General features: G+C 68.2%; 49 protein-coding genes and 1 pseudogene (2 of these 50 cut by a window edge). 35 read left to right on the top strand and 15 right to left on the bottom strand.

What is annotated here, in order from left to right:
• The 3 genes from BCR55_RS25460 to BCR55_RS25450 form a co-directional block, all read left to right on the top strand.
• On the top strand, positions 1–4,757 hold the 3' portion of the coding sequence (locus tag BCR55_RS25460) for an MG2 domain-containing protein (RefSeq protein ID WP_065496453.1). The gene continues 1,285 nt to the left of window position 1, outside the view; the window shows 4,757 of its 6,042 coding nt (coding positions 1,286–6,042); the start codon falls outside the window, past its left edge; the stop codon is at positions 4,755–4,757.
• Entirely contained in the window at positions 4,754–7,000 is a 2,247-nt protein-coding gene (pbpC, locus tag BCR55_RS25455; RefSeq protein ID WP_053298498.1) for a penicillin-binding protein 1C, read from the top strand. The genes BCR55_RS25460 and pbpC overlap by 4 nt, the downstream gene beginning before the upstream one ends.
• A 312-nt stretch (positions 7,001–7,312) precedes the next feature.
• Positions 7,313–8,002 (top strand): hypothetical protein, encoded by a 690-nt coding sequence (locus BCR55_RS25450; RefSeq protein ID WP_053298462.1) that lies wholly within the window; start codon positions 7,313–7,315, stop codon positions 8,000–8,002.
• A 13-nt stretch (positions 8,003–8,015) separates the two neighbouring features.
• On the opposite strand, the gene BCR55_RS25445 is transcribed toward BCR55_RS25450, so the two are convergent.
• Positions 8,016–9,263, bottom strand: coding sequence for a multidrug effflux MFS transporter (locus tag BCR55_RS25445; protein ID WP_006410346.1), 1,248 nt, complete (start codon positions 9,261–9,263; stop codon positions 8,016–8,018).
• Positions 9,264–9,603: 340 nt separating this feature from the next.
• On the opposite strand from BCR55_RS25445, the gene BCR55_RS25440 reads away from it, so the two are divergent.
• The 3 genes from BCR55_RS25440 (at position 9,604) to BCR55_RS25430 (ending at position 12,008) form a co-directional block, all read left to right on the top strand.
• The gene (locus BCR55_RS25440; protein ID WP_006408460.1) at positions 9,604–10,128 is read left to right on the top strand and encodes a hypothetical protein; all 525 of its coding nucleotides are present in this window, start codon (positions 9,604–9,606) and stop codon (positions 10,126–10,128) included.
• A 271-nt stretch (positions 10,129–10,399) separates the two neighbouring features.
• Positions 10,400–11,260 carry a DUF1989 domain-containing protein gene (locus tag BCR55_RS25435; protein ID WP_053298461.1) on the top strand — a complete coding sequence of 287 codons (861 nt, stop codon included), beginning with the start codon at positions 10,400–10,402 and terminating at the stop codon, positions 11,258–11,260.
• Positions 11,261–11,333: 73 nt separating this feature from the next.
• A complete protein-coding gene (locus tag BCR55_RS25430; RefSeq protein ID WP_065496451.1) occupies positions 11,334–12,008 on the top strand; it encodes a GntR family transcriptional regulator in 675 nt (224 codons plus the stop codon).
• A gap of 66 nt (positions 12,009–12,074) precedes the next feature.
• Here BCR55_RS25430 and BCR55_RS25425 read toward each other — a convergent pair whose 3' ends face one another.
• The 5 genes from BCR55_RS25425 to BCR55_RS25405 all read right to left on the bottom strand — a co-directional run bounded on the left by BCR55_RS25425 (position 12,075) and on the right by BCR55_RS25405 (position 17,715).
• Positions 12,075–12,473, bottom strand: coding sequence for an ectoine synthase (locus BCR55_RS25425; RefSeq protein WP_006403382.1), 399 nt, complete (start codon positions 12,471–12,473; stop codon positions 12,075–12,077).
• Positions 12,474–12,534: 61 nt separating this feature from the next.
• Positions 12,535–13,881: an amidase gene (locus tag BCR55_RS25420; RefSeq protein WP_065496447.1), complete on the bottom strand. Its 1,347-nt coding sequence runs from the start codon at positions 13,879–13,881 to the stop codon at positions 12,535–12,537.
• Positions 13,882–13,900: 19 nt separating this feature from the next.
• Positions 13,901–15,403: an amino acid ABC transporter permease/ATP-binding protein gene (locus BCR55_RS25415; RefSeq protein WP_065496445.1), complete on the bottom strand. Its 1,503-nt coding sequence runs from the start codon at positions 15,401–15,403 to the stop codon at positions 13,901–13,903.
• A 94-nt stretch (positions 15,404–15,497) separates the two neighbouring features.
• Positions 15,498–16,340 (bottom strand): ABC transporter substrate-binding protein, encoded by an 843-nt coding sequence (locus BCR55_RS25410; RefSeq protein ID WP_006410350.1) that lies wholly within the window; start codon positions 16,338–16,340, stop codon positions 15,498–15,500.
• 478 nt (positions 16,341–16,818) lie between these two features.
• Entirely contained in the window at positions 16,819–17,715 is an 897-nt protein-coding gene (locus BCR55_RS25405) for a glutamate/aspartate ABC transporter substrate-binding protein (RefSeq protein WP_006410345.1), read from the bottom strand.
• Between the two features lie 267 nt (positions 17,716–17,982).
• Between BCR55_RS25405 and BCR55_RS25400 the strand changes: the two genes are divergently transcribed.
• The 3 genes from BCR55_RS25400 (at position 17,983) to BCR55_RS25385 (ending at position 23,884) form a co-directional block, all read left to right on the top strand.
• Positions 17,983–19,632, top strand: coding sequence for a S8 family peptidase (locus BCR55_RS25400; protein WP_059940494.1), 1,650 nt, complete (start codon positions 17,983–17,985; stop codon positions 19,630–19,632).
• Between the two features lie 690 nt (positions 19,633–20,322).
• On the top strand, positions 20,323–23,085 hold the full coding sequence (mgtA, locus tag BCR55_RS25390) for a magnesium-translocating P-type ATPase (protein WP_065496443.1): 2,763 nt from the start codon (positions 20,323–20,325) through the stop codon (positions 23,083–23,085).
• Positions 23,086–23,143: 58 nt separating this feature from the next.
• Positions 23,144–23,884: a transporter gene (locus BCR55_RS25385; protein WP_006403306.1), complete on the top strand. Its 741-nt coding sequence runs from the start codon at positions 23,144–23,146 to the stop codon at positions 23,882–23,884.
• A 55-nt stretch (positions 23,885–23,939) separates the two neighbouring features.
• Here BCR55_RS25385 and BCR55_RS25380 read toward each other — a convergent pair whose 3' ends face one another.
• The gene (locus BCR55_RS25380) at positions 23,940–24,224 is read right to left on the bottom strand and encodes a hypothetical protein (protein ID WP_012216881.1); all 285 of its coding nucleotides are present in this window, start codon (positions 24,222–24,224) and stop codon (positions 23,940–23,942) included.
• A gap of 87 nt (positions 24,225–24,311) precedes the next feature.
• A complete protein-coding gene (locus BCR55_RS25375; protein ID WP_006403304.1) occupies positions 24,312–25,199 on the bottom strand; it encodes a LysR family transcriptional regulator in 888 nt (295 codons plus the stop codon).
• 51 nt (positions 25,200–25,250) lie between these two features.
• Between BCR55_RS25375 and BCR55_RS33615 the strand changes: the two genes are divergently transcribed.
• The 6 genes from BCR55_RS33615 to BCR55_RS25345 all read left to right on the top strand — a co-directional run bounded on the left by BCR55_RS33615 (position 25,251) and on the right by BCR55_RS25345 (position 29,882).
• Positions 25,251–25,532 (top strand): hypothetical protein, encoded by a 282-nt coding sequence (locus tag BCR55_RS33615; RefSeq protein WP_006410274.1) that lies wholly within the window; start codon positions 25,251–25,253, stop codon positions 25,530–25,532.
• Between the two features lie 240 nt (positions 25,533–25,772).
• Positions 25,773–26,867, top strand: coding sequence for a serine hydrolase (locus BCR55_RS25365; RefSeq protein WP_006403302.1), 1,095 nt, complete (start codon positions 25,773–25,775; stop codon positions 26,865–26,867).
• A gap of 41 nt (positions 26,868–26,908) precedes the next feature.
• Positions 26,909–27,157, top strand: a complete 249-nt coding sequence (locus tag BCR55_RS25360; protein WP_035488102.1) for a hypothetical protein — start codon at positions 26,909–26,911, stop codon at positions 27,155–27,157.
• Between the two features lie 190 nt (positions 27,158–27,347).
• On the top strand, positions 27,348–27,791 hold the full coding sequence (locus BCR55_RS25355) for a MarR family winged helix-turn-helix transcriptional regulator (protein WP_065496439.1): 444 nt from the start codon (positions 27,348–27,350) through the stop codon (positions 27,789–27,791).
• A 76-nt stretch (positions 27,792–27,867) separates the two neighbouring features.
• Positions 27,868–28,431, top strand: a complete 564-nt coding sequence (locus BCR55_RS25350; protein ID WP_006396870.1) for an isochorismatase family protein — start codon at positions 27,868–27,870, stop codon at positions 28,429–28,431.
• Positions 28,428–29,882 carry a DHA2 family efflux MFS transporter permease subunit gene (locus tag BCR55_RS25345; RefSeq protein WP_065496437.1) on the top strand — a complete coding sequence of 485 codons (1,455 nt, stop codon included), beginning with the start codon at positions 28,428–28,430 and terminating at the stop codon, positions 29,880–29,882. The genes BCR55_RS25350 and BCR55_RS25345 overlap by 4 nt, the downstream gene beginning before the upstream one ends.
• Before the next feature lie 58 nt (positions 29,883–29,940).
• Here BCR55_RS25345 and BCR55_RS33610 read toward each other — a convergent pair whose 3' ends face one another.
• Positions 29,941–30,078: a hypothetical protein gene (locus BCR55_RS33610; RefSeq protein ID WP_254661860.1), complete on the bottom strand. Its 138-nt coding sequence runs from the start codon at positions 30,076–30,078 to the stop codon at positions 29,941–29,943.
• A 461-nt stretch (positions 30,079–30,539) separates the two neighbouring features.
• Between BCR55_RS33610 and BCR55_RS25335 the strand changes: the two genes are divergently transcribed.
• Positions 30,540–31,814: a mechanosensitive ion channel family protein gene (locus tag BCR55_RS25335; RefSeq protein ID WP_006403297.1), complete on the top strand. Its 1,275-nt coding sequence runs from the start codon at positions 30,540–30,542 to the stop codon at positions 31,812–31,814.
• A gap of 25 nt (positions 31,815–31,839) precedes the next feature.
• Here the strand turns inward: BCR55_RS25335 and BCR55_RS25330 are convergent, their stop codons facing one another.
• Positions 31,840–33,261, bottom strand: coding sequence for a PLP-dependent aminotransferase family protein (locus BCR55_RS25330; protein ID WP_065496430.1), 1,422 nt, complete (start codon positions 33,259–33,261; stop codon positions 31,840–31,842).
• Between the two features lie 152 nt (positions 33,262–33,413).
• Here BCR55_RS25330 and BCR55_RS25325 point away from each other — a divergent pair, with 152 nt between their 5' ends.
• The 14 genes and pseudogenes from BCR55_RS25325 (at position 33,414) to BCR55_RS25260 (ending at position 47,669) form a co-directional block, all read left to right on the top strand.
• A complete protein-coding gene (locus BCR55_RS25325; RefSeq protein WP_065496765.1) occupies positions 33,414–35,738 on the top strand; it encodes an FdhF/YdeP family oxidoreductase in 2,325 nt (774 codons plus the stop codon).
• Positions 35,739–35,750: 12 nt separating this feature from the next.
• The gene (locus tag BCR55_RS25320; RefSeq protein ID WP_006410057.1) at positions 35,751–36,671 is read left to right on the top strand and encodes a bestrophin family protein; all 921 of its coding nucleotides are present in this window, start codon (positions 35,751–35,753) and stop codon (positions 36,669–36,671) included.
• Between the two features lie 176 nt (positions 36,672–36,847).
• Positions 36,848–37,176, top strand: a pseudogene (locus BCR55_RS33605) (hypothetical protein).
• 255 nt (positions 37,177–37,431) lie between these two features.
• Complete coding sequence (locus BCR55_RS25310; protein WP_006396861.1) at positions 37,432–37,764, top strand: sugar ABC transporter ATPase; 333 nt, start codon at positions 37,432–37,434, stop codon at positions 37,762–37,764.
• Between the two features lie 100 nt (positions 37,765–37,864).
• Positions 37,865–39,454, top strand: coding sequence for an ABC transporter substrate-binding protein (locus BCR55_RS25305; protein ID WP_059940487.1), 1,590 nt, complete (start codon positions 37,865–37,867; stop codon positions 39,452–39,454).
• Positions 39,455–39,802: 348 nt separating this feature from the next.
• Positions 39,803–40,678: a sap1 transcriptional regulator SapR gene (sapR, locus tag BCR55_RS25300; RefSeq protein ID WP_006403289.1), complete on the top strand. Its 876-nt coding sequence runs from the start codon at positions 39,803–39,805 to the stop codon at positions 40,676–40,678.
• Positions 40,679–40,694: 16 nt separating this feature from the next.
• Entirely contained in the window at positions 40,695–41,258 is a 564-nt protein-coding gene (gene ddpX, locus BCR55_RS25295; protein ID WP_065496425.1) for a D-alanyl-D-alanine dipeptidase, read from the top strand.
• Positions 41,259–41,313: 55 nt separating this feature from the next.
• A complete protein-coding gene (locus tag BCR55_RS25290; RefSeq protein ID WP_065496423.1) occupies positions 41,314–42,915 on the top strand; it encodes an ABC transporter substrate-binding protein in 1,602 nt (533 codons plus the stop codon).
• Between the two features lie 10 nt (positions 42,916–42,925).
• Entirely contained in the window at positions 42,926–43,996 is a 1,071-nt protein-coding gene (locus tag BCR55_RS25285) for an ABC transporter permease (RefSeq protein ID WP_006408454.1), read from the top strand.
• Positions 43,997–44,059: 63 nt separating this feature from the next.
• Complete coding sequence (gene nikC, locus BCR55_RS25280; RefSeq protein ID WP_065496421.1) at positions 44,060–44,977, top strand: nickel transporter permease; 918 nt, start codon at positions 44,060–44,062, stop codon at positions 44,975–44,977.
• Between the two features lies 1 nt (position 44,978).
• Complete coding sequence (locus tag BCR55_RS25275) at positions 44,979–45,884, top strand: ABC transporter ATP-binding protein (RefSeq protein ID WP_065496419.1); 906 nt, start codon at positions 44,979–44,981, stop codon at positions 45,882–45,884.
• On the top strand, positions 45,881–46,642 hold the full coding sequence (locus tag BCR55_RS25270) for an ABC transporter ATP-binding protein (protein WP_006403280.1): 762 nt from the start codon (positions 45,881–45,883) through the stop codon (positions 46,640–46,642). The genes BCR55_RS25275 and BCR55_RS25270 overlap by 4 nt, the downstream gene beginning before the upstream one ends.
• A 117-nt stretch (positions 46,643–46,759) precedes the next feature.
• Positions 46,760–47,014 (top strand): GlsB/YeaQ/YmgE family stress response membrane protein, encoded by a 255-nt coding sequence (locus BCR55_RS25265; RefSeq protein ID WP_065496417.1) that lies wholly within the window; start codon positions 46,760–46,762, stop codon positions 47,012–47,014.
• Between the two features lie 328 nt (positions 47,015–47,342).
• Positions 47,343–47,669 carry a type 1 fimbrial protein gene (locus BCR55_RS25260; protein WP_006403275.1) on the top strand — a complete coding sequence of 109 codons (327 nt, stop codon included), beginning with the start codon at positions 47,343–47,345 and terminating at the stop codon, positions 47,667–47,669.
• A 25-nt stretch (positions 47,670–47,694) separates the two neighbouring features.
• Here the strand turns inward: BCR55_RS25260 and BCR55_RS25255 are convergent, their stop codons facing one another.
• The 3 genes from BCR55_RS25255 to BCR55_RS25245 all read right to left on the bottom strand — a co-directional run bounded on the left by BCR55_RS25255 (position 47,695) and on the right by BCR55_RS25245 (position 50,645).
• Positions 47,695–48,567 carry a LysR substrate-binding domain-containing protein gene (locus BCR55_RS25255; protein ID WP_035487593.1) on the bottom strand — a complete coding sequence of 291 codons (873 nt, stop codon included), beginning with the start codon at positions 48,565–48,567 and terminating at the stop codon, positions 47,695–47,697.
• A 107-nt stretch (positions 48,568–48,674) separates the two neighbouring features.
• Positions 48,675–49,571 carry a class A beta-lactamase gene (bla, locus tag BCR55_RS25250; RefSeq protein WP_065496763.1) on the bottom strand — a complete coding sequence of 299 codons (897 nt, stop codon included), beginning with the start codon at positions 49,569–49,571 and terminating at the stop codon, positions 48,675–48,677.
• A 210-nt stretch (positions 49,572–49,781) separates the two neighbouring features.
• On the bottom strand, positions 49,782–50,645 hold the full coding sequence (locus tag BCR55_RS25245) for a peptidoglycan DD-metalloendopeptidase family protein (protein WP_065496416.1): 864 nt from the start codon (positions 50,643–50,645) through the stop codon (positions 49,782–49,784).
• Between the two features lie 493 nt (positions 50,646–51,138).
• Between BCR55_RS25245 and BCR55_RS25240 the strand changes: the two genes are divergently transcribed.
• The 4 genes from BCR55_RS25240 to BCR55_RS25225 all read left to right on the top strand — a co-directional run bounded on the left by BCR55_RS25240 (position 51,139) and on the right by BCR55_RS25225 (position 55,436).
• Complete coding sequence (locus BCR55_RS25240) at positions 51,139–52,041, top strand: LysR substrate-binding domain-containing protein (protein WP_065496415.1); 903 nt, start codon at positions 51,139–51,141, stop codon at positions 52,039–52,041.
• Positions 52,042–52,072: 31 nt separating this feature from the next.
• Complete coding sequence (locus BCR55_RS25235; RefSeq protein WP_139094086.1) at positions 52,073–52,330, top strand: hypothetical protein; 258 nt, start codon at positions 52,073–52,075, stop codon at positions 52,328–52,330.
• Between the two features lie 52 nt (positions 52,331–52,382).
• Positions 52,383–52,769 carry an ester cyclase gene (locus BCR55_RS25230; protein ID WP_065496411.1) on the top strand — a complete coding sequence of 129 codons (387 nt, stop codon included), beginning with the start codon at positions 52,383–52,385 and terminating at the stop codon, positions 52,767–52,769.
• Between the two features lie 501 nt (positions 52,770–53,270).
• On the top strand, positions 53,271–55,436 hold the full coding sequence (locus BCR55_RS25225; RefSeq protein WP_065496409.1) for a hypothetical protein: 2,166 nt from the start codon (positions 53,271–53,273) through the stop codon (positions 55,434–55,436).
• 95 nt (positions 55,437–55,531) lie between these two features.
• Here the strand turns inward: BCR55_RS25225 and BCR55_RS25220 are convergent, their stop codons facing one another.
• Together BCR55_RS25220 and BCR55_RS25215 are read right to left on the bottom strand one after the other, a co-directional pair.
• Entirely contained in the window at positions 55,532–56,272 is a 741-nt protein-coding gene (locus BCR55_RS25220; RefSeq protein WP_048804632.1) for a sulfite exporter TauE/SafE family protein, read from the bottom strand.
• Between the two features lie 122 nt (positions 56,273–56,394).
• A complete protein-coding gene (locus BCR55_RS25215) occupies positions 56,395–57,408 on the bottom strand; it encodes an aldo/keto reductase (protein ID WP_065496408.1) in 1,014 nt (337 codons plus the stop codon).
• A gap of 139 nt (positions 57,409–57,547) precedes the next feature.
• On the opposite strand from BCR55_RS25215, the gene BCR55_RS25210 reads away from it, so the two are divergent.
• Positions 57,548–57,671: the start of a LysR family transcriptional regulator gene (locus tag BCR55_RS25210; RefSeq protein ID WP_006403266.1), read on the top strand. It continues 788 nt past the right edge of the window; the window shows 124 of its 912 coding nt (coding positions 1–124); its start codon is at positions 57,548–57,550; the stop codon falls past the right edge of the window.

Here is a 57,671-nt window from a genome sequence, read left to right as displayed (position 1 = left end):
GCGAATGGATGCGCAACGTCGAGCGTTTCGACAACTGGGCGATGACGGCCGGCGCGATCGACGAACGGATGCCCGGCCTGCTGACGCGCAAGGGCCAGCACCCTGTCTACGTGCCGCTCGCGGCCGGCGAGCGAATGCCGGCGCCGAAGGATCGCCGCATCGACGTGCGCTCGCTGTCGCTGCTCGGCGGCGAGCGCGGCGTGCAGACGCTCACGCTGCCGAAGGCCGACCCGAAGACGCTGCGCCCGTTCGAGGTCGTCGGCGTGCCGATCGACAAGCCGGGCTTCTACGTGCTCGAACTCGCGTCGCCGGCGCTCGGCCGCTCGCTGCTCGCGAAGCCGTCGACGATGTACGTGCGCACCGCCGTGCTCGTCACGAACCTCGGCGTGCATCTGAAACAAGGCCGCGACAACAACCTCGTCTGGGTCACGACGCTCGACAAGGGCAAGCCGGTGCCGAACGCGCAGATCCGCGTATCGGACTGCAACGGCGACGAGATCGCGGCCGGCAAGACCGACGCGCAAGGCCTGCTGAAGATCGACGGGCCGTTCGAGCCCAAGCGTGAATGCCGCTCGTCGGAGACCTTCAACGACTACTTCGTGTCGGCGCGCGTCGACGATCCGAAGACGGGCCGCGACATGGCCTTCGTCAGCTCGAACTGGAACCGCGGGATCGAGGCATGGCGCTTCAACGTGCCGACCGACACCGACCATGCGCCGACCGTGCGCGCGCACACGGTGTTCGACCGCACGCTGCTGCGCGCGGGCGAAACTGTCTCGATGAAGCATTTCGTGCGCACCGAGACGCTGCAGAGCCTCGCGTTCCCGTCGCAGTATCCGACGCGCGTGACGATCCGCCATCTCGGCAGCGGCCAGACCTACAAGCTGCCGCTCACGTGGGCCGCCGACCATAGCGCGGACACGCAGTTCGCATTGCCGGCCGCCGCGAAGCTCGGCGAATACAGCGTCGAGCTCGAAGACGGCCCGGACGATGCGCCGACCAGCAGCATCTACAGCGGCAGCTTCCGCGTCGAAGCGTTCCGGCTGCCGGTGCTGAAAGGCACGATCGGCGCGCGCGATGCGCAGACGAGCCCGCTCGTCGCCGCGAAGGAAGCGCCGCTCGACGTGCAGATCGACTACGTGTCGGGCGGCGGCGCATCGAACCTGCCGGTGCAGGTGTCGGCGCTGATGAAATGGGCCTCGCCGCCGTTCGCCGACCGCTTCGAGGATTTCAGCTTCACGCCGTATCGTCCCGACACCGGCGACGGCATGGCTGACGACGATGAACAGGACGACGACAGCCGATCGTCCGCGAACGGCGATCCCGACGCGACGAAGCTGATCGCCGACAAGCTGCCGCTGACGCTCGACCGCAACGGTGCCGGCGCGATCACGCTGAAGGGGCTGCCCGCGATCGACGCGCCGAAGCGCATTGCGCTCGAAGCGACCTTCGCCGACCCGAACGGCGAAGTGCAGACGATCCGCGGCGACACGATGCTGTGGCCCGCCGCGGTGGTGGCCGGGATCAAGGCCGGCCGCTGGGTGTCGGTCGGCCAGCGCGTGCCGGTGCAGGCGCTCGCGGTCGACTTGCAGGGCAAGCCGCGCGCATCGGTGCCGATCGAGATCAAGGGCGTCGCACGGATCACGACCTCGTCGCGCAAGCGGATGGTCGGCGGCTTCTACGCGTACGACAACAAGAGCGACACGCGCGATCTCGGCGTGCTGTGCTCGGGCAAGACCGACGACAAGGGCCGCATGGCCTGCGACGCGACGCTCGAACAGGCCGGCAACGTGCAGCTGATCGCCGTCGCGAAGGACGGCGACGGCCGCACGTCGAACGCCTCGACGTCGGTATGGGTCACGCGCGAGGACGAACTCTGGTTCGGCGGCGACAACACCGACCGCATCGACGTGATCCCGGAGAAAACCGCGTACGAGCCCGGCGAAACCGCGCGCTTCCAGGTGCGCATGCCGTTCCGCTACGCGACCGCGCTCGTCGCGGTCGAACGCGGCGGCGTCATGGAAACGCACGTCGTCGAGCTGAACGGCAAGAATCCGATGGTCGACCTGAAGGTCGACGCAAGCTGGGGGCCGAACGTCTACGTGTCGGTGCTCGCGCTGCGCGGCCGGATTCGCGAGGTGCCGTGGTATTCGTTCTTCACGTGGGGCTGGAAGGCGCCGGTCGAATGGGCGCGCGCGTTCTGGCGCGAAGGCCGCCACTACGAGGCGCCGACCGCGTTCGTCGATCTGTCGAAACCCGCGTTCCGCTACGGTCTCGGCGAGATCAAGGTCGGCACCGGCGTGCACCGGCTCGGCGTTACGGTGACGACCGACGCGACGCGCTATACGGTGCGCGGCACCGCACGCGCACAGGTCAAGGTCACGCTGCCGAACGGGCAGCCGGCGCCGGCCGGCACGCAGATCGCCGTCGCGGCCGTCGACGAGGCGCTGCTCGAACTGATGCCGAACGCGAGCTGGGATCTGCTCGACGCGATGCTGCGGCGTCGCGCATACGGCATCGAGACCGCGACCGCGCAGATGGAAATCGTCGGCCGCCGGCACTTCGGGCGCAAGGCCGTGCCCGCGGGTGGCGGCGGCGGCAGCGCGCCGACGCGCGAGCTGTTCGACACGCTGCTGCTGTGGAACCCGCGCGTGACGCTCGACGCGAACGGCAGCGCGACCGTCAACGTGCCGCTGAACGATGCGCTCACGCGCTTTCGGATCGTCGCGATCGCGGCGGTCGGCGCCGATCGCTTCGGCACCGGCAGCACGTCGATCCGCAGCACGCAGGATCTGCAGCTGATCTCCGGGCTGCCGCCGCTCGTGCGCGAAGGCGATGCGTTCCGCGCGCAGATCACGCTGCGCAATACGACGGACCGCGCGATGCAGGTCGCCGTGACGCCGCGCGTGACGGGGCTCGACCTCGCACCGCAGACCGTCTCGATCGCGGCGAACGCGGCCGCCGAGGTCGGCTGGACCGTGACCGTGCCCGAGCAGGCGCTCGACGCGACGGGCGCGCTGAACTGGCGCATCGAAGCGGCGGAGCAAGGCGGCAAGCGCGCGTCCGATGCACTGGCCGTCGCGCAGAAGGTCGTGCCCGCGTTGCCGGTGACCGTGCAGCAGGCGACGCTCGCGCAGGTCGACGGCACGCTGACGGTGCCCGTTTCGGCGCCGGCCGGCGCCGTCGTCAATGCGCAGGGTGCGCCGCGCGGCGGCATCGCGGTGTCGCTGCAGTCGAAGCTGGCGGACGGCCTGCCCGGCGTGCGGCGCTGGTTCGAGCGCTATCCGTACCGCTGCCTCGAGCAGCAGACGTCGCGCGCGATCGGCCTGCGCGATGCCGCGCAATGGCAGGCGCTGGTCGCGCGCATGGCCGTCTATCTCGACGGCGACGGGCTCGCCAGCTACTTCCCGCCGGCGTCCGACGACGCGCACTCGGGCAGCCCCACGCTGTCGTCCTATCTGCTCGTCGTATCCGACGAAGCCGGCCGGCTCGATCCGCGCTTCGCGCTGCCGGAAGACCTGCGCACGCAGCTCGAGGCCGGGCTCGCGCGCTTCGTCGACGGACGCATCGAGCGCAACAGCTGGGCGCCGCGCCAGGACCGTGACCTGCGCAAGCTCGCGGCGATCGAGGCGCTGTCGCGCTACGGCGCCGCGCAAGCCCGCATGCTCGGATCGATCGAGATCGCCCCGAACCAGTGGCCGACGTCCGCGCTGATCGACTATCACGCGATCCTCACGCGCGTGAAGGACATTGCGCAGCGCGACGAGAAACGCGCGCAGGTCGAGCAGATCCTGCGCGCGCGCCTCACCTATCAGGGCACGCAACTCGTGTTCTCGACGGCGCGCGACGACGATCTGTGGTGGCTGATGACGAGCAACGAGACCAACGCCGCACGCCTCGCGCTCGAATTCGCGGGCGATCCGGCGTGGAAGGACGAGATGCCGCGCGTGACCGCCGGCCTGCTCGCGCTGCAACGTCAGGGCGCATGGCAGACGACGACGTCGAACGCGCTCGGCCTGCTGGCCGTCGAACGCTTCTCGCGCACGTACGAGAGCGCGCCCGTCGCCGGCACGACGAAGATCGCCCTCGGCGACAACGAACGCACGATCGCGTGGTCGCAGCCGCCCGCGGCCGCCGACGCACCGGCATCGGCCACCGCCGCGACGCGCGCGGCCGCTGCGCGCAGCGTGCTGATGCCGTGGCCGCGCACCTCGCAGGCGCCGGCCACGCTGTCCGTCACGCAGGACGGCACGGGCCGCCCGTGGGCGACCGTCGAAAGCCTCGCGGCCGTGCCGCTGCGCGCGCCGTTCGCGGCCGGCTACCGGATCACGAAGACGGTCACGCCCGTGCAGCCGGCCGTCAGCGGCGTGCTGACGCGCGGCGACGTCGTGCGCGTGCATCTCGACATCGACGCGCAGAGCGACATGACGTGGGTCGTCGTCAACGATCCGATTCCGTCCGGCGCGACGATCCTCGGCTCGGGCCTCGGCCGCGATTCCGAAGTCGCGACGCAGGACGAGAAGCGGCCCGACGGCGCCTGGCCCGCGTTCGTCGAACGCGACTTCGACGGCTACCGCGCGTACTACGACTATCTGCCGAAGGGCAAATTCTCGGTCGAGTACACGGTGCGGCTGAACAACGTCGGCACGTTCGGGCTGCCGCCGACGCGCGTCGAGGCGCTGTACGCGCCGTCGGTGTATGGGCTGTGGCCGAATCCGCCGGTCACCGTGAAGCCGGCCGCCGCGAGCCGCCCATGAGCGCGACGCGCGCGCCGAAGTCGCCGCGGTTCGCGCGCACCGCAGGCCGCCTGCTGCTTGCGACCGCGCTCGCGTTCGCGGCGCCGGCCATCGCGCACGCGCTGCCGAGCTACGACGACGTACGCGGAGCGTGGCGCAGCACCGACTGGGTGCTGCTTGCCCGCGACGGCACGCCGCTGCAGCGCACGCGCGTCGACCTCACCGAGCGGCGCGGCGACTGGGTGTCGCTCGCCGACGTCTCGCCCGCGTTCCGCGAAGCGATCGTCGTGTCCGAGGACAAGCGCTTCTACGCGCACAGCGGCGTCGACTGGCGCGGAATCGCGGGTGCCGCGTGGGGCAATCTCTGGAACGAGCGCACACGCGGCGCCTCGACGGTGACGATGCAGCTCGCGGGCCTGCTGGGCGATTCGCCGCGTCGTTCGGGGCAGCGCTCGCTGCCGCAGAAGGCCGTGCAGGCGATGGACGCGCTGCGCCTCGAGCGCAGCTGGCGTAAGGACCAGATTCTCGAGGCTTATCTGAACCTCGTGCCGTTTCGCGGCGAGACGGTGGGGCTCGCCGCGCTGTCGCAGGTGCTGTTCGCGAAGGCGCCGTCCGGCCTCGATACGCGCGAGGCCGCGATCGCCGCCGCGCTCGTGCGTGCGCCGAATGCGACGCCGGCGAAGGTCGCCGAACGCGCGTGCCGGATCCTGCGCGACATGCGCGCCGCCGACGCTTGCACGTCGCTCGACGGCTACGTGCAGCTCGTCACGGCGCGCCCCGCCGCCGCGGTCCGCGACGACGGCGCGGCGCTCGCGCCGCATTTCGCGCGGCGCATCGCCGCCGAAGTACGGCCGGCCGCGGGCGCGCGCGTGCGCTCGACGCTCGATGCGTCGCTCCAGCGCTTCGCGCGCGATACGCTGACGCGTGCGCTCACCGAGCTGAACGCGCCCGCGCACCGGCGCAACGTGCAGGACGGCGCGGTCGTCGTGCTCGACAACGCGACGGGCGAAATCCGGGCGTGGGTCGGCTCGTCCGGCGCGCTGTCGAGCGCACGCGACGTCGACGCCGTGCTCGCGCCGCGTCAGGCCGGGTCGACGCTGAAGCCGTTCCTGTACGCGCAGGCGATCGACGAGAAGCGGCTGACCGCGGCGTCGCTGCTCGACGACGCACCGATCAACCTCGCGGCCGGCGGCGGACTGTACATCCCGCAAAACTACGACAAGGACTTCAAGGGCTGGGTCAGCGTACGCAGCGCGCTCGGCGGCTCGCTGAACGTCCCGGCCGTGCGCACGCTCGTGCTCGTCACGCCGCACCGCTTCGCGCGCACGCTGACCGCGCTCGGCCTGCCGCTCGCGCAGGAAGGCGACTACTACGGCTTCAGCCTCGCGCTCGGCAGCGCGGACGTCACGCTGCTGTCGCTGACGAACGCCTACCGCGCGCTCGCGAACGGCGGCGTCGCGCGCAAGGTCGTCGACCTGCCGGCGCCGGCGTCCGGCGCCGCGTCGCCCGCGCGCGCAGCGGACGGCACGCGCGTATTCAGCGAAGCCGCCAGCTTCATCGTCACCGATATCCTCGCCGACAACAACGCGCGCGTGCGCACGTTCGGCTTCGACAACCCGCTCGCGACGCGCTTTTTCTCGGCGGTGAAAACCGGCACGAGCAAGGACATGCGCGACAACTGGACGATCGGCTATACGTCGCGCTATACGGTCGGCGTGTGGGTCGGCAATGCGGACGGCTCGCCGATGTGGGACGTATCCGGCGTGACGGGCGCCTCGCCGGTCTGGTCGGCGATCGTCGGCTATCTGCACCGCGACGTACCGAGCCGCGCGCCGCGCGCACCGTCCGGTGTCGAAGCGCGCCGCATCGCGTTCGAGCGCGACGTCGAGCCGCCGCGCAACGAATGGTTCGTCGCGGGCACCGCGCTCGACACGATCCGCCTGGCGGCGCCGGTCACGCCCGACAAGAACGGCACGCGCGCGCCGTTGACGATCGGCGCGCCGACCGACGGCACGATCTTCGCGATCGATCCCGACATTCCGCCGAAGCACCAGCGGATCTGGTTCGAGCGCACGGCCGGCCGCGCGGCGCGGTTCGCGTGGCGGCTCGACGACAAGATCATCGGGCACGGCGATCGCATCGCATGGATGCCGTGGCCGGGGCGGCACCGGCTCGAACTCGTCGATGCGCGCGGCAACGTCGCCGATGCGATCGGCTTCGAGGTGCGCGGCGCGTTCGCCAAACCCGACGCGCGCAAGCCGTAACGGCCGGCGCGCGTCGGTTCGCGGGCCGCGCGCGGAAGCCGGGTGCCAGCGTGAGCGACATTGCGGCTTGCTGCCGTTGCCCGACGCTGCATTGCGCGCCGCCGCCGAGTTTTTTGGTCATCCCTCGTTCGCGCGCCGCGCGCCGAAGCCGGGTGCCGGCGTGGGCGGCAGTGCCGCTTGCTTCGGTTACCTGACGCCGCATCGCGCGTCGCCGCCAAGACAGACAAGCGTCGCGCAAATCCCGGACATAGAATAGGAGCGGCGCCACGCGCGCCCCACTCCGGCTGCCCCTTTCCCCGAGCGTCCGCGACCATGAACCCTCTCGCCCTGCGCTTCATCCGCTCCGCGCTTAGCACCGGCTGCGCTGCCGCGCTGACGACGCTCGCGGCCTGCAACGGCGACGCGTGCTTCGGCCTCGACGTCTGCTTCAACGACGGCACGCAGCCCGTCGCGTTGTCGGGCACGGCTGCGACCGGCCATGCGCTCGCCAGCGCACCGGTGACCGTCAGTTGCGCGCAAGGCTCGGCGACGACGCTGACCGACGGCGGCGGCCACTACCGCGTCACCGTCGACGCGACGCTGCCCTGCGTGATCGCCGTGACGTCGGGCGGCACGACGCTGCATTCCCTCGCCTATGCGGGCGGCACCTTCAACACGACGCCCGAAACGGAATTGCTGCTCGTCTACCTGGCCGCGCAGCTCGGCACGAATACGGCCGGCCTGATCGGCAATTTCCAGGGCACCGCACGCTATCGGCAGGCAATGGGCAGCGCGGACGCGGTGCAGGCCGCGCAATCGGCAGTGGTCGCGAATCTGCAGCAGCGCTACACCGTCACGCTCTCGACAGCGGCGTTCCTGACGACGCCGTTCACGGTCGGTCAACCGGGCGTCGACGGCGATCTCGACGCGCTCGCAAAGGCCGGCGCGATCGACTCGAACGGGATGCCGGCTGCTGCGGCCGTTGCGCTGCTGACGCGGTCCGGCGCGGCGCATCCCCTGTGAACGCCGCGCGCGCTTACGCGGTCTCGCCGCTGCCGCATGCGACGGTCGCGGCCTGCTGCTGCGTCAGATAGCGCAGCAGCTTCGTCACCATCCAGACGACGACGAACGACAGCGCGACGAAGAACAGCGCGAGCGGCGTCAGCACCTGCACCGAGACGAAGCCGGCGAGCCCCATCATCGCGGACGATACGAGCAGCAGCGCGCAGCCGAGAATCGCGCTGGTGAGCCCCGCGATATGCGGGAACAGCGAATTGCCCTTGGCCATCAGCGTCGGATACATCGCGCCTGCGCAGAAGCCCATCACGAGCACCGGCGTCGCGAGCGTCCAGACGCGCAGGCCGACGGTCAGCGCGAGCACGAGCATCGCGACGGCCGCGCACGCCATCGCGCGCGCGCCGATGCGCAACCGCTGCTCGGCGCTCGGCAGGCCGCGTCCGTGAATCCGGTTCGACAGGCCGCCGAGGAAATACATCAGCCCGATGCCGAGCGCGAGATAGCCGAAGAACGTCGGCGGCTGGTGCAGCGTGTTCTGCACCATGAACGGTCCGACGATGTTGAACACGAGCAGGATGCTGTAGCACAGGCCTTGCGCGAGGAAGCAGCTCTGGAATACCGGGCTCGCCAGCACCTTGCCCGCATTCGCGATCAGCGTGCGCGGCTCGAGATGAACGGGCTTCGGCAAGGTCTCCCGGTAGCGCCACAGCAGCGCCCACATCACGAGCGAATACACGAGCAGGAACACGAGGCACGCGCGCCAGCCGAACCAGGTCTGCAGATGCGCGCCGATCACCGGCGCGACGATCGGCGCGAGCCCCCACGCGATCGACATGTAGGTGAACGCGTGCATCAGCGCCTGCCCCGAGAACGAATCGGTGATGATCGCCTTCGCGAGCAGGTTCGTCGTCGCGATCCCGAAGCCCTGCAGACAGCGCGCGAGCACGAAGGTCTCGAGGTTCGGCGCGCCGAGCGACAGCAGGCAGCCGATCGTATAGATGACGAGACCGAACGCGAGCACGCGCTTGCGGCCGTACGCGTCGGCGATCGGGCCGAAGATCAGCTGACCGAGCGCATACGCGGCCATGTAGCCCGACACGCTCGACTGGATCGCCTGCGGCGTCGTCGCGAACGAGCGTGCCATGTCGGGCAGCGCGGGCACGTAGATGTCGATCGCGAGCTGGCCGGCGGAAGCGAACAGGCAGATCAGGAACAGCAGGAAGCGCGGCGAGTTCGACTCGCGCGCGGAAGCGAGTGTGGGATTCATGAGGACGGGAACGATTCGAACGGCGGCGACGCATCGCCACGTCGTTCGAAATGCGAACACGTGTGCGCGGCGCGTGGGTGCGTATTGTGCCTGTTGTTGCGCGGCACGATGTGATTCTCCCTGGCACCGGTGCGGTTGAACCCGGATTGCGGCGGCCGGCCGTGCGTGCATCGCCCCGCCCGCAGCCCTTGCGCCCCGCCATGCCGCCGCGGCTCGGCGCCTGTCCCGATTTTTAATTCTGACTTAAGCTTGCCGACGCATAGTCACGGTGGCTCGCTGCGCGAGCCGCACGATGAAGTGGAATGTCATTCGATCAGTTTCGCTCGATGGAGAAACAACTATGCGATTCCGTTCGTACATGGCGGCGGGCGCGCTGGCACTGATGCCGGTCCTCGCTCTGGCCGGTCAGGCAGCAACGGCCCCCGCCGCGCAACCGATGTTCGTCAATGTGAACGGGCAAGCCGTGCCCGTGAAGGCCGAGACGCGCGTCGTGCAAACGGCCGCCGGTCCGATGAAGGTCAGCACCTGGAGCTGGCATAGCCCGAACGGCAGTGCGAGCTTCGAGATGCAGACCTCGACCGGCGGCATGCCGCCGGCCGCCGCGCTGCGGCAAATCCAGGCCGCCGAGCTGCAGATGCGTGCCGCCCAGGCGCAGATGATCGCGATGCAGCAGCAGATGATGGCGCTCCAGCATGTCGCGCTCGCAAATGCGTTCGCGATGCCGATGCCGCAGCCGGTCGCCTTCGCGATGCCGATGTGGGCGATGCCCGAGCCGGTCGTCGTGCTCGTGCCGGCGCAGCCGCCCGCGAAACGCCCGGCTGCACCCGCCGTGCCGGCCGCGCGCGGCCCGCAGGTCAGCATCTGACACTGCGTACGCATCGCATGCCAGAACCGCCGGCGCGTGCCGGCGGTTTTTTTATCTCCTCCCGCAGCGAGCGCGCCTGCACGCCCGCGCCGCGCGCGGTACTTCTCGGTACTTTCCGCCGGTTGACACGCGGCCCCGCCCTCCGCCTATACTCCTCGCAGCGCCAACGGATTGTTGAACAATCAACCATCCGAATTGACGCCTGACCGGCCACTGCAAAGGCTTCCGGCCGACCGCCCGTATCCGCCACCTTCGTCGAGAGCAACGCGTCATGTCCAGCTATCCCGCCGCTTACCAGGTCACCAAAGGCTCCGTCCTGAACGTCGACAAATCGTTCTATGCCGCGATCGCGCAGCGTCGCGACGCGCGCGAGCGCATCGAATCGCACGTCGTGCCGATCCGCAGCGGGTTCGCCTGGACGGTCCCGGCCGGCCACGTGTTCCGGATCGTCACGCTCGAGGGGCCGCAGGTCGCCGATCTGAACATGTGGAACCTGCACAATCCGCGCGAGCGGATGTGGGCGTCGCGCACGCGTCAGCTGCAGGCGGCGCACGTGACGACGTTCGATCGCCTGTGGTCGACGCTGCCGTATCTGCGCCCGATGGCGACGATCACCGACGACACGCTCGCCGACTACGGCGTCGACGGCGACGGCGGCCGTGTGCACGACCTGCTCGGCACACGCTGCGATCCGTACGTCAACAAGCTGCTGACCGGCGAGGACTTCCATTTCCACTGCCACTCGAACCTCGTGCGCGCGGTTGCGCCGTACGGGCTGACCGAATTCGACGTGCACGACGTGCTGAACGTGTTCCAGTGCACGGGCCTGAACGACGACGACAAATACTTCATGAAAGCCTGCCCGGCGAAACCGGGCGACTATCTGGAGTTCTTCGCCGAGATCGATCTGTTGTGTGCGATGTCGACGTGCCCGGGCGGCGATCTGTCCGTGCCGATGTGGGGGCCCGACGCACGCGATCCGATCGACGTGTGCCGGCCGCTCGGCGTCGAGATCTACCGGCTCGATCCGAGCCTGCTCGCAGGCTGGTCGTCGCCGGCCGTCGCGCCGTATCGCGGCCAGCACGGCATGCAGCCGCCACAGGCGAGCTGGCAGCACGACGGCACGGCGTGACAAAGCCCGTAGAATGGCGAAACGCCGCCGGCCGGCCACGCCGGCGGCGATCGGACAGGAGCGAACGGACAGCATGGCAAGCGAAAAAGCGAGAGGACAATCGGTCGCCGACCGGATCAGCCATCAATTGCGCGAGCACATCATCAGCGGCAAGCTGCCGCCCGGCACCGCGCTGATCGAGATGGACCTCGCCGCCGAATACGACACGTCGCGCAATTCGCTTCGCGAAGTCCTGCATCAGCTTGGCCGCGAGGGGCTCGTCACGTTCGTGCGGCACAAGGGCGTGGTCGTGCGCACGCTCAATCGCCAGGACGTACGCGATCTGTACGTCGCGCGTCGCACGCTCGAACTGCATGCGCTGAATACGGCCGAGCTCGCGCAACCAGTGCTGCTCGACAAGATGCAATCGGCGATCCGCGCGGCCGAGCGCGAACTCGCGAAAGAGAACTGGCAGGCCGTCGGCACGCATAGCCTGCGGTTTCATCAGCATATCGTCGCGCTGCAGAAGTCCGCGCTGCTCGACGAATTCTTCCGGACGATCTCTGCGCAGCTGCGTCTCGTGTTCGCGTCCGATCCCGACGAGAAACGCGTGCAGACGCCCGACTGGATCGAACGCGAATACCGCATCTACGATCTGCTCACGCAGAACCGCCGAAGCGAAGCCGTGACGGTGCTCGCACGCTATCTCGACGATTCCGAGCGCATGCTCGTCGACGCGATCCGCCGCACCCATCGCGACGCCGCGTAGCGCACGCAGCGCACGCCGCATGCATGCCGCGCGATGCGGCACGCATGCGACGACGGCGGGCCGGCCTTACACGTCGTCGCCGGCCGGCAGCGCATAGCTGCCGTCTTCGCGATGCGTTTCGCGCCCCGTCAGCGGCGGATTGAACACGCAGACCAGATGCAGATCGCCGCGCGTCGCGCGCAGAATGTGCGCGTCGTTCCGGTTCAGCGCGTAGACCGTGCCCGGCGTGATGCGGTGCACGTCGCCGGTTGCCGTATCGACCACCTCCCCTTCGCCTGCGACGCAATAGTTGGTCTCGAAGTGATGCTTGTAATGCAGATGCAGCTCCGCGCCTTCGTGCACGCGCGTTTCGTGAACGGAATAGCCGACGCCGTCCTGCTTGACGATCATCCGCTTGCTGTCCCAACCAGGCCCGCTTGCGTGGCGTTCGGTGTGGGCAATGTCGGCCGATCTTACGACGATCATGAGCACCTCGGAATGGTGACAATGAAAAACGGCAGGGCGTGCCCCGCCGACGGGAAACGGTTCATCTGCATGCGTCCAGCGCGTGTTCGACGCGCACTGCCGCATCGAGCAGGCTTGCATCGCCGCCGCGGCGTCCGGTCATCAGCAGCCCGATCGGCCTGTTCCGCCGGCGGTCCGCCGGCACGCTGATGCTCGGCAGATCGAGCCGGTTCGCGAACTCGGTGAGCCGGAATGCGCGCGCATTCTGCGCGAGATAGACGGCGGTGTCGGCCAGCTCGGGCATACGCGGCGGCAGCATCGGCACCGTCGGCGTGAGCACCGCGTCCGCTTCGCCGAGCGCCGCGTCGTACGAGTCGGCCAGTGCGCGCAGACGCACCAGCGCAGCCGCATAGTCGTGCGCACGCACCTGCTCGCCCGCAGTGATGCGTGCGGCGACGAGCGGGTCGTAGCGATCCGCGCACGCCGCGAGCCGCGCGCGATGCAGACTGAACGCCTCGGCCGCGATGATGCCGCCCTCGCGCGCAACCGCACCGGCCTCGACGATGCAATCGAGCCGCTTGCGCTCGATGCGCGCGCCGCACGCGGATAGCCGCGACAGCCACGCGTCGAACGCCTGCGCGACCGCTGCATCGTTGTCGTCGGTCGCGAAGCGTTCCGGCACGACGAAATGCAGGTCGCCGATTCGCGCAGGCATCGGCGTCGCGGCAGCGGCCGCACGGCCGTGCAGCGCGGCGTCCGCATCGCGGCATCGCGCGGCCGTCGCGGCGATCAGGCCTGGCACGTCGAACGTCGTCGACAGGAATTGCATGCCCGCATCGGGATAGCGGCCGCGCGAGGGCTTGAACCCCGCCACGCCGCAGAATGCGGCCGGAATGCGAGCCGATCCGCTCGTGTCCGAGCCGACCGACAGATCGGCGACGCCCAGCGCGATCGACACCGCGGCGCCCGAGCTCGACCCGCCTGCCACGCGCTCGCGATGCGCGTCGAGCGGCGTCGCCGGCGTGCCGTAGGTGCGGTTCACGCCGAGCGCGCCGTACGCGAACTCCGTCATCGCGGTCTGCGCAATGAGCACGGCGCCGGCGCGTCGCAGCGCCGCGACCACTGCCGCGTCGGTGCGCGCCGGCGGATCGTCGGCGAGTACGCGCGAGCCTGCATGCGTGACCCAGCCTTCGCAGTCGAAACACGCCTTCACCGTCAGCACCGCACCGGCCAGCGGCGCGGCGCCGCCGTGACGCGCGCGCCGGTCCCATTCGTGCGCCTCGGCGAGCGCCGCCGCGTCGCGACGCGCCAGCCATGCGGTGCCGATGTCGTCCGGATGCGCGGCCGCACGGGCAATGCATGCGCGCAACCGGTCGACGCAGGGGCGCGCGTCGCGCCGTTCGTCGTGCGGAAAATCGAAGCCGTTCATGCGTGAGCCTCGCGTCCCATCATGCGAAGTGAACATGCCGCAGAAAATCCTTCACGCGTGCGTCGCCGCTCGCCCGTATGCGCTCGGGCGGCACGTCGTAGAGGATGCGGCCGTTCTCCATGAAGACGATGCGGTCGGACACCTTGAACGCGAAGTTCATTTCGTGCGTGACGATGATCATCGTCATCCCTTCCTTCGCGAGCGTCTCGACGACCTTCAGTACTTCGCCGACCAGCTCCGGATCGAGCGCCGACGTCGGCTCGTCGAACAACATGATCGACGGGCGCGTCGCGAGCGCACGCGCAATCGCGACGCGCTGCTGCTGGCCGCCCGACAGCTGGTGCGGATACTTGTTCGCATGCTCGAGCATCCCGACCTTCGACAACAGCGACAGCGCCTGCACGCGGATCGCATCGGTATCGGCCTGGCGGTGATAGCACGGCGCCATCATCACGTTCTGCAGCGCGGTGCGATGCGGAAACAGGTTGAAGCTCTGGAACACCATGCCGATATCGAGGAGGCGGTCGTTCGGCACGCGCGGCGGATGCGCGCCCGCCGCACGAATGAACGGCGCGCCGTACAGCTCGATCTCGCCCGCGTTCAGCGGCGCCAGCCCATTGATCGTGCGGATCAGCGACGTCTTGCCGGACCCCGACGGCCCGATGATCGACACGACTTGCCCGGGCGCGACGTCGAGATGAATGTCCTTCAGCACTTCATGGCGGCCGTAGCGCTGCTGGATGCCCTTGAGCCGCAGTGCGAACTCGGCGGTCGCACGCGGCCGTGGCGCGGCGGCCGCTGCCGACAGCGGCAGCGCCTCACTCGCCGGCGCCGGCTGCGCCGCCGTGCGGCGGCTGACGTCGAGATGCCGTTCGAGATAGCCGAGCAAACGGCTGAATACCGTGACGATCAGCACGTAGTAGAACGCGACGGCCAGCATCGTTTCGAACACGAGGAAGTTCTGCGTGTACAGCCGTTGGCCGACGAGCAGAATCTCGGCGAGCGAAATCACCGATACGAGCGAAGTGAGCTTCACGATCGTGATGAACTCGTTCGCGAGCGCCGGCAGCGCGATGCGGATCGCCTGTGGCATCACGATCATGCGCTGGATGCCGGTGAAGCGGATGCCGAGCGCACGGCCGGCCTCGAGCTGCCCGCGCGGCACCGATAGAATGCCGCCGCGATGGATCTCCGCGAAATACGCCGTCTCGCTGAGCACCATCGCGATCAGGCCGGCCGTGAACGGATCGGACAGCACGGTGCTGGTCGCGGGAAACACCTGCGGCAGGTTGTAGATGAACACGAGCAGTACGAGCAGCGGCAGGCTCCGGAAGAACCAGATATAAACGGCCGCAGCGCGTTTAAGCGCCGGCTGATGCGACTGCCGCGCCAGCGCGACCGGAAAGCCGAGCAGCACGCCGAGCACCCACACCGACACGCTGAGCTTCACGACGACGACGCACGCGCGCCAGAAATCCTTGTCCCACAACAGCTGCAACGCATAGTGCCAATCGAACTGCATCGGAGACTCCTCAACCGGCGGAAGGGAAAGCGGCCGCCCGCGCATCGCGCGAGGCGAACGGCCGCCGCAGCGGCGTACGCGCGAACGCGTGCGGCTACTTCGCGGTGCCGAGCGCGGCCGCGACGTCGGCGGCCGTCGGCTCCTGCAGCCCGTACTTCTTCACGAGACTGCCGTATTCGCCGCTGCGCTTCGCGTCGTTCAGCGCACCTTCGAGCGCGTGCTGCAGCCCGCCGTCGCCCTTCGTCACGCCGAGGCCGATCACGATCGGATACAGCAGCGTCGTGGAGCTCGGCTCGACACGCCCGTTCGTCTGCTTCGGAATGCCCTGCGCGACGGCCGCGTCCTCGATCTGCACGTCGACGGCCTTCGACATCAGCGCGGACGTCGCCTCCGGCGACGTCGGAAATTCGAGGATCGCGATTTCGCCGCGGCCCGCCGGCTTGCAGGTGTCGGTCGAGATCGCGCGCAGCTTCGGCGTCCACGACGCGCCCTTGATCGAGCCGACGCGCTTGCCGCAGAGTTCGTCGGGCGTTTTCGGCCGATACGCGCTGCCCTTCGCGACGAGCAGCGACGCGCCCGTCTTCAGGTACGGCACGAAGTCGACCTGCTTCACGCGATCGGGCGTCACGTACAGCGCGGAGGCGACGACATCGAAGCGGCGCGCCTTCATGCCGAGAATCAGATCGGGAAAGCGCGTGTCGAGGAAGACCGGCTCGAGCTTCAGATGCGTCGCGAGCATCCGCGAGAACTCGGCATCGAAGCCGGCCGGCTTGCCGCCGTCGAGATAGGCGTACGGCGGATAGGTGAGATCGGAGCCGATCAGCAGCGTGCCGGGCTTCACCGTCTGCAGCGGCGCCGCCGATGCGAGCGAAGCCGCGAAAGCCAGCGGCACGAGCGCGCCGCGAAGGAAACGTCGAAGCGAAGACTGACCGGACATGGCGTGACTCCCGATTTTTCGGCTATCGCGCAAACGGCTCGCAACTGCGCCTGCGCGCCGCCCCATGCGGCTTCGCAGGCTTTTACGCCGAAAATTGTTGAACAATTTCGGCCGATTCTGACCAGTTCAAATTGAAATCTGAATCCGGGTTTACGCCCGGACCCGATGCGGGCATGCGGAGCGTGCGCGCATGCATGCGATCGCGCGGCGTGCGGGCGCGTGTGGGAACAAAAGGGAATCAACGATGGGTGAACACGACGCGGATCGGCGGTTCAGCTGCGTCGCGCGGAGGGAACGGCACGTGCATCGGCAAGCGACGTCGCGCGGGCTGCGCGCGCCGCGTTGCAGGCTATGCAACGGATCGTGAGACGGCCGCACCGGCATCGGACGGCCGCGATGTTTCGCCGATCATACGACGCATGCGTCGTGCGTGCCGAACGGCGCACGCATGCGATACGACGCGCCGAGCGCGTGCGAATCAGTACTGCGCCTGATCGGTAGGATTCTTGAAGAGCTGCTTCATCTCCGGCGACAGCGGATAGTTCAGGCTCACGCCCTTCGGCGGGATCGGCTGCATGAACCAGCGATCGTAGAGCTTCTCCGCTTCACCGGATGTCTGCATCTTCGCGATCACGCCGTCGACGACGCGCTTGAACGCCGGATCGTCCTTGCGCATCATGCACGCGTAGTTCTCGTGCATCAGCGGCGTGCCGGTCACCGTATAGGCGCCCGGATTGCGATCCTTCGCGATCTCGCCGTACAGCAGCGGCTCGTCCATCACGAACGCGACCGCGCGGCCGGTCGTCACGTTCATGAACGCTTCCGCGTGATCCTTCGCGCTGATGATCGTCATGTTCATCCCCTTCTCCTCGTTCAGCTTGCGCAGCAGCCGCTCGTCCGACGTGCCCGCCGTCGTCGCGACCGTCTTGCCCGCGAGATCCGGGAAGTCCTTCACGCCCGAGTCCTTCCGCGTGCTGAAGCGGATGCCGTACAGAAAGATGCTGTTCGAGAACGCGGCCTGCTTCTGCCGTTCGAGCGTGTTCGTCGTCGATCCGCATTCGAAGTCGATCGTGCCGTTCTGCAGCAGCGGAATCCGGTTCTGCGACGTGATCGGAATCTCCTTCACCGTGAGGCCCGGCAGGCTCAGGTCCGCCTTCAGCTGATCGATGATCCGCGCGGCGATGTCGCGCGAGTAGCCGATATTCTTCTGCTGATTGTCCGAGTAAGAGAACGGCACCGACGATTCGCGGATGCCGAGCGACACGACGCCCGTGTCCTTGATCTTCTTCAGCGTGCCGGTCAGCGCCTGGGCATGCGCGGCGCCGGCCAGCGCACAGGACAACGCGACAGCGGCCCAACGAAAGCGGCGATCCATGCTTTTCTCCTGACAAAACGTTGATCGAACCGCGATCGTACGCCCGACAAAATTCGCGTCGCATCAGGGAAAGCGTAAGGAAACGCAACCGTTTGCCGTCGCGCACGCATTTCTGTGCGAATCGCCTCAAGAAGCCGCCGCGGCAGCCGTTACCCACAGCAAGGCGCACGCGGCATCCCGCCGCCGCGCCCGCAGTAACGGGTCCGGCGCGGCCGGCCCGGGTTCCACGCCGGCACGACGGCTTCCTAACGAGGATCGAGTTTCAACATGAGCGCGAAACGTCTCAACCTTGCCGTGGCACGCGCTGGCCACGCGCGCATGCTCGCCGGCATCCTGTCGGCCGCCGCCCTCCTTCCTCTCGCGGGCTGCGGCGGAGGCGGCGGCGACGGCGGCACGACGCCGCCGTCGAACGCGTCTCCGGCACCGACGCCGACGCCGACGCCCGCGCCGGCACCGAGCGCGCCGCCGGCATCGTCGGGCAACGGCGCGTGCACGACCTCGCAAGCCGCCGCGCAGATGGCCGCTCAGAGCGTCGCGCCGACCGAACCGCCGGTCGATCATCTGATCGTTCGGCTGAAAACGTCGACCGCCACGCATGCGATGGCGGCCGCCGACACCGCATCGCGCTTCGACGCCGTGATCCAGCGCTCGATCGCACGCTGGAATGCGCCGGTCGGCACCGCGCGCGCCTATGCGAGCACCGCCGCGCAGACGTCGCTGAACGTGCAGGTCGAGCGCACGATCTCGAACGGCGCGGCCGTGCTCGCGCTCGGCCAGCGCATCGCCGCGGCCGACGCCGACGCGCTCGCGCAGGCGTTCGCGGCCGATGCCGACGTCGACTACGCGGAACCCGATCACCGGATGAACGTGCGCGACACGCCGACCGACCCCGACTACAACCAACAGTGGTATCTGTTCGATCAGACCGGCGGCGTCGATCTGCCGGCCGCCTGGGATCGCACGAAGGGCTCGCCGAGCGTCGTCACGGCCGTACTCGACACCGGCTATCGGCCGCACGAGGATCTCAACGCGAACCTGCTGCCCGGCTACAGCTTCATCTCCGACATCAACGTCAGCAACAACGGCAAGACGCGCGGCAGCGACGCGACCGATCCCGGCGACTGGGTCACGCAGCAGGAACTCGACGATCCGAACGGCCCGTACTACCACTGCGAAAGCCAGCCGAGCAACAGCACGTGGCACGGCACGCGCGTGATGGGCGTGATCGGCGCAAACGCGAACAACGGCATGGGCATCGCCGGCGTGTCGTGGCTCGGCCGCATCCTGCCCGTGCGCGTGCTCGGCAAATGCGGCGGCTCGACGAGCGACATTGCCGATGCGATGCGCTGGGCGGCCGGCATCCCCGTCAACGGCGCGCCGAACAATCCGACGCCCGCGAAGGTGATCAACCTGAGCCTCGGCGGCACCGGCGCGTGCAGCACGACGTTCCAGCAGGCGATCGACGACGTGACCGCGAAGGGCGTGACCGTCGTCGTCGCGGCCGGCAACGACGGCCAGTCGACCGCGCTCGACCAGCCCGCGAACTGCCGCGGCGTGATCGCGGTCGGCGCGACCGATTCGACCGGCCGCCGCGCGTCGTTCAGCAACTTCGGCTCCGACGTCGCACTGAGTGCACCGGGTGTCGGCATCGTGTCGACCGCGAATTCGGGCACGACGACGCCGGGCACCGACACGTACGGCCCCGCGAACGGCACGAGCTTCGCCGCGCCGCAGGTGAGCGGCGTCGCCGCGCTGATGCTGTCGGTGAACGGCAACCTGACGCCCGCGCAGATCCAGCAGAAGCTGCAAGGCGGCACGCGCGCCGCGAAGCTCGCCGCGGGCACGTCGTGCACGGCGGCGCCGGCCGGTTCGGGCATCCTCGACGCAGGCGCGGCGGTCGCGTCCGCGGCACCGTGACGCACGCGAGACAGCCGCGCACGCATCGCGTCTCGCGGCTGTCTCGCGGCCTGTATCGCGGCCTGTCTCGCGGGCACCGCCCCCGCGCGAAGCATCGAGCGGCCGGCAAAAAGGGTTGACGCTTAGCAGCACGAGCTATTACCATCGCCCCCGTCTGATTACATGGAGTGTTCTGTGAACACCGATGCGAGTTGTAGTTGGCGCTTGGCCAACTTGACTGCTGCCTGAGGAAACTGCGCAGAGCCTCGTCTTCTGCCGCATCCCGGGAAGCAGGATGCGGCGCCCTTCCGGCCTGACCGGCCCGATTCCCCGCCGAATTTTTCGATGATGTCGAACGACACGCGTGCGCCGTCGCGCGCGTGCGTTCGTGCCGCGCGCGGCGTTGCCGCGTGCGTTTTCCGTTCGCGCGCCGACCGGCCGCATGCGTTCGCGCATGCGTGGCCGCCGTTCGGCCGTGCCGTTGACCCGTTACCGACAGGAGCGCAGATGAACCCGGACGACAGTAGTCGATTACCGCTCGCCGGTGCGCCGTGGCGCATCGTCCGATCGGTCGCGCCACGCGCGCCGGCGAGCGTTTCCGCCGTTACCGAATCACCCCCGATCGCGCGCGATGCGACGCGGCGGGCTGCGCGCGTGCGTCGCTGACGTCACGGTCGCTCCCGCCGCCACGCCGCGCGCCAGGAGCGACCCATGACACAACGCATTCCAACGAAGAAGAAACAGCGCGGCTTCGTCGCGGCCGGCACAGCTGCACACCACGATACGCAGATCGTGCGCGCTGCGCAGTATGCGGCGCAGCCGCTCGACGAGCTGCTGAAGATCCTGCAAACGACCACGCGCGGTCTCACCGAAGCGCGGGCCGCCGAGCGTCTGCAGGACGACGGCCCGAACGAAATCGCGCACGACAAGCCGCCGCACTGGACGATCCAGCTGCTGCGCGCATTCCACAGCCCGTTCGTCTACGTGCTGCTGGTCCTGGCCGCGATCAGCTTCCTGACCGACGTGTGGTTCGCGGCGCCCGACGACCGCGATTACGTCGGCACCACGATCCTGCTCACGATGGTCGTGATCAGCGCGGTGCTGCGCTTCGTGCAGGAATTCCGCTCGCTGCGCGCGGCGGAAAAGCTGAAGGCGATGGTGCGCACGACCGCGACCGTGCTGCGCGCGACGACGGCGACGGCGGAACCGGCGCGCCGCGACGTGCCGATGCGCAACGTCGTCGTCGGCGACGTCGTGCATCTGTCGGCCGGCGACATGGTGCCGGCCGACGTGCGGCTGCTTGCGTCGCGCGACTTGTTCATCAGCCAGGCCGTGCTGACCGGTGAAGCGCTGCCGGTCGAGAAGTACGACACGCTCGGCGCGGTCGCCGGCAAATCCGCGAACGCGCATGCGCCGGGCGACGCCGGCAACGTGCCCGTGTCGCCGCTCGATCACGAGAACGTGTGCTACATGGGCACGAACGTCGTCAGCGGCACCGCGACCGCCGTCGTCGTCGCGACCGGCGAAGACACGTACCTCGGTTCGCTTGCGCGCAACGTCGTTAGCCACAAGCGGATCGAGACGAGCTTCGACCGCGGCGTCGCGAGCGTGAGCTGGCTGCTGATCCGGTTCATGTGCGTGATGGTACCGATCGTGTTCATGATCAACGGGCTGACCAAAGGCGACTGGCTCAGCGCACTCACGTTCGCGCTCGCGGTCGCGGTCGGCCTGACGCCGGAAATGCTGCCGATGATCGTCAGCGCGAACCTCGCGCGCGGCGCGGTCGCGATGGCGCGCCGCAAGGTCGTCGTCAAGCGGCTCAATGCGGTGCAGAACTTCGGCGCGATGGACGTGCTCTGCACCGACAAGACCGGCACGCTCACGCAGGACCGCATCATCCTCGAGCATCATCTCGATGCGTCCGGCTATCGGAACGAGGACGTGCTGCGTCTCGGCTGGTTGAACAGCTTCCATCAGAGCGGCCAGAAGAATCTGATCGACGCCGCCATCGTCGCGCGCGCGGACGAAATCGGCGACTCGGTGAAGCCGCACGGCTACCGCAAGATCGACGAGCTGCCGTTCGACTTCGTGCGCCGCCGCCTGTCGGTCGTCGTCGCGGACGCGCACGGCGCGCATCTGCTGATCTGCAAGGGCGCGGTCGACGAAATGCTTGCGGTATCCACGCATGTCCAGGACGAGCACGGGCTGCGTCCACTCGACTTCACCGCGCGCCAGCGGCTCCTCGAACAGGCGAACGCATACAACGAGGACGGCTTCCGCGTGCTCGTGCTCGCGACGCGCGCGATCGCGCGCGGCGACGAGCGCGAACAGTACCGCACCGCCGACGAACGCGATCTCGTCGTGCGCGGCTTCCTGACCTTCCTCGATCCACCGAAGGAATCGGCCGCGCCGGCGCTCGCGGCGCTGCGCGAAAACGGCGTCGCGGTGAAGGTGCTGACCGGCGACAACGCGATCGTCACGATGAAGGTCTGCCGGCAGGTCGGCCTGTCGCCCGGCACGCCGTTGCTCGGTCCGCAGATCGACGCGCTCGACGACACGGCGCTCGCCGATGCGGTCGAACGCACGACGGTGTTCGCGAAGCTTACGCCGCTGCAGAAGGCGCGCATCGTGAAGGCGCTGCAAGCGAACGGCCATACGGTCGGTTTTCTCGGCGACGGGATCAACGATGCGCCCGCGCTGCGCGATGCCGACGTCGGCATCTCGGTCGACACCGGCGCGGACATCGCGAAGGAAACCGCCGACATCATCCTGCTCGAGAAGAGCCTCATGGTGCTCGAGGAAGGCGTGATCAAGGGCCGCGAGACGTTCGGCAACATCCTGAAGTATCTGAACATGACCGCGAGCTCGAACTTCGGCAACGTGTTCTCGGTGCTCGTCGCGAGCGCATTCCTGCCGTGGGAGCCGATGCTCGCGACGCAGCTGCTCGTGCTGAACCTGATCTACGACACGTCGCAGATGCTGCTGCCGTGGGACCGGATGGATCCCGAGTTCCTGAAGAAGCCGCGCAAGTGGGAGGCCGGCAACATCCGCCGCTTCATGCTGTGGGTCGGCCCGACCTCGTCGGTATTCGACATCACGACCTACGTGCTGATGTGGACCGTGTTCGGCGCCGGCGCGATGTATCACCTGCACGGTGGCAGCGGCGGCCAGATCGTGATGAATTCCGGCTGGTTCATCGAAAGCCTCGTGTCGCAGACGCTCGTCGTGCATCTGCTGCGCACGCAGAAGATCCCGTTCCTGCAGAGCACCGCGTCGCTGCCGGTGCTGCTGTCGACGATCACGGCGATCGCGATCGGCTGCTGGCTGCCGTTCTCGCCGTTCGCCGACGCGCTCGGCTTCATCCATCTGCCCGGCAGCTACTGGCTGTGGCTCGTCGCGACGATGGCCGGCTACATCGTGCTCGCGCAGATCGTGAAGACGATCTACGTGCGCCGCTACAAGCAGTGGTTCTGAATTTCCGCGCATCGATGCGGCCGGCGCGCGCCGGCCGCCCCACCCGACAGGTGATCCAATGAAAAGAATTCTTCCGTACGCGGCCGCGGGCGCGCTGCTCACACCGCTCGGCGCGATGGCCGCGCATCCGCTCGTCAGCGACGATACCGGCACGCAGGGCAACGGGAACTGGCAGTTCGAACTGAATGCCGAGCAGACGCCGCGGCAGCCCGACACCGGCTACCGGCAACTGTGGAACGCGACGCTCACGCGCGGCTTCGGCGAGCGCGTCGATGTGTACGTGAACGCGCCGTATACGAACCTCGAGACGCGCACCGACGACAGCGGGTCCGGTTTTGGCGACGTCGAAATCGGGATGAAATGGCGCTTCGTCGAGCGCGGGCCGCTTACGCTCGCGTTGAAACCGAAGTTCACGGTGCCGGTCGGTAACGGCCGGCGCGGCCTCGGCACGGACCGGCTCGGCGCGGGCACCACGTTGCTCGCGCAGTTCGACGTCGCGCGGTTCTCGTTCCTCGCGAACGCCGGCCTCACGTATCAGCCGACGCGCGAGCACGATCTCGCGTCGATCTGGGCCGTGTCCGGCGCGGCCATCTACCATGCGACCGACCGGCTGCAACTCGCGCTCGACGTCGGCACGTCGCGCAATCCGACGCGTGGCGCGGGTGCGAATCCTGCGTTCGCGATCGCCGGCGCGATCTATTCGCCGACGCCCTGGCTCGATGTCGACGTCGGCTATCGACGCGGGCTGAACGACCAGACCGATCACGCGGTGATGGCCGGCGTGACCGCTCGCTGGTGACGCGCGCGCGATGCATCACCGTGCCGCACGCGCGCCGCGCGTGCGGCACGCCTCTTCATTGCGCGTCGTTCGCGCCGAACAGCTGCGCGCACACCGCGCGCCCTTCGTCGGTCAGCGCGGCGCTGCCGGTGCCGTCGTCGTGTACGTCGGTCGCCGTCAGGCCGGCCGCGTCGAGCTGCGTGAGCACGCGGCGCAGCGTGCTCATCGGCAATTGCGCGCGCTTCGCGATCTTCGGCAGCGACCATCGCTTGCCGGACGGATCGGCGGCGGCATCGTTGAGCGTCGCGAGCGTCGCGACGAATGCGGGGTCGAGCGGGGTGTCGTCGGATTCGGAGGTCATCGGTTCGAGACCGGCGGCGCGGCCGGCAAAGTCGTTCGGCAAGCGACCGGCCGGTTCGCGCCGGTCGCGCACACTATACCGCTTCGTTCATACGCGGCCGCGCGGCGGCTGGATCGCAGCGCGCATGAACGTGACGAAACGCGTCGTCACGGGATCGTCGCGCTCGGATACCCACGCGAGCCCGACACGCCATTTCGCGTCGCGGCCGTCGAGCGGCAGCACCGTCGCGTCGCGCAGCAGATACTGCGCGCCCGACGGGATGAACGCGACGCCGACACCGGCCGCCACCGACGTCAGCACCGACTGCACGTCCTCCGCCTGCTGCGTCACATGCGGCACGAAACGGCGCGCCATGCACCATCGATCGATCTGCGCGGCGAGCCCGGCCCCGCGTGCGCGCTGCAACGCGATGAAGCCGAGTTCGTTCAGCACGTCGAGATCGGCCGGCACGCGCTTGAAGCCGAGCTGCGGCGGCACCGCGAGCGCGAGCGACTCGTCGATCACGCGGCACGACGACAATCCGTCGTCGGCCGGCAGCCGCAGAAAACCGGCGTCGAGCTTGCCCGCGCGCAGGCGGCGCGTCTGCTCGGCCGACGACAGGTCGCTCAGCGTCACCGCGATGCCGGGATTCAGCCGCCGGAACTCCGCCACGAGCCGCGGCACCAGCGTCAGCACCGACAGGCAGATACCGAGCCGCAGATGGCCACGCTGTCCGCTCGCCGCTTCCCTTGCGCGCGCAACGATCTCGTCGGCATCGCGCACGAGCGCCTGTGCATCGGGCAGGAAGCGCTCGCCGAACGGTGTGAGTTCGGCACCATGCCGCCCGCGCTCGAACAGCTTGCCGCCGAGGCTCGCTTCGAGCGCGCCGATCTGCTTGCTCAGTGCCGGCTGGCTCATATGCAGCACATCGGCCGCCCGACTGAAATGGCTCTGCTCGGTGACGGTCAGAAACGTTCTCAGCAGCTTCAGTTCCATTCTTGTAGGGAATCGAAACGATCGAAATATTCATTTTACTGATTGAATGACATGGCGTTCAATGGAGGCAATCCCTTTCCGGACTATCCCGTCATGACCTTTCATCCTGCGTCCGCGTGCCCGAACGACGAGTCGTGTGAGCCGATCGTCGCGAACGAATGTGCGATCGCACCCGATGTGCCGGCGCCCGCGCGCGAAGCCCGGCGCGCCGACGGACGCCGCGGCCGCTTTCGCCTAGACGACGCGCCACCGGACGAGGCACGACCGCGCATCGTGACGGGATCGATTGCGGTCAGCTTCGCGATCGTGTCGCGGCGCAACTGGCCGCGTTAAGGCCGGGCGCGCGATCGCGCCACGATCGCGTCGCGCGTCTCCATAGCGCGCGCGTATTCGCCCGCATTGCGCCGCCCTCGTCCTCCGCACGGCAGTAAAAACGCCCGATCTCTGCGAAAAATCGCCTCCTTTTCCCGCTGTCCATCGTCATCGCGCCGCGATCGACCGTATAATTTTCCGCTCCCCTGACCGCTCAACCATGCCACGCTGCGTCGTCGCGCGTGAAAAGGAGCTTTTCGCTTGACCGGCCTCATCGCGCGCCTGCCTCTCGCCCGGACCACCCTGCTCATCGCGTTGTCGATCCTGACGTTCGCGTTCGCGACGAACGCATCGTCGGCGCAACGCCACCCGCCCCAGCGCGCGGCGCATGCCGTGCCGCATGCGAAAGCCGTCAAGAAAACGGTCAAGAAAAAACCTGTCCAGCGCAAGAAAAAGGCCGTCAAGCATCGCCGCCCGCGCGTGAAGCACCACGCAATCAAGCGCCACGCGGCACCGGCTCCGCAGCAGCGTCGCGCGAAACGCACGACGGCGGCCCGTCCGCATCCCGCCGCGAAACCGCGCCTGCTGGCGAGCTGCGGGTACAACCCGCGTGCGGTCCGATCGCTCCATTCGCGCGCGGCCTACGTGCTCGACGTCGATTCCGGCACGCCGCTGCTGGCCCGGAATGCGCGCACGGTGCGACCGATCGCGTCGATCTCGAAACTGATGACGGCCGTCGTCGCGCGCGATGCCGATCGACCGCTGAACGGCGTGCTGCGCGTCACCGCGAACGATCGCGACACGATCAAGTTCACCGGTTCGCGCCTGCAGGTCGGCTCGGAGCTGTCGCGCCGCGACATGTTCCATATCGCGCTGATGTCGTCGGAGAACCGCGCGGCCGCCGCGTTGAGCCGCGACTATCCGGGCGGCCGCGCCGCCTTCGTCAAGGCGATGAATCGTGAAGCGCGCCGGCTCGGCATGCGCCATACACATTTCAGGGAACCGACCGGGTTGTCCCCGCACAACGTGTCGACGGCCGAGGATCTCGCACGGCTCGTCGACGCGGCCGCACAGGATCCGCTGATCCGCTACTTCTCGACCGACAGGTCCACGACCGTGCGCCCCGGCGACGGCGAACTGCTGTATGTGAATTCCGATCCGCTCGTCCGCTATCGCCGCCTGCCGATCCGCCTGCAGAAAACCGGCTTCATCAACGAATCGGGTCACGGCGTCGTGATGCGCATGCGCGTGAAAGGTCGCCGCACGACCGTCGTGCTGCTCGGCGCACCGACGCGCGCCGGCGTCTCGAGCGACGCGATCAGGATCCATCGCTGGCTGGCCTGCTCGATTCAGTAAACGTGCAGGCAGCCGGCGCATTCATCTTCGGGAGCAATGCGATGCCGGACGAATACCGCTTCAACGCATTCGGACGCCGTCTCGCCGTCGTCCGCCGAAGCGACGGCTGGGCCGTGTTCGATCTCGGCGTCGAAGGCAAGCGACGCCCGGCCGACCTGCATATTCCGCCCACGCTCGCCGCCGACGAACTCGCGCAGTATCTCGGCGATCTGCTGCATGAAGCCGCCACGCCGGGAAACAGCGAGGTCGTGCCCATCGCGCCGCCCGATCGCGACGGTAAATCCGGCTGAGCGCATCGCGGCGCCCGCCCGCTGTCGTTGCAGTCATCGATGGATCGATGTCCGGCCGCCCCCTGACCGCTTCAATTCCCGAACCCGCCTGTCTGCCGCCTGCTTTCGTCGCGACGCGCATCGCGCTGCATCGTCGATAATTCGACAGTTAAACTTGCAAGTCTAACTGTCTTGTCCTAAGATCCGCCTCATGAACGCCGCACGCAAACCGAACCTCGCCGCCGATGCCGTTGCCACCGAGCTGACGCTCGCCGTCGGACAGCTGATCCGCCGGCTGCGCTCGGAAGTCGCGTCCGACGGGCTCGGCATGTCGCAGACGAGCGCGCTCGCGCGGCTCGAATCGAACGGCCCGATGACGACCGCCGATCTCGCCCGCGCCGAGTCGATGAAGCCGCAATCGATGAAGGCGATCCTCGCGAGTCTCGAAGAGGAAGGTCTCGTCGAACGCGAGCCGCATCCGACCGACGGTCGCCAGATCCTGTTCCTGCTGACCGCGGCCGGCCGCGAGGCGCGCCGCAAGCGCAGCGCCGCGAAGCACCGCTGGCTCGGCGCCGCGATCGAGCGACTCGATCCCGAAGAAATCCGCACGCTCGCCGCTGCGATCCCGCTGATCAGGCGGATCGGCGACAAGTGAGCCACGCGCGCGGCGATGCCGCCGCATCCGTTCGCGCGCCCTTCCCGTTCCCCGTCCGTTCCATGGAGTCCCCATCATGAGCGCAACCCGTCTCGACACAAACACGGCGCTGGTCGTCATCGACCTGCAGAAAGGCATCGTCGCGCTGCCCACCGCGCATCCGGTCGGCGGCGTGATCGAACGCACGCGCGAACTGCTCGACGCATTCCGCAGCCGCGGCCTGCCGGTCGTGCTCGTCAACGTCGCGGGCGGCGCACCGGGCCGCACGCAGCAGCAGGTTCGCCTCGACGCGCTGCCGGCCGACTGGACCGAGCTCATCGCCGAACTCGACCGGCAGCCCGGCGACCATCTCGTCACGAAAAAAACCTGGGGCGCGTTCACCGGCACCGATCTCGACGCTTACCTGAAGGCGGCCGGCGTCACGCAGATCGTGCTGGCCGGCGTCGCGACGAGCATCGGCGTCGAATCGACCGCGCGGCAGGCGCACGAACTCGGCTACAACGTGACGCTCGCCGTCGACGCGATGACTGATCTGAACGCGGACGCCCATGCGAACAGTGTCGAGCGCCTGTTCCCGCGTCTCGGTGAGACGGGTTCGACGCAGGACATCGTCGCGCTGCTGGACCGGCGCGGCGCGTGAGCGACGAACGTACGCAACCGGCGCCGGCCCGCGCGGGCGGCGGACTCGATCCGTCGATCTGGAAGGTCAGCGCGGTGGCGATGCTCGGCTCGCTGCTGTCGCAGCTCGACGCGACGATCGTCAACGTGTCGCTGTCGAGCCTCGCGACGGATCTGCACACGAGCCTGTCGACGATCCAGTGGGTCACGAGCGGCTATCTGCTCGCCCTGACGCTGGTGCTGCCGCTGAACGGCTGGCTCGTCGACCGGATCGGCGCGAAGGCGCTGTACTTGTGGTGCTTCTCCGCGTTCACGCTGACGTCGGCGCTCTGCGGGCTCGCGTGGTCCGCGCCGTCGCTGATCGCGTTTCGCGCGTTGCAAGGCATGAGCGGCGGACTGCTCGCGCCGATGGCGCAGATGATGATCGCGCGCGTCGCGGGCCAGCAGATGGCGCGCGTGATCGGCTATGCGGCCGTGCCCGTGCTGCTCGCGCCGATCCTCGGCCCGGTCGTCGCGGGCGCGATCCTGCAGCACATGTCGTGGCGCTGGCTGTTTCTCGTGAACCTGCCGGTCGGCCTGCTCGCGCTTGCGCTCGCTGCCTGGCTCCTGCCCGGCGATCGCGAAGAAACGCAGCCGCGAGCGCTCGACTGGATCGGGCTGTCGCTGTTGTCGCCGGGGCTCGTGCTGTTGCTGTACGGCGTCGAGCGCATCGGCGAGGCGCTCGGCATCGTGGCACTCGTCGCCGCGGCGCTGCTGCTCGTCGCCTTCCTGCGCGTCGAAACGCGCAAGGGCGATCGCGCGCTGCTCGATCTCGCGCTGTTTCGCCGCAAGGTGTTCGGCGCGGCGGCCTCGACGCAGTTCCTGTCGAACGGCGCGCTGTTCGCGGGCCAGATGCTGATCCCGGTGTTCCTGATCCAGGCGTGCGGCCGTTCGCCCAGCGAGATGGGCTGGCTGCTCGCGCCGATGGGACTCGGCATGCTCGTCACCTATCCGTCGATGGGCGCGCTGACAGGCCGCTTCGGCGTGCGGCGGCTCGCCGCCGCGGGCGCGATGCTCGCGCTGCTCGCGACACTGCCGTTCGTCTATCTCGCACTGCGCGGCTACGATCCCGTCGTGCTCGTGCCCGCGCTATTCCTGCGCGGGATGGGACAGAGCGCGATCGGCGCGCCTTCCATTACGGCTGCTTATGCGTCGGTCGAACGCCGCGACCTGCCGATGGCGACCACGTCGCTCAATATCGTGCAGCGCCTCGGCGGGCCGACGTTGACGACGCTCTGCACGCTGTTTCTCGCATGGCGGCTGCGGGTCGATCACGCGGCGGGCGGCGACGCGCACGGTACCGCTTACGCCTGGGCGTTCGGCCTGCTGTGCGTGCTGCACGCGTCGAGTTTCGTCACCGCGCTGCGCCTGCCGCTGTGGTCCGCCGGCGCAGGCGGCCGCCGCGCGGCACCGGCGTCAAACGACTCGCGTTGAACGCGCCGGGTCGCACCACGTCGCGCACGCCTGTGCGGCGACGAACGGCGCGACCGCGTTACGGCAGCCACATCGGCACGATCGCCCCTACGAGCAGCAGGCCGAGGCCGACGTTCAGGCGCCGCCACTGCCGCTCGGTGCGCAGCATGCGCGCGAACAGCAGGCCGGCGAAACACCACAGCGACAGCGGCCGCACCGATCCTGAAAGGCTTTGCGCGCGTGCGCACGGCTCCTGGCAGCGGCAGCGCGCCGCGGGAACACCACCGTGAAGCCGCCCGCGACGGCCGGCATACCGACGATTCGCGCATAGCCGAGCACGTCCCGCATGTCGGTCGATGCGAGGCGAGACGCCCGCGACGATGTCGCGCATCGCCACCCTGCGGCGCGCCGCCAGAATCGCTCGGCACGCGTATGCGCGGCGCCACGCTTGCACGGCTATCCGTCATGCGCGGCGACGATGGGCGAGCCCGTTGCACGCGTCGCGCCTCATACAAGCATCGAACGGCCGCCGCGGCGACTGTCGCCGCTGACTGCGACCGTCGCAGCACACTTCCGGAACCCGATGGCACAATCGCTGTCCCTTTCAAGTGCCCTTCAGCGGGCACGCGCCGCATCGCGGCGCCGATTCCATGCAACAGAAGGACCGCACCACCCGCTATGACTTTGAATGAATCCTGGTTTGCGCCGCTCGTCGGCACGCTCGTCCTGCTCGCTGCCGCCGGCGTCGTCACCGCGGCCGTCCATTTCCTGCTGTTTCGCGTCGTCGCGCGGCTCGCGCGGCGCTCGGCCACGCGCATCGACGATGCGCTGTTCCAGTTCGGCGCGTTCAAGTGGCTGAACCGCATCGTCCCGTTCGTCGTGATCAAGCTCGGGCTCGGCGCGGTGCCCGGCCTGCCGGACGCCGCCGCGCAGGCCGCCGACAAGGTGCTGTTCGCGCTGATCGTGTTCGTCGTCACGATGACGATCAGCGCGACGCTCTCCGCGCTCGAGCATACGTACCGCACGACGCGCCGCGAACAGCCGCGCCTGTCGCTGAAAGGCGCAATGCAGCTCGTCAAGCTCGTGATGTTCATCACGGCCGCGCTCGTCGTGATCGGCGACGCGACCGGCAAGCAGATCGGGCTGCTGCTGTCCGGCATCGGGGCGATGTCGGCGGTGCTGATGCTGATCTTCAAGGACACGCTGCTCGGGCTCGTCGCCGGCGTGCAGCTGTCGTCGAACGACATGCTGCGAATCGGCGACTGGATCACGATGCCGTCCGCCGGCGCGGACGGCACGGTGATCGACATCACGCTGAACACCGTGAAAGTCGCGAACTTCGATCACACGATCATCACCGTGCCGACCTGGAAACTCATCACCGAGAGCTACCAGAACTGGCGCGGGATGACCGAAGCGGGCGGCCGCCGGATCAAGCGCGCGCTGTTCATCGACGCGACGAGCGTGCGCTTTCTGACGAACGACGAGATCGCGCGGCTCGAACGGCTCACGCTGCTGAAGGACTATCTGGACGAAAAGGTCGACGCGATCGCTCAATGGAACGGCGCGCTCGGCGCGGCGGCCGAGTGCCCGGCAAATCGCCGCCAGCTGACGAACCTCGGCACGTTTCGCGCATACGTCGCGAACTATCTGCAGTGGCATCCGCGCATCCGCCGCGACATGACCTGCATGGCGCGCCAGCTGCCGCTCACCGCCGAGGGCATTCCGCTCGAGCTGTACTGCTTCACCGACACGACGACGTGGGTCGACTATGAAGCGATCCAGTCGGATCTGTTCGACCATCTGATCGCGGTGCTGCCGGAGTTCGGGCTGCGCGTCTACCAGCATCCGTCGGGATTCGACATGCGCGAGATGACGGGTGCCATGCGTGCCGATGCACGCCGCGCCGCCGCCGAATCGAGCGACGACCCGGAAACCGCGATCGCCGCATAGCGGACAGCCGCGCCGCGCGGCGTGCTCACGCGGCCGCGCATTCGGCGGCGAGGCGCCCGAGCACCTTCAGCGCCTCCTCCATCTGCCGCGACCATGGATAGCTGTAGTTGAGCCGGATGAAGTGCCGGTAATCGGCGCCCGCCGAGAACATGTGGCCCGGCCCGACCGTGATCCGCTGCGCGAGCGCGAGCCCGTACAGCTTCATCGCATCGACTTGCGGCGGCAGCTCGACCCACAGCACGTAGCCGCCCTGCGGCTGCGACAGCCGCGTGCCGTCCGGGAAGAATCGCCGCACCATCGAGCTCATCAGATTCGCCTGCTGCGCGTAGTGCTTGCGCATGCGCCGCAGATGGAAATCGTAGCCGTCGTATTTCAGATATTCGGCGATCGCCAGTTGCTCGATCGCAGGCGTCGCGAGCGTGTTCAGGAATTTCAGCTTCTCGACCTGGTCGCGATAGCGGCCCGGCATCGCCCAGCCGATCCGGTAGCGCGGCGACAGGCTCTTCGTAAACGACGCGCAATGCAGCACGAGCCCGTCGCGGTCGAACGACTTCAGCGCGCTCGGCGTCGCGTCGCCGTAGTGCAGCTCGTGATAGACGTCGCTCTCGATCGCCGGCACGCCATGCTTCGCGAGCATTTCGACGAGCGCGCGCTTGCGTGCATCGGACATCTGGAAGCCGAGCGGATTCTGGAAGTTCGGCATCACCATGCAGGCGGCGATGCGCTCGCGTTCGAGGATCCGTTCGAGCGCGTCGAGATTGATGCCGTCGACCGGATGCGTCGCGACTTCGAGCGCGCGCATGCCCAGCCGCTCGATCGCGTGCAGCATCGCGTAGAACGTCGGCGATTCGACCGCGATCGTATCGCCCGGCTTCGCGACCGCCTGCAGGCACAGGTTGATCGCTTCGGTCGCGCCGATCGTCATCACGATCTCGCCCGGCTCGACGACGACGCCGCGCTCCGCATAGCGGCGCGCGATCTGGCGGATCAGTTCCTGGTTGCCGGGCGGCAGATCGTCGATCACGCCCCAGCGCGTGCGGCGCCGGCCGATCGCCTGCGCGTAGCGCGCGAGCCGCTGCACCGGAAACTGCGACGCGTCGGGATACGGCGAACCGAGCGGCACCGCATCGTCGCGCGCGATCGAACGCAGCGTCGACAGCACGAGCCGGCTCACGTCGACCGCTGACGGCTCGGCCGCCGGCGTCGACGCATGCAGCTCGGCCTGCGCCGGCGCGTCGAGACGCGCGCGTACGAAATAGCCCGACTGCGGCCGGCTTTCGATCAGGCCGCGGCTTTCGAGCAGCAGATACGCGCGCAGCACGGTCGTCACGCTGAGCCGGTACTGGCGGCTCGCGTGCCGTACCGACGGAATCCGGTCGCCGGGCCGATAAACGCCTCGTTCGATCTGCGCGTGCAGATCGTCGGCCAGTCGTTCATAACGCTTCACTCGCCTCCCTTTCAATCCGCCTTCGACAACACAGCTGCGATGCGCACTGTGCGAATCGCCGCAACTGTACTCTTTTTTGAAGTGAACAGGTGTACACACAGCGCATGCGGTGCCGCGCGTACTGTGCACGCATCGATCCCGACAGACGCATCATGAGAAAGAAATCCGCCACCGCGCGCATCGAGCCGTACACCCACCCCGCCGCCGGCTGGGGCGCGCTGAAAGCCGTCACGATCAACCTGATCAAGGAAAAGGTCGCGGGCGGCAACTACCGCACGCTGCTGCGCCAGAACCAGCCGGACGGCTTCGACTGCCCCGGCTGCGCGTGGCCCGATCGCCAGCACGCATCGACCTTCGAATTCTGCGAGAACGGCGTGAAGGCCGTCGCGGCCGAAGCGACGAGCAAGCGCGTGACGCCGGCGTTCTTCGCCGAACACACGGTGACCGAACTGCTCGAACAGTCGGATTTCGAACTCGAGCAGCACGGCCGGCTCACCGATCCGATGGTGTACGACGCGCAGACCGACCGCTACGTGCCGATCGCGTGGGACGACGCGTTCGCGCTGATTGCGCGCCACCTGCGCGCACTGCCGGACCCGAACCAGGCCGCGTTCTACACGTCGGGCCGCGCGAGCAACGAAGCGGCGTTCCTGTATCAGCTGCTGGTGCGGCGGTATGGCACGAACAATTTCCCCGACTGCTCGAACATGTGCCACGAGGCGACGAGCCGCGGGCTGCCGGCGTCGGTCGGCGTCGGCAAGGGCACGGTCACGCTCGACGATTTCGAACATGCGGACACGCTGCTGATCTTCGGCCAGAACCCGGCCACCAACCATCCGCGGATGCTCGGCGAACTGCGCGAATGCGCGAAGCGCGGCGCGACGATCGTGTCGATCAACCCGCTGAAGGAACGCGGGCTCGAACGTTTCGCGGATCCGCAAAGCCCGCTTGAAATGCTGACGATGTCGGGCACCCGGATCGCATCGACGTTCATCCAGCCGACCATCGGCGGCGATTTCGCGCTGATCAAGGGCGTCGCGAAACGCGTGCTCGAGCTCGACGACGCCGCGCGCGCCGCCGGTGCACCGCGCGTGCTCGACACCGCGTTCATCGACGCGCACACGGCCGGCTTCGACGCGTTCGCCGACGATCTGCGCGCCGAAAACTGGGCCGCGCTGACCGCCGAAAGCGGCGTGCCGTACGAGCAGATCGACGCGCTCGCGCAGCTTTACGCGCGCAGCGAGCGCGTGATCGCGACGTGGGGCATGGGGATCACGCAGCACAAGCATTCGGTCGCGACCGTGCAGATGCTGACGAACCTGATGCTGATGCGCGGCAACATCGGCCGGCCCGGCGCGGGGCTGTGCCCCGTGCGCGGCCATTCGAACGTGCAGGGCAACCGCACGGTCGGCATCGAGGAAAAGCCGACGCTGTCGTTCCTCGAACGGCTCGGCCGCGTGTTCGACTTCGAGCCGCCGCGCGAACACGGGTACGACGTCGTCGAGACGATCGAGGCGATGCTCGACGGCCGCGTGAAGGTCCTGATCGGCCTCGGCGGCAACTTCGCGATGGCGACGCCCGACACGCCGCGCACATGGGAAGGGATGCGCCGCTGCGACCTGACCGTGCACATCACGACGAAGCTGAACCGCAGCCATCTGATCCACGGCCGCGACGCGCTGATCCTGCCGACGCTCGGTCGCACCGAGGTCGACCTGCAGGACAACGTGCCGCAAGGCGTCACCGTCGAAGATTCGATGAGCATGGTGCACGTCTCGTACGGGATGAACCGGCCCGCGTCGCCGAACCTGATGTCGGAGCCCGCGATCGTCGCGCATATCGGCCACGCGCTGTTCGGCAGCGACAAGGTCGACTGGCTCGCGTACAAGAACGACTACGCGAAGATTCGCGACGCGATCGAAGCGACGCTCGACGGCTTCTACGACTACAACGCGCGCATCGCGCGGCCTGGCGGCTTTCATTTGCGCGTCGCATCGCGCGACCGCGAGTGGCTGACGCCGAACGGCAAGGCGAACTTCATCGCGCACGCGCTGCCGACCGACACGCCGATCCAGCGCGCACGTGCCCTGCACGGCGAGCGGCTGATGACGCTGATGACCACGCGCTCGCACGACCAGTACAACACGACCGTCTACGGGCTCGACGACCGCTATCGCGGCGTGTTCGGCCAGCGTCGCGTCGTGTTCGCGAACCGCGACGATCTCGCGATGCTCGGCCTGAAGGCGGGCGACTGGGTCGACATCGAAACCGTGTGGCACGACGGCATCGAGCGCCGCGCGAACGGCTTCCTGCTCGTCGAATACGACATTCCGCGCGGCTGCATCGGCGCGTACTACCCGGAAACGAATCCGCTCGTGCCGCTCGACAGCGTCGGCGACGTCTGCAACACGCCGACCTCGAAATCGATTCCGGTGCTGCTGCATCGCGCCGCCGCGCCGACCTCGGTCGCCGCGTGACGGAGTGCCGCGATGATCGTGCGTCCGCGCGAGCACTGGCTGCGCATGCTGCTGGTGTGGAACGGCTCGGTGCTGCCGACGATCCTGCCGCAGCTCGTGCTGACGCTCGTCATCAGCCTGGTCGCTGTCTGGGGCGGCGGCCGCGTGCTCGGCGAGAAGGTGCCGCTGAACCCGACGCCATTTACGCTGATCGGCCTGACGCTCGCGATCTTCGCGGGCTTCCGCAACAACGCCAGCTACGATCGCTACCGGGAGGCGCGGCAGCTGTGGGGCGGCGTGCTGACCGCCGCGCGCACGCTGACGTCGCAGGCGCTCTGCTACGGCGCGGTTTCGGCCGACGCGCATGAGCGGCGCGCGTTCGTGCGCCGCGTCATCGCGTTCGTCTATGCGCTCAAGCACCAGTTGCGCGGCACCGATCCGGCCGACGATCTGCGCCCGCTGCTCGACGACGCGACCCACGCGCGCGTCGCCGCCGCGCGGTTTCGTCCCGTCGCGATCGTGCACGAGCTGCGCGCCGCCTTCGCGGCGCGCGCCGACGCTGGCCGGCTCGCCGAGACGCGGCTGTGGATGCTCGATGCGCGTCTCGACGATCTCGTCTCGATGGTCAGCGGCTGCGAGCGCATCGCGTCGACGCCGATTCCGTTCTCGTACGACGTGCTGCTGCATCGGACGATCTACGCATACTGCGTGCTGCTGCCGTTCGGCCTCGTCGATTCGATCGGCGCGGCGACGCCGTTCGTCACGGTATTCGTCGCCTACACGCTGATCGCGCTCGACGCGATCGCGCATGCGATCGCCGAGCCGTTCGGCGACGGGCCCAACCATCTCGCGCTCGATGCGATCGCGCGGCAGATCGAGCGCACGCTGCTCGAACTGAACCGCGAGCCGCTGCCGGCGGAAGTGACGCCCGTCAAGGCGTATCGGCTCAGCTGAGACGGCACCGCGCGATCGTTGCGCCGGGCCGGCCCGCGCCACCGGCGCCGGCCGGCAATCACCCGACGTAATAAACGCTTGCAATCGACACATTTCGAGCGTCAACAGGCGGCGACGGCCGCGCGTTTTTTCGTCAAGCGCCCACGATCCGGATGCGCAACGACAGGAGAAACATCATGCGAGCCCTTATCCGCCCTCTCGCGATCGCCGCCACGCTGATGTCGGTGCGACCGGCACCGCTTTCGCCGACACGCCGTGGCAGCACGCGCATCCGCGCCGCGAACAGGTCGACCAGCGCCTCGCGAACCAGAATCGCCGCATCCATCGCGAAGTGAGGGAGGGCGAGATGTCGCACGCACAGGCCGCGCGCCTGCACCGTGACGACCGCCAAATCCGCCAGGAAGAGCGGGACATGGCCGCGCAGGATCGCGGCCACATCACCAAGAGCGAACAGCATGTGCTGAACCGGCAGGAAAATGCGGTCAGCAACAGGATCGGTCAATAAGCGTCCACGACAAACCGATCGATCCGCGCCGAGTCGCCACCGTCTGAACACCCGCTGCCCGATGCGGCAGCGGGTGCTTGTTGTATCGAATCGTTTCAGCTCGCCATCCGTGTCGGATGCCGCGGGTATACTTCGTCGTCAACCGCGCGCGTCGCGCTTCGAAAACGACGCAATGCGCCGCGGTTTCGTCGCGAAGCTTCGCGTTTCGCCTTCCCCGCGCCCCAGCCTCGACACGAGAGACACGACGATTCGACCATGAAACGATTCCTGCTGCTCCTGCCCGCCGCCCTGCTCGCCGCCTGCGGCTCGACGCCTTCGTCCGATTCGGCCGCGTCCGGCGCGGCGCCGATGATCTACGTGTCGTCGCAGCGCCCTGCCCATGCGATCGCGAGCTGTCTCGACAACCGCCTGTCGAGCACCGAACAGTCGCAGCACAACGGCGTGACCGACATCACGGTCGGTTCGCGCGCGTACTTCGTCACGCTGACGCCGTCGGGCAGCGGCTCGGTCGTCAAGGTCGTGCGCGGCTCCGGCAGCGAGCCTGCCGAAGAAGCGATGCGCTTCGCGATCGCGCGCTGCGTGATCTGAGCGCGCCCGTGCCGGCGCGAGACGCGCGGCATCGAATACTTTCGTCCGGGCTGCAGTCGATGAGAGAATCGCACGACGATTCCCTTCCGATGGAGCCCGCATGAAGCATCTGCTGTCCCGGCTGTTCGTCAGTGCCGCGCTCGTCGCGCTCGTTCCGGCGCTGCCGGCCGACGCGGCGACGCCGCCCGGCATCTTCGTCGTCGCCACCCAGCTCGGCGAATTCACGACGCTCGATCCGAGCCAGATCTACGAGCTCGTGCCGTCCGAGTATGTCGCGAACACCTACGAACGGCTCGTGCGCGTCGACCTGAAAGACCCGACGCGCTTCAACGGACAGATCGCGCAGTCGTGGACGGTCGGCGCCGACGGGCTCACCTACACCTTCAAGCTGCGCCCCGGCCTCACGTTCCACTCCGGCAATCCCTTGACCGCCGACGACGTCGCGTGGTCGCTGCAGCGCACCGTGCTGCTCGACAAGGGGCCGGCCGGCGTGCTCGCCGATCTCGGCCTGACGAAGGCGAACGTCATGCAGAAAGTACGCGCGCTCGACGCGCAAACCTTCGTGCTCGAGACGGACCGTGCGTACGCGCCGAGCTTCGTGCTGAACGTGCTGAGCGCGTGTCCGGCATCGGTGCTCGACAAGAAGCTGCTGCTGTCGCACCAGCAGGGCGACGACTTCGGCAGCGGCTGGCTGAAGACCAACGATGCGGGCTCCGGCCCGTACCGGCTCGTCAAGTGGACGCCGAACGAAAGCATCGTGCTGCAGCGCTTCGATCAGTACCGCACGCCGTATCCGATGAAGCGCGTCGTGCTGCGCCACGTGCCGGAGGCATCGGCGCAGCGGCTGCTGCTCGAGAACGGCGACGTCGACGCCGCGCGCAATCTGAGCCCCGACAGCCTCGCCGCGCTGACGAAGGCCGGCAAGATCAAGGTCGCCGCATGGCCGGTGTCCGCGCTGCTGTATCTGAGCCTGAACACGAAGAATCCGAATCTCGCGAAGCCGGACGTGCAGCAGGCGATGAAGTGGCTCGTCGATTACGACGGCATCCAGCGCAACATCGTCAGCACGACGTACAAGGTCCATCAAACCTTCCTGCCGGAAGGCTTCCTGGGCACGCTGAACGCGCGGCCCTACAAGCAGGACGTCGCGAAAGCGAAGGCGCTGCTCGCGAAGGCCGGGCTGCCGAACGGCTTCGACGTGACGATGGACATGCCGAACGACTATCCGTACATCGAGATCGCGCAGGCGCTGCAGGCGAACTTCGCGCAAGGCGGGATCCGCGTGAAGCTGATCGCCGGCGATGCGAAGCAGGCGATCGGCAAGTACCGTGCGCGCCAGCACGACATCTTCATCGGCGAATGGTCGCCCGACTACATGGACCCGAACAGCAACGCGCGCGGCTTCGCGTGGAATCCGGACAATTCGGATCAGGCGAAGACGAAGATGCTCGCGTGGCGCAACAGCTGGGACATTCCGCAGCTGACGAAGGACACCGAGGCCGCGCTCGTCGAGCCGTCGCCCGCGAAACGCGCGCAGCGCTACGAGGCGCTGCAGAAGGCCGTCCTCGCGAATTCGCCGTTCGTCATCATGTTCGAGAAGGTCGTGCAGGTCGCGACGCGGCCGGGCGTGACGGGCCCGGAGATCGGGCCGATCAACGATCTCGTGTCGTACCGCACGCTCGCGAAGTAAGGCGCGCGGCGCGGCTCGCGCGGATCGGCGCGGCCGCTCGCAGGCGGGCCGCGTCGCGTACCGTTGCGGCGGTCGTTCGGTTTAACACTGCCCGCTGCGGATACACGTTCGGCGCGGCGGCGGCGACGGTCGTCGTCGTCGCCGCCGCCGGACGCCTCCTCACTGGCCGACGTCGCGCGCGACAGCAGCCGTCTACGCCTTCGGCCCCTGCGCCGGCGTCGTGGTTAACCGCCTCGATCGCGCTCTATCGCCACCGCCCCTCGATAGTTTTTGTCCACTAGCGCGAATGTTTTTGGCTTTGTTAGATACGTGACATTCCAATGTCAAACGACAACGATCTAACATCCGATGGCTTGCACGTTCGTCCGTACCGTCGAATCGCGCTTTGCCGAGCTGACGCCGACCGCGAAGCGCATCGCGAGCTACATGCTCGCGAACGTCGACCGGCTCGGCCTCGAAACGGCCGACCAGATCGCGCAGCAGACCGGCACGAGCGGCATCTCGGTCGGCCGCTTTCTGCGCAGCGTCGGCTATCGCAATCTCGACGACCTGAAGCGCGAGCTGCGCGGCGCGAGCGACCGCCCGTGGATGATCACCGACCGTCTCGACGAATATCGCCGGATCGCGCGCACCGCGCCGAGCGGCGACGCAGGCGGCGAGAACGCGCTCGCCTCGTCGCTCGAACGCGAGCTCGATGCGATCCGCCACGTGTACCGGCTGGCCGAAGGCCCGGTGTTCGCGCAGGTCGCCGACCGCATCGCGCATGCCGATGCGGTGTTCATCGTCGGGATCCAGTCGACGCGCGGCATCAGCAACGCATTCAGCAGCTACCTCGAATATCTGCGCCCGCGCGTGTTCTATTCGGACGGCCAGTCCGGCTCGTACGTCGATTCGCTGAACTCCGAATTCGAGCGGCCGTACTCGATCGTCACCGACACGCGTGCGTATTCGCGCACCGCGCGCCGCTACTGCGAAACGGCGGCCGAGCTCGGCCAGCCGTTCGCGCTCGTCACCGATCTGTATTGCCCGTGGGCACGCGACTGGCCGGCCGACCTGCTGCAGGTCAAGACCGACGTCGGCCAGTTCTGGGATTCGCTCGCGCCGCTCACGTGCCTGTTCAACCTGTTGATCACGGCCGTCGTCGACCGTCTCGGCCCCGCCATCGACCGGCGCGTCGCGCGCAACCGCGAATTGCAGCGCACCTTCGATCAATTCGAATCCTGAGAGAACCCATTTGCCGATGAACGATCACCGCCTCGTCGAAATCACGCCCGCCACGCATCGCGTCGAGATCGACCTCGTCTATGCGACCGAGCGCAATCTGACCGGCAAGCCGATCTACCGCCGCGCGCACTGCCTGTTGCTCGCGTCGGCCGAAGCGGCGCTGCGCCGCGCGGTGGACGTCGCCGCGCAGGCCGGCTTCACGCTGCGCATCTACGACGCGTATCGGCCGCCGCAGGCGCAGCAGGTGCTGTGGGACTTCCTGCCCGACCCGAACTTCGTCGCCGATCTCGGCCGCGGCTCGAATCATAGTCGCGGCACGGCGCTCGACCTGACGCTCGTCGGCACCGACGGCGAACCGCTCGACATGGGCACCGGCTTCGACGAGATGGTGGCCGCATCCGGGCACTTCCATGCGGGGCTGCCCGAGGCCGTGCAGCGCAACCGGCTGCTGCTGCTCGGCGTGATGCATGCGGCCGGCTTCGCGCATATCGACAGCGAATGGTGGCACTACGAGCTGCCCGGCTCGCGCGCGCTGCCGCTGATCGACAACGACGCCAGCGGCCCGTGGCGCCTGATGTGACGCACGTCCCCCTTTCCGTTCACGTTCAACGACATCAACGACAGATGGAGCGCCCATGAAACCCCTGACATCCCGGCTCGTCACCGCCGCCGTGCTCGCCGCCGCACTGACCTCCGCACCGTTTTCGGCCGCACGCGCGGAAACCCCGAAGGACATGTTCGTCATGGCCACGCTGCTGGACGAATTCATGACGCTCGATCCGGCCGAGATCTACGAGCTCGTGCCCGAGGAATACGTCGCGAACACCTACGACCGGCTCGTGCGCGTCGACCTGCGCGATCCGTCGAAATTCAACGGCGACGTCGCGCAGTCGTGGACGGTCAGCGCGGATGGCCTCACCTACACGTTCAAGCTGCGCAGCGGGCTGAAGTTCCACTCGGGCAACGCGCTGACGGCCGACGACGTCGTCTGGTCGATCCAGCGCGCGGTACTGCTCGACAAGGGCCCCGCCGCGGTGCTGACCGGCATCGGCTTGACGAAGGCGAACGTGGCCGCGAACGTGAAGAAGCTCGACGACCAGACGGTATCGATCACGACCGACCGCAAGTACGCGCCGACCTTCGTGCTGAACGTGCTCGGTTCCTGGCCGGCCTCGGTCGTCGACCGGAAGCTGCTGCTGTCGCACCAGCAGGGCAACGACTTCGGCAACGCATGGCTGAAGACCAACGAGGCCGGCTCCGGCGCCTACAAGCTCGCGAAGTGGACGGCCGGCGACAGCATCGTGCTGCAGCGCTTCGACGGCTATCGCCTGCCGCTCGCGATGAAGCGCATCGTGCTGCGTCACGTGCCCGAGGCGGCCAGCCAGCGGCTGCTGCTCGAGAACGGCGACGTCGACGCCGCGCGAGACCTGAGCCCCGACGATCTCGCGGCCGTCGTGAAGTCCGGCAAGGCGAAGGTCACGGCATCGCCGCAGGCGACGCTGCTCTATCTCGGCCTGAACACGAAGAACGCGACGCTCGCGAAGCCCGAAGTGCAGGAAGCGCTGAAATGGCTCGTCGACTATGCGGGGATCCAGCACAACGTCGTGAAGACGACCTACAAGGTGCATCAGACCTTCCTGCCCGAAGGCTTCCTCGGCGCGCTGAACACGAACCCGTACAAGCTGGACGTCGCGAAGGCGAAGGCGCTGCTCGCGAAAGCCGGGGTGCCGAACGGTTTCTCGGTGACGATGGACGTGCGCAACGACTATCCGTACACGGAGATCGCGCAGGCCGTGCAGGCGAACTTCGCGCAGGCGGGCATCAAGGTGCAGCTGATTCCGGGCGACAACAAGCAGACGCTCGCGAAATACCGCGCGCGCCAGCACGACATCTATATCGGCGAATGGTCGGCCGACTACATCGATCCGCACAGCAACGCGCAGGGCTTCACATGGAACCCCGACAACGGCGACAAGTCGCCGTACAAGATGCTCGCCTGGCGCAACAGCTGGGACATCCCGAAGCTGACGAAGGAAACCGACGCGGCACTCGCCGAACCGACCGCCGCCAAGCGCGCGGCGCTGTATCAGGCGATGCAGAAGGAGCTGCTCGCGCAGTCGCCGTTCGTGATCATGTTCGAGAAGGTCGCGCAGGTCGCGACGCGGCCCGGCGTCAGCGGGCTCGAAGTCGGACCGATCAACGATCTCGTGTCCTACCGCAACCTCAAGAAGCAGTAACGGCCGCCGCATGTCGACTCCCGTCTCCACTCTCGAAGCGCTCCGCACGCTGCCCGCGCGGCGTCCGGCCGTCCGCTGGATGCTGCGCGTGCTGCGCTGGGCCGTCACGCTCGCCGTCACGTTCGCGGGGCTGCTCGCGCTGACGTTCGTGATCGGCCGCAAGGTGCCGATCGATCCGGTGCTCGCGATCCTCGGCGATCGCGCGTCGGCCGAAGCGTACGCGGCCGAGCGCATCGCGCTCGGACTCGACAAGCCGCTCGTCACGCAATTCCTGATCTACGCGCGCGACGTGCTGCACGGCAATTTCGGCGTCTCGCTGCTGACGTCGAACCCCGTGCTCGACGATATCAAGCGCGTGTTTCCCGCGACGCTCGAACTCGCGACGATCGCGACGCTGATCGGCATCGCGATCGGCGTGCCGCTCGGTGTCGCGGCTGCGGTGAAGCACAACCGGCCGATCGATCACATCGCGCGCTTCATCGGGCTGATCGGCAATTCGGTGCCGGTGTTCTGGCTCGGGCTGATGGGGCTGCTGCTGTTTTATGCGCGGCTGCATTGGGTCGCCGGGCCGGGCCGGCTCGATCCGGTATACGACGGGATGGTCGACACGCGCACCGGCAGCCTGCTGATCGACGCGGTGCTCGCCGGCGAATGGGACGTGTTGCGCAATGCGCTCTCGCACATCGCGCTGCCGGCCGCGATCCTGGGCTACTACTCGGTCGCGTATCTGAGCCGGATGACGCGTTCGTTCATGCTCGATCAGCTCAGCCAGGAATACATCGTCACCGCGCGTGCCAAGGGCCTCTCCGAGCGCCGCGTGATCTGGCGTCACGCGTTCGGCAACATCGCGGTGCCGCTGCTGACCGTGATCGCGCTCACGTACAGCAACCTGCTCGAAGGCTCGGTGCTGACCGAGATCGTGTTCGCGTGGCCGGGCCTCGGTTCATACCTGACGGGCGCGCTGCTGAATGCCGACATGAACGCGGTGCTCGGCGCGACGCTCGTGATCGGCGTGATGTTCATCACCGTCAACCTGCTGACCGATGCGCTCTACCGCGTGTTCGATCCGCGTGCACGCTAAGGACCGCTTTGCCATGCCCGCTTCCCCGCTGCTTCCGTTTCACTCGCTTCCGAAGGTCGACCGATGACGAATGCCGACCGTGTCACGCTGCGCGCGTGGCTGCTTTCCGATGCGCCGGCGTCGCGCTCGCAGGCCGCGCTCGGGCTCACGTATCGCCGCTGGCGCCGCTTCGCGACGAATCCGCTCAACCTGTTCGGGCTCGCGATCCTCGTCGCGCTGATCGTCGTGGCGATCGTCGGCCCGCTGATCATGCCGCACGATCCGCTGCGCCAGGTGCTCGGCGATCGCCTGCTGCCGCCGGGCTCGCCGTCGCACTGGCTCGGCGCCGACCAGCTCGGCCGCGACATCCTGTCCCGGCTGATCGGCGGGTCGCGGCTCACGCTCGGCATCGCGCTGCTCGTCGTCGCGATCGTCGTGCCGATCGGACTGGCGATCGGCACGACGGCCGGCTATTGCGGCGGCTTCGTCGACAGCGTGCTGATGCGCATCACCGATATCGCGCTCGCGTTCCCGAAGATCGTGCTCGCACTCGCGTTTGCCGCAGCGCTCGGGCCGGGCGTCGTCAATGCGGTCGTCGCGATCTCGATCACCGCGTGGCCTGCCTATGCGCGGCTCGCGCGCGCCGAGACGATCCGCATCGCGCAGGCCGACTACATTCATGCCGCGCGGCTGCAAGGCGCGTCGGGACCGCGCATCCTGCTGCGCTACATCGTGCCGCTGTGCATGTCGTCCGTGATCGTGCGCGCGACGCTCGACATGGCCGGCATCATCCTGACCGTCGCCGGCCTCGGCTTCCTCGGCCTCGGCGCGCAGCCGCCGAGCCCCGAATGGGGCTTCATGGTCGCGTCGGGCCGCAACGTGCTGCTCGACGCATGGTGGGTCGCGACGCTGCCCGGCGCGGCGATCCTGCTCGTGAGCCTCGCGTTCAACCTGCTCGGCGACGGGCTGCGCGACGTCTTCGATCCGCGACATGGAGCGTGACATGCAAACCACTTCCACCGTCGCAACCGCCGCGCCGCTGTGCGAGATCGACGGCCTGCAAATCGGCTTTCGCGGCCACGACGGTACCGTCATCGACGCGGTGCGCGACCTCTCGCTGACGCTCGCACCCGGCGAGCGGCTCGGCATCGTCGGCGAATCGGGGTCCGGCAAGTCGCTGACGGGCCGCGCGCTGCTCGGGCTGCTGCCGGACGCCGCGCGCTGCTCGGCACGGACGATGCGCTTCGCGGGCCACGACCTGCTCGCGATGTCGCCGCGCGAGCGCCGGCGCCTGTGCGGCAGTCAGATGGGCATGATCCTGCAGGATCCGAAGTATTCGCTGAACCCCGTGATGACCGTCGCGAAGCAGATGGGCGAAGCGTTCCGGCGCCACGAGCCGGGCCTGCGCGGCCGCGCGCTGCGCGAGCGGATCGTCGAGGCGCTCGCGGCCGTGCAGATCCGCGATCCCGAGCGGGTGGCCGACGCGTATCCGCACGAGCTGTCCGGCGGGATGGGCCAGCGCGTGATGATCGCGATGATGGTCTCGACGGGGCCTCGGCTGCTGATCGCCGACGAGCCGACGTCCGCGCTCGACGTCGCCGTGTCGATGCAGGTGCTCGCGGTGCTCGACGCGATGATCGCGCGGCACGGCACGGGGCTGATGTTCATCAGCCACGACCTGCCGCTCGTGATGTCGTTCTGCGATCGCGTCGCCGTGATGTACGCGGGACGCGTCGTCGAGACCTGTGCCGCGCGCGATCTGCAGCATGCGACACATCCGTACACGCGCGGGCTGCTCGCGGCCAACCCGCCGCTCGCAAATCCGCCCGACGAGCTGCCCGTGCTGCAGCGCGATCCGGCATGGCTCGACGCGCCCGCGCGCGCCATTCGACAGGAGGCTGCACGATGATCGACGTCGATCACGCATCGATCCGTTTTCCGACTCGCACGGGCCATGTCGACGCCGTGCGCGACGCGAGCTTCGCGGTGCGCGACGGCGAGGTGTTCGGCCTCGTCGGCGAATCGGGCTCCGGCAAATCCACGCTGCTGCGCGCGCTGACCGGCCTCGTTCCGCTCGCGTCCGGCCGGCTCTCGATCGACGGGCGGCCGATCGCCGGCACGCCCGATCGCGCGTTCCGCCGCCGCGTGCAGATGGTGTTCCAGGATCCGTACGCGTCGCTGCATCCGCGCTTCACGGTGGATCAGACGCTGCGCGAGCCGCTGTCGATCCATCGGATCGGCGACGCCGACGCACGCATCGCGCGTGCGCTGTCCGAAGTCGGGCTCGGCCCCGCGTTCCGCTTCCGCTATCCGCATCAGCTGTCGGGCGGCCAGCGACAGCGCGTCGCCATCGCACGCGCGCTGATCCTCGAGCCGCGCGTGCTGCTGCTCGACGAGCCGACGTCCGCGCTCGACGTCTCCGTGCAGGCCGAGATCCTGAACCTGCTGCGGCGCCTGCATCGCGAACGCAACCTGACGATGATCATCGTCAGCCACAATCTCGCGGTGATCGGCTTCCTGTGCCAGCGCGTCGCGGTGATGCAGCACGGTGCAATCGTCGAACAGCTGCGGATCGAGGACGTGCGTGCCGGACACGTCGCGCGCGACTACACGCGCACGCTGCTGCAGGCGACCGAAGGCTATCGGCGCCTCGCGCCGGCCGCCTGACATCCCGGCGACGCAACGGCATGCGATACTGCGCCCGCCGCCGATGCACGGAACCCCGATGCGCCGCGCGGGTCCATTCCGTTTCGATAACCGCTGAACAGCGATAGGGAGGCATCCATGCTGCAATTCATCGAAACCCTCGTAGTCGGTCTGATCGTCGGCCTCCTCGCCCGTGCGCTCAAGCCGGGCGACGACAAGATGAGCCTGCTGATGACGACGATCGTCGGTATCGTCGGCTCGCTGATTGCCGGCTACGTCGGCCGGGCCGCCGGCTGGTATGCGCCCGGTCAGGGCGCGGGCTGGCTCGCGTCGATTATCGGCGCGATCGTGCTGCTCGCGATCGTCGGCGCGGTGCGCAAGCGCGCGACCTGAACGCCGGCGCGCCGCTTCGGCATGCCGTACGGCCGCTCGTTGCGAGCGGCCGTTTTTTTTGCCGCGACCGGCAGCCGTTGCGCCCGCAACCGCACGCGCCGGACACCCGCTCGTGCACGACGCGACGCCGCACGATCCCGACTTGCGAACGCGCCGATTCCGTCTACATTGATTGAAACAGCCGCACGCCGCTTGTGCGGTTTCAAGATTTCGTCTTTTTCACTCAAGAGGTCCGATGCCGTTGCCGTTTACGTATTCAGCATCGCCGCGTTGACGGGCTGCCGTCCGAGCGGCCCCGCCGCGATGCGCTGCCACTCTGGAGCCTGTCATGAAGCATCGCGTGACCGCCGCATCGTTCGTCCTGGGTGCGTCGCTTCTGGCCTCGTCCCTGTCTTTCGCCGGCGCGACGTCCGGCGTCATCCATTTCTCCGGCATGATCGTCGAGCCGCCGTGCTCGTTCGCGCTCGATGCGCCGGCCGCGCACGTGCGGCCCGACTGTCCGCGTCCGACGGCCGGCCGCATCGAGTTCGTCGACGCGGCGACGTTGCAGCCGGTACGGACGACGACCTTTACGCAGGCGTCGCGCGCAATCTCTTTACCGACGCGCCCGGGCGGCGAACGCTCGCCGATGATCGCGATCGTCACGTATCAGTAAGCGGGCGGCCGCGCGCCGCACCGCATCAATCGCGATTGCGCGCGATCCAGTCGCTGAACGCGCGGATCTTCTGCTGGCTGCCGCCGCTCTCCGGGTACACGAAGAAGTAGCGCGCGCCCGTCTCGAGCACGATGTCAAACGGCCGTTCGAGCCGGCGCGCGCTGACGTCGTCGTCGACGAGCGTCACGTCGCCGATCGCGACGCCGAAGCCTTGCATCGCGGCGTTCGTCGCAAGATCGAGCGTGTCGAAGGTCGGCCCGCGCTCGGGATCGACCGTGCGCACGCCCGCGTGCTCGAGCCATGCGCGCCAGTCGCGATGGTCGCGCGTCGGATGCAGCAGCGTATGGCGCGCGAGGTCGTCGACCGCGTCGAGCGGCGCCGTTTGCCGCAGCTCGGGCGCGCACACGGGCGTGAGCCGCTCGCCGAACAGCGGCAGCGCGACCACGCCGGCGCCCGGCGACGTGCCGTAGACGATCGCTGCGTCGAACGGCTCGGACGAGAAGTCGACCACGTGCTGCCATGCGGTCGTGATCTGCACGTGCAGATCGGGATGCTCGCCCTGAAAGCGCATGATGCGCGGCAGCATCCAGCGCATCACGCAGGTCGGCACCTTTAACGCGAGGTCGGTGCGCTGCCGCGTGAGCTTCGACGAAATGTCCTCGATCCGCGCGAAGCTCTCATTGACGACCGGCAGCAGCTGTTCGCCTTCGGCCGTCAGCGTCAGCCCCTTCGCATGCCGCTTGAACAGCGGGAAGCCGTAATGCGCCTCGAGCGTCTGGATCTGCCGGCTCACCGCGCCCTGCGTCACGCACAGCTGCTCGGCCGCGCGCGTGAAGCTGCCGTGACGGGCGACGGTCGAGAAGATCTGCAGCGCGTGCAAAGGCGGAAGTCGGCGCATGGCGAAGCGAAGTGAGCGGAAAGACGGCGCGCCGGCGGCGGCACGCGCTGCCGACACGATAAGGCAAACGCCCGCTCGACGCGAGTGCCGGCGCCGCGCCGGGCGCGCTATGCGGTTGCCGTCAGCGCGTTCGCGACGATCCGCGCGGCCGAGGCGATCACGTCGCTGCGCGGCGCGGCATCGGCGCGCGGCTGCGTGAACGACACGGCCATCACGATCGGCGCACGCGACGGCGGCCACAGCACCGCGACGTCCGTCGTCGTGCCATAGCCGCCCGCGCCACGCTTGGCGGCCACGCGCCAGCCCGGCGGCACGGCCGCGGCAGTGCCGTCGCCGCGCGCGCCGGCCGTCATCCAGTCGATCAGCTGCGCGCGCTGCGGCTCGCGCAGCGCATCGCCGAGCAGCAGCCGCTGCAGCGTGTCGACCATCGCGACCGGCGTCGACGTGTCGCGCACGTCGCCGGGCCCGACCGCATTCAGCTCGGGCTCCCAGCGATCGAGACGGAAGGTCGTATCGCCGCTTTCGCGGGCGAACGCCGTCACCGCCTGCGGGCCGCCGAGTACGTTCATCAGCAGGTTGCCGGCGCCCTTGTCGCCGGACTCGAGCATCGCCGCGCAGAGCTGCGCGACGGTCATGCCGGTGTCCGCGTGGCTTTCGGTCACCGGCGAGCCCGCGACGATCCCGTAACGGCGGTAGAGAATGCGGCGCGGCAGCAGCGATGCGTCGAGCGACGCACGCGCGAGGATCGCGGCGGCCGCGACGACCGCGTACGTGCCGCACAGCGGAAAACGCTCGCGCGCGTGGTGCGCGATGCGCGCGCCGGTCGACGTGTCGAGCGCGGCGACGCCGAGCCGGCCGTCCGACGCCTTGTCGAGCGCGGCGAGTTCGGCTTGGGCGCGATGCACGCGTCCCTGGTCGGCGACGGGCGCCGACGTGCACGCGGCGACGAACGGTGCCGCAACGGCGGCAAGCAACAGCGAGCGGCGTGTCGGTGAGTGTTCCATGAATGGCGTGATGTTCTGTCGGAATCGATCGCATCGCACGGCGCACATCGACGATGCGCGCGCCTTCGCATCGGCGCATGCTTCGCGGCGGCAGCCGCCGCCCACCGCGAACGCACGCACCGACGGCCTCACCCGTGAGGCGCGATGAACAGACCCTAGCGTATCAGCGAGCGCCGCCGCGTTCCAGCGGCGCGGCTGCGCGTTCGCGCCTCAGCCCTGCGGCGCAGGCAGATACGGCAGCGGATTGACCGGCTTGCCGTCGCGCCGCACTTCGAACAGCAGCGCGACGCGCGAGTTGTCGAGGTCGCCCATCTCGGCGATCTCGTCGCCCTGATGCACGACGTCGCCCGTCTTCACGAGCAGCTTGCGGTTGTGCGCGTACGCGGTCAGGAAATCCGCGTTGTGCTGGACGATGATCAGGCTGCCGTAGTCGTTGAGCCCGGTGCCCGCATACATCACGCGGCCGTCGGCGGCCGCGCGCACCGGGTCGCCGGGGCGGCCCGCGATCTGGATCCCCCGGTTCTGGCCGGGGCGGAACGGTTCGACGATCCGGCCGTGCGCGGGCCAGGCGAGCGCGACGCCGCGCGCGTGACGCTTCGTCTGCTGGACGACCTCGCGATCGCTGGCGTTCGACTCGCTCGACTCGCTCGGCCGCGCGGCGGCCGTCGCGTCGCTCGCGGCGGCCGGTGCCGTCGCCTGCGTGCTGCCCGTCGTCGCCGACGGCCGCTGCACGTCCTGCTTCACGATCCGCAATACCTGCCCGGTGCGCAGCCTGCTGCGCGCGCCGAGCTTGTTCCAGAGCCGCAGGTCGGCGACGCTGCAGTCGTTCGCGTTTGCAATGCCCGTCAGCGTGTCGCCGCGCTTCACGACGTAGTCATGCGCGACCAGGATCGGCGCAGGCGCCGGCGCAGGTGCCGATGCCGCGGCGGGTTGCGCCGGCGCCGCCTGTCGCGCGGGGCCGGCAAGCGTATCGCTCGGCGGAACGGGCGGCGTGCTCGCGCAGCCGGCCATCGCGAGCACGGCAGCAAGGCCGGATGCCCATGCCGCGCGGCGATAGAGTCGATGCTTTTCCATCGTCGAACCGGTGCTACCGGTGTCCGTTTTACAAGCTTTCAAGCATCTCAAAAACGGAACGGCCGACGTGTAACCGGATGCAAACAATGATGACAAACGATCACCGGTCGTGGAGCCGGACGATATGGGTGACCCGCGCCCCGTGCGATTCAGGTAACGATGACCGCGTCTTCTCGGAAAATCGGCATGATTTTCCGCCGCGTCGGCGGGCCGCCAACGCGGGCGCTCAGCGCATCCAGTCGATCAGTTCCGAGCACGCGTAGGCGATGCCGATGCAGAGGAACAGCAGATGCAGCGCGATCTTGAACGACACGCCCCACAACGAATCGATTTGCATGACGGTCTCCCCTTCGCGTTTGACGTCAGCATCATCGGTCGCCGGCCGTATCCTGAAAATGCGGAAGCGGCGAATCGCGTCTCAGGCAGCGCCTGAGCATCGCGCGCCCGATTCCCTGCTACCTTATCGGCGATCACACAACAACCCGGCCCCGCCATGCGCTTCGACCTGACCGATCTGCGGCTTTTCCTGAACATCTGCGAGGCCGGCACGATCACGGTCGGCGCCGAGCGCACGCACATCACGCTGCAGGCCGCGAGCGAGCGCATTCGCGGGATGGAGGACGAGCTCGGCGTTCCGCTGCTGCACCGGACCAAGGCGGGCGTGCATGCGACCGACGCCGGTCATGCGCTCGAACACCATGCGCGCACGGTGCTGCAGCAGATCGACCACATGCGCGGCGAACTGCAGCAGTACGGGCTCGGGCTGCGCGGCCATATCCGGCTGCTATGCAACACCGCGTCGCTCAGCGAATACCTGCCCGACGCGCTGGCCGACTATCTGCCGCGCCATCCGAAGCTGTCGATCAGCGTCGAGGAACGCTCGAGCCAGGAGATCGTGCACGCGATCCGCAGCAAGACCGCGGAGCTCGGCATCGTCGCCGATTCGGTCGGACTCGGCGGGCTCGAGCAGAAGCCGTTTCGCGAGGACTGGCTGATCGTCGTCGTGCCGGCCGCCCATCCGCTCGCATCGCGCGACGCGGTTGCGTTCGACGAGATCGTCGATGCGGATTTCATCGGCCTCACCGACGGCAGCGCGCTGCAGGTCCATCTCGCCGATCAGGCTCGCGCGCTCGGCAAGCGGATCCGCTATCGTGTGCAGTTGAAGAGTTTCGACGCGATCTGCCGCGTGATCGAAAGCGGTGTCGGGATCGGCATCGTGTCGCGCCACGCGGCGGAACGCGCGATGCAGACGATGGACGTGCGGCTCGTCGAGCTGTCCGATTCGTGGAGCCACCGGAAGCTGACACTCTGCGCGCGGTCGTTCGACGCGCTGCCGAAATATACGCGCGAGTTCGTCGCGTTCCTGTCGGGCGAAGTGCCGACGCAATCGCGCTGATCCTGCGCGGCCACGCCGCGCGTTCGCGCCCTTGTTCGCCCGACATTGCCAGTTCCCACATTGGAACCCGCGCTCCGCACCCGACATGATTGCCATTGCCAACGCCTCGCCTGCACGCACCGAACGACGGCCGGTGATCGTGGACGGGCTGATCGCGCTGTACCGCGACGACCGGCAGTTGACCGACACGCTGTTCGGCCGGCTGCCGCTCGACACGCTGCCGATTGAAAACGGCGCGCACGACTGGCCCGTCCATGAGCGCAGGGTTCTCGATGCGCCGAATCTGTAGCGGCAGCGGTGCGGCGTTCGCGCCGCCGTCGCCCCAACGAGGAGACATCGCCGTGACTCGAACCGATCTCGCCGCGCGCTACCGTACGTATATCGACTGCCTGAACCGACGGGACTGGGCCGCGCTCGACCGCCATGTCGCGGCTGACGTGATTCACAACGACCGCCCGCTCGGACTCGCCGGCTATCGCGCGATGCTGGAGCAGGATGTGCGCGACATCCCCGATCTGCGCTTCGAGATCGAATGGCTCGTCTGCGAGCCGCCGCGCGTCGCGTGCCGGCTCAGGTTCGATTGCACGCCGCGCGCGACGTTTCTGGGCCTCGCAGTCGACGGCAGACGGATCGCGTTCAGCGAGCACGTGTTCTACGAATTCCTCGAGGGGAAGATCCGCCGGGTCTGGTCGGTCATCGACAAGGCGGCGATCGAGCGGCAGCTTTAACCCGCTCCAGGGCGACCGATGGCGGGCGCCTGCGGGATCGATCGTTACGCGCATCTATCGCCGCGACCGTACGGATAACGTTTTCTCCTCCGGACGGAAGAAAGCGTGCATCCCTTGCGCCCAGATTCGCCGCCTCCGCTCCGCTCACCGCAAACGCCGGAAGGAAACATCCGCAATAAACGCGCCCGAAAACCGCACATTTCCGATCCATCTCGGAATCCTCCTCCCTTTCCCATCCGGGTTTCCCCCGCCACCCTCCTGACGAAAGTTCATTGACAGCAGGCCTGTCGGTGCCTAGATTTGGAAAACGTTTTCCACTGTTAGCGGGCGGCGACCCGAACCACCGCTCCAGCACCGGAAAACGTCGGCCCGCTCGGGTTGCGATTCAGGCGTCCGCCTTCAGGGATCAGGGTTGCAAGGCGGAAGTCGGGTACGGGCGTCTAGCGAGGCAGCGCTGGACCGGCCCGTCCTCATCACTATTCAAACCGGAGACACCCCACAATGCATCCGCGCAGCAGATTCGCGCTCGGCGCCGCGCTCAGCGCCCTTTCCGTCCTGTTCGTCAGCGCGTGCGGCGGCAACGACGTGACTGACACGCAGCCGTCGTCCCCTTCATCGCCGCCGACGCCCGCACTCGCCGCCAACTCGCTGCAGGCGCTCGTCTATGGCGCAGCCGACACCAGCGTGCCGGCCGGCGCCGACATCCCCGTCACGATGATGGGCCAGATGCGCGCGCTGTTCGACCTAATCCGCAAGTCGCCCGACTTCACGCAGGTCGTGATGGATCTCGGCGACGGCACGCCGGTCCACGTGCTCGACACGAACACCGGCGACAAATTCCTGCCCGGCAAGCTCGCGCTCGGCCTGTCGTACATCCTGATCGACATGAAGTCGAAGGGCGACCCGCAATACGCGAGCTATCTCGCGACCTACCAGCAGATCACGACCGCGATGATGGCGCAGTCGGGCGCCAACTACACGTATGCGAATACGTCCTGGGGCGAGTACTACTATCTCGTCGCGCTGAACAACCTGAAGGCGCACGGCATGCTCAACGAAGTGTTCAGCGACGCGATGCTCGCGACGCTGCAGCTTCGGCTCACGTTCTGCGACATGTTCGGCCCCGACGCGAGCGGCAAGACCGACACGTGCCCGGCCGCCGGCACGCCGATCGACATCGCGTCGCTCAACACCGCCCAGAACTACTATGCAGTGTCGTACGGGATCGCCGGGCTGCGGCAGAAGCTCGGCTGGAGCAATCCGTCGTTCGCGTCGGCGACCGATCCGGCGGTCGCGACGATGGGCGCGCGCGACGCGCTGCTGTACACGCTCACGAACCATATCCGCAACGATTCGTCGGGCGGCTTCTCGGACGAGGCATCGAACACGCACACGACGTACTACGACAAGGCCCGCTTCGACCGCTACAGCACGCTGCTGATCGGCGAAGTGGTCGAGCGCACCTTCGAAATGGACAACGCGGCGAATCTCACGCCCGAGCTGAAGGGCTATCTGCGCAAGTCGGTCGACCTGATCCTCCCGCAGCTGAACACGGACGGCCAGGGCTTCAACTACGGCCGCTCGATCGGCCCGTACGGCGACTCCGCCTTCATGGAAGTGCTGACCGCGGCAGCCAACGCAGGCGTGCTGACCGACCAGGAAAAGCAGATCGCCTACGCGTTCATCTACAAGGCCGCGCACCGCTTCGACACGTACTGGTACGACCCGTCGCTGCCGACGCCGTCGGTGAACATGTGGGTCAAGGGGCGCGGCACCGACGCGTATCGCGGCAAGCCGCGCGTGATGGGCGAGAACTTCAGCCTGCTGCACCAGTACCTGTACGTGAACGCGTGGTGGAACAAGCTCGGCTTCGAAGGCAAGGCGCCGATGGCCGACGCGGACTACGGCGCATGGCTCGATGCACTGCCGCGCTACACGCTCACCTGGTACAACCAGCCCAACGACACCGCGCATCCGTACAGCGCGGCGCTGCTCACCGTGCGCGACGGCCGGCGCGTGATCAACCTGAATCTGAGCCAGGCGCCCGACTACAACTCGTACACGCCGTACTATCCGGTGCCGTTCTCCGACAAGCTGTCCTACGGCACGACCGATCTCGGCTATGCGCTGCTGGTGCCGCAAGTTTCGTACAACGGCAAGACCTACATTCCCGTCACGTACTACAAGAACCTGAACGTGCAGCAGACCGGCACCCAGGTGATCGTGTCGTTCGATACGGCGAAATTCCGGCTCGCGACGAAGAACGCCGCCTACACGACGGACCTCGACCTGCAGGCGCATACCGTGCTGACGTTCGATCACGGCACGATCTCGCGCAGCGACACGCTGAGCTCGGGCACGCTCGCCGGCACGCTGTCGGTCGAAACGGACTTCACGTCGTTCGCGGACTTCGCGGCCACGCAGGTCAACGGCGACGGGATGTCCGTCAGTTATGCGAACGGCATCGCGACCGGCTACGCGGCATCGGGCTTCGACACCTGCGCGCTGTCGGCTTTCGACACCGTGAACGGCGCGACGAATCCGCTGTCCACGACGCCGATCGGCCAGCTGCATTCGAACTTTGCGTGCGCGACGCGGCCGTTTGCGCTCGGCTCGGGAGCCAGCCGCTCGTTCGGATGGACGCTGAAGTACGCGGATCCTGCTTGAGCGGAAGCACGCCGTTCGGTCATGCCGCCGGAAACAGGGAGCCGATGCCGGCGTTCGGCGGCAGCAGTGACGTCGGCGCGCTCGCAGCGAGCGGCCTAGCGCAGCCCGGAAACCGTCATATACGCGCCGAGCGCGATCAACCCAACGAAGAAGCAGCGCTTGAAGGTCTTTTCGCTCATCACGCGCCGCGCATACTGCCCGCCGGCCATGCCCGCCAGCGCCGGCACCAGCGCAAGCGCCGACACGCCGAGGTCGACGGTCTGCAGCGCGCCCGATACGCGCAACTGCAAGCCGAGCGCGATCGTCGACGCCGTAAACGACAGCCCGAGCGCCTGGATCAAATCGTCCTTCGAGAGCCGCAGCGCCTGCAGATAGGGCACGGCAGGCACGACGAACACGCCGGTCGCGGCCGTCACCACGCCGGTCAGATAGCCGACCACGGCCGACAGCCACGTCTCGTGCCGGCCCGGCGCCGGCAAGCGCGCGGCCGCGAGACCCCACAGGCCGTACAGGATCAGCACGACGCCGAGCGCCGCATGCGTCCACGCGCTGCCGGCCGCGAGCGCGGGCAGGCCGCCTGTCAGCGTGCCGATCGTCAGCCCCGCGATCAGCGGCCACAGCCGGCGCAGCAGCGGCCCGAACGACGGACCGAGCCACAATTGCCAGATATTGGTGATGAACGACGGCACCAGCAGCAGGCTGGCCGCGGCCGACGGCGGCATCGCGAGCGTCAGCAGCCCCATTGCGATCGTCGGCAGGCCGAGGCCGATCATGCCTTTGACCGCGCCGGCGAGCAGGAACACCAGCGCGATGATCGTCAACGTATGAATTTGCATGGCGGGCGGTGCGTCCGGTTGAATACGGTGCCGATGGTGCACCGCCCGCGCGCTGCCCACCATCTGGTTTTGCCTGAGTCCGGCTCGGGCCCGGCGGGCGGGGCCGCCCGCCGGCGCAGCGCTCAGCCCTCGTGAGCCCCCCGTCCTTGCTCGCTATCGAGGTGCGCCATCTGTGCGGCCGGATACCGCTCGCCGGCAGCCGCCCCGGCGGGAACCGCCGCTTCGATGCGCGCGATGTCATCGACCGTTAGTTGCATCGACGAGGCTTGCAACGCATCGCGGAGCTGCGTGCGCTTGCGCGCGCCAATCAACGGTACGATGTCGTCGCCGCGCGACAGCACCCAGGCGATCGCGATCTGCGCGGGGTTGCTGCCCTTTTCGTCGGCAATCGTGCGCAACGCGTCGACGAGCGCGAGATTGTGTTCGAGATTCGCGCCCTGGAACCGCGGGCTCGCTGCACGGAAATCGCGCTCGCGCGGCTGCGCCCTATTCCAGCCGCCGCCCAGCAGCCCGCGCGACAGCACGCCGTACGCGGTCACGCCGATGCCGAGTGCGCGGCACGTCGGCAGGATCGCGTCCTCGATCCCGCGCGACAGCAGCGAATATTCGATCTGCAGATCCGCGATCGGCGCGACGGCCGCCGCGCGGCGAAGCGTGTCGGCGCCGACCTCCGACAAGCCGATATGGCGCACGTAGCCGGCCTTCACGAGATCGGCGATCGCGCCGACCGTCTCCTCGATCGGCACCGCCGGATCGACGCGCGCCGGCCGGTAGAGATCGATGTAGTCGGTGCCGAGCCGCTTCAGCGTATAGGCGACGAAGTTGCGGATCGCGACCGGCCGCGCATCGTAGCCGGCGAAACCGCCGGCCGGATCGCGCAGCGCGCCGAACTTCACGCTGATCAGCACCTGCTCGCGCGTGCGGCCGCGCAGCGCATCGCGAATCAGCATTTCGTTGTCGCCCATCCCGTAGAAATCGCCGGTGTCGAGCAGCGTGATCCCGTGATCGAGCGCGGCATGCAGCGTCGCGATGCTCTCGTCGCGGTCGGTCGGGCCGTAAAGATCGGACATGCCCATGCAGCCGAGCCCGATCGCCGATACCTGCGGGCCCGTGCGGCCCAGTTGACGTGTATTCATGTGCGTTCCTTCGCGTGGTGACTGATGGACCGGATTCTGGACGGAACGCCGCGCGCGATAAACGCGAAACGCGCAACCAAATCATTCGACGCTGATTAACAATGGAGGCTGTCCCAACCCGCCGGCTTTCGCTCCCCGCATGGATCATCTGCAAGCAATGCGCATCTTTGCGCGCGTCGCCCATCTCGGCAGCTTCACGAAGGCGGCCGAGCAGCTGCAACTGCCGCGTCCGACCGTCAGCAACGCGGTCCAGTATCTGGAAA

Source organism: Burkholderia sp. CCA53 (assembly GCF_001685525.1).
In the GTDB taxonomy this organism is placed as follows: domain Bacteria; phylum Pseudomonadota; class Gammaproteobacteria; order Burkholderiales; family Burkholderiaceae; genus Burkholderia; species Burkholderia multivorans.
Note: the sequence above shows the minus strand (reverse complement) of the source record. Positions and strands in the feature narration are given on the sequence as shown.

Bases quoted from the DNA above. Each gene is read 5' to 3' on its own strand.
- pbpC (WP_053298498.1), top strand. From the start codon at position 4,754: ATGAGCGCGACGCGCGCGCCGAAGTCGCCGCGGTTCGCGCGCACCGCA.
- BCR55_RS25450 (WP_053298462.1), top strand. From the start codon at position 7,313: ATGAACCCTCTCGCCCTGCGCTTCATCCGCTCCGCGCTTAGCACCGGC.
- BCR55_RS25445 (WP_006410346.1), bottom strand. From the start codon at position 9,263: ATGAATCCCACACTCGCTTCCGCGCGCGAGTCGAACTCGCCGCGCTTC.
- BCR55_RS25440 (WP_006408460.1), top strand. From the start codon at position 9,604: ATGCGATTCCGTTCGTACATGGCGGCGGGCGCGCTGGCACTGATGCCG.
- BCR55_RS25435 (WP_053298461.1), top strand. From the start codon at position 10,400: ATGTCCAGCTATCCCGCCGCTTACCAGGTCACCAAAGGCTCCGTCCTG.
- BCR55_RS25430 (WP_065496451.1), top strand. From the start codon at position 11,334: ATGGCAAGCGAAAAAGCGAGAGGACAATCGGTCGCCGACCGGATCAGC.
- BCR55_RS25425 (WP_006403382.1), bottom strand. From the start codon at position 12,473: ATGATCGTCGTAAGATCGGCCGACATTGCCCACACCGAACGCCACGCA.
- BCR55_RS25420 (WP_065496447.1), bottom strand. From the start codon at position 13,881: ATGAACGGCTTCGATTTTCCGCACGACGAACGGCGCGACGCGCGCCCC.
- BCR55_RS25415 (WP_065496445.1), bottom strand. From the start codon at position 15,403: ATGCAGTTCGATTGGCACTATGCGTTGCAGCTGTTGTGGGACAAGGAT.
- BCR55_RS25410 (WP_006410350.1), bottom strand. From the start codon at position 16,340: ATGTCCGGTCAGTCTTCGCTTCGACGTTTCCTTCGCGGCGCGCTCGTG.
- BCR55_RS25405 (WP_006410345.1), bottom strand. From the start codon at position 17,715: ATGGATCGCCGCTTTCGTTGGGCCGCTGTCGCGTTGTCCTGTGCGCTG.
- BCR55_RS25400 (WP_059940494.1), top strand. From the start codon at position 17,983: ATGAGCGCGAAACGTCTCAACCTTGCCGTGGCACGCGCTGGCCACGCG.
- mgtA (WP_065496443.1), top strand. From the start codon at position 20,323: ATGACACAACGCATTCCAACGAAGAAGAAACAGCGCGGCTTCGTCGCG.
- BCR55_RS25385 (WP_006403306.1), top strand. From the start codon at position 23,144: ATGAAAAGAATTCTTCCGTACGCGGCCGCGGGCGCGCTGCTCACACCG.
- BCR55_RS25380 (WP_012216881.1), bottom strand. From the start codon at position 24,224: ATGACCTCCGAATCCGACGACACCCCGCTCGACCCCGCATTCGTCGCG.
- BCR55_RS25375 (WP_006403304.1), bottom strand. From the start codon at position 25,199: ATGGAACTGAAGCTGCTGAGAACGTTTCTGACCGTCACCGAGCAGAGC.
- BCR55_RS33615 (WP_006410274.1), top strand. From the start codon at position 25,251: ATGGCGTTCAATGGAGGCAATCCCTTTCCGGACTATCCCGTCATGACC.
- BCR55_RS25360 (WP_035488102.1), top strand. From the start codon at position 26,909: ATGCCGGACGAATACCGCTTCAACGCATTCGGACGCCGTCTCGCCGTC.
- BCR55_RS25355 (WP_065496439.1), top strand. From the start codon at position 27,348: ATGAACGCCGCACGCAAACCGAACCTCGCCGCCGATGCCGTTGCCACC.
- BCR55_RS25350 (WP_006396870.1), top strand. From the start codon at position 27,868: ATGAGCGCAACCCGTCTCGACACAAACACGGCGCTGGTCGTCATCGAC.
- BCR55_RS25335 (WP_006403297.1), top strand. From the start codon at position 30,540: ATGACTTTGAATGAATCCTGGTTTGCGCCGCTCGTCGGCACGCTCGTC.
- BCR55_RS25325 (WP_065496765.1), top strand. From the start codon at position 33,414: ATGAGAAAGAAATCCGCCACCGCGCGCATCGAGCCGTACACCCACCCC.
- BCR55_RS25320 (WP_006410057.1), top strand. From the start codon at position 35,751: ATGATCGTGCGTCCGCGCGAGCACTGGCTGCGCATGCTGCTGGTGTGG.
- BCR55_RS25310 (WP_006396861.1), top strand. From the start codon at position 37,432: ATGAAACGATTCCTGCTGCTCCTGCCCGCCGCCCTGCTCGCCGCCTGC.
- BCR55_RS25305 (WP_059940487.1), top strand. From the start codon at position 37,865: ATGAAGCATCTGCTGTCCCGGCTGTTCGTCAGTGCCGCGCTCGTCGCG.
- sapR (WP_006403289.1), top strand. From the start codon at position 39,803: ATGGCTTGCACGTTCGTCCGTACCGTCGAATCGCGCTTTGCCGAGCTG.
- ddpX (WP_065496425.1), top strand. From the start codon at position 40,695: ATGAACGATCACCGCCTCGTCGAAATCACGCCCGCCACGCATCGCGTC.
- BCR55_RS25290 (WP_065496423.1), top strand. From the start codon at position 41,314: ATGAAACCCCTGACATCCCGGCTCGTCACCGCCGCCGTGCTCGCCGCC.
- BCR55_RS25285 (WP_006408454.1), top strand. From the start codon at position 42,926: ATGTCGACTCCCGTCTCCACTCTCGAAGCGCTCCGCACGCTGCCCGCG.
- nikC (WP_065496421.1), top strand. From the start codon at position 44,060: ATGACGAATGCCGACCGTGTCACGCTGCGCGCGTGGCTGCTTTCCGAT.
- BCR55_RS25275 (WP_065496419.1), top strand. From the start codon at position 44,979: ATGCAAACCACTTCCACCGTCGCAACCGCCGCGCCGCTGTGCGAGATC.
- BCR55_RS25270 (WP_006403280.1), top strand. From the start codon at position 45,881: ATGATCGACGTCGATCACGCATCGATCCGTTTTCCGACTCGCACGGGC.
- BCR55_RS25265 (WP_065496417.1), top strand. From the start codon at position 46,760: ATGCTGCAATTCATCGAAACCCTCGTAGTCGGTCTGATCGTCGGCCTC.
- BCR55_RS25260 (WP_006403275.1), top strand. From the start codon at position 47,343: ATGAAGCATCGCGTGACCGCCGCATCGTTCGTCCTGGGTGCGTCGCTT.
- BCR55_RS25255 (WP_035487593.1), bottom strand. From the start codon at position 48,567: ATGCGCCGACTTCCGCCTTTGCACGCGCTGCAGATCTTCTCGACCGTC.
- bla (WP_065496763.1), bottom strand. From the start codon at position 49,571: ATGGAACACTCACCGACACGCCGCTCGCTGTTGCTTGCCGCCGTTGCG.
- BCR55_RS25245 (WP_065496416.1), bottom strand. From the start codon at position 50,645: ATGGAAAAGCATCGACTCTATCGCCGCGCGGCATGGGCATCCGGCCTT.
- BCR55_RS25240 (WP_065496415.1), top strand. From the start codon at position 51,139: ATGCGCTTCGACCTGACCGATCTGCGGCTTTTCCTGAACATCTGCGAG.
- BCR55_RS25225 (WP_065496409.1), top strand. From the start codon at position 53,271: ATGCATCCGCGCAGCAGATTCGCGCTCGGCGCCGCGCTCAGCGCCCTT.
- BCR55_RS25220 (WP_048804632.1), bottom strand. From the start codon at position 56,272: ATGCAAATTCATACGTTGACGATCATCGCGCTGGTGTTCCTGCTCGCC.
- BCR55_RS25215 (WP_065496408.1), bottom strand. From the start codon at position 57,408: ATGAATACACGTCAACTGGGCCGCACGGGCCCGCAGGTATCGGCGATC.